Genomic DNA, 57,042 nt, shown 5'->3' with positions numbered 1-57,042 from the left:
ACTACCTGATCACCAAGGGAGCCTCGGCCGACGGCTCGACGATGATCACCTACTCGGCCGACTCGCACGAGCTCTATGGCGAGCTCTACTTCGCCCCGGGCGCCACCTACGGCCCCGGAGCGATGCGCGACATCGTCGAGTGGGACACCGGCAAGTTCCTCGGCCGCATCCCGCAGCCGTCGACGACCTACACGCGGGTCGGCAACATGAACGAGCACCAGGTCTCCGTCGGCGAGACCACCTTCGGCGGGCGCGAGGAGCTCGCCAAGCCCGCCGGCATCATCGACTACGGCTCGCTGATGTACATCGCCCTCGAGCGGGCGAAGACGGCGCGCGAGGCGATCCAGGTGATGACGTCGCTCGTCGAGCGCTTCGGCTACGCCTCGACCGGCGAGTCGTTCTCGGTCGCCGACCCGAACGAGGCGTGGATCCTCGAGATGATCGGCAAGGGCGAGGGGCAGAAGGGCGCGTTGTGGGTGGCGGTGAAGGTCCCGGACGGCTATGTCTCCGGCCACGCCAACCAGGCGCGCATCCGCACCTTCCCGCAGGACGACCCGACGCGCGCCCTCTTCGCCAAGGACGTGATCTCCTTCGCCCGCGACAAGGGCTGGTTCAAGGGCAAGGACGCCGAGTTCTCCTTCTCCGACACCTACGCGCCGCTCGAGTTCGGCGGCGCGCGCTTCTGCGAGGCGCGCGTCTGGAGCTTCTTCCGCCGCGTCGCCCCGTCGCAGAAGTGGACGGTCGACCAGATCGACGGCTCGAACCTCGACAAGCGCATTCCGCTCTGGATCAAGCCGGACAAGAAGATCTCGGTTCACGACACGATGGAGCTGATGCGCGACCACTTCGAGGGCACCGAGCTCGACCTCTCGAAGGGCGTCGGCGCCGGGCCGTTCGCCTGTCCGTACCGCTGGCGGCCGATGACCTGGAAGGTCGACGACAAGGAGTACGTGCACGAGCGGGCGGTTTCGACGCAGCAGACCGGCTTCTCCTTCGTCTCGCAGCTCCGTTCGTGGCTGCCCGACCCGATCGGCGGCGTGCTCTGGTTCGGTCTCGACGACACCTATTCGACCGTCTACACGCCGATGTACGCGGGAATCCAGGAGGTGCCGCCGAGCTTCGCCGTCGGCGTGGCCGACCTCGAGACCTTCTCGTGGAATTCGGCCTTCTGGGTGTTCAACTGGGTGGCCAACACCGCCTATTCGCGCTACTCGGACATGATCGTCGACATCCAGGCGGTGCAGCGTGAGCTCGAGGGCTCGTTCCTCGCCGAGCAGGCGCAGATCGACGAGGCGGCCGGCGATCTCTACAAGCGCTCGCCCGGCCTCGCCCGCGACTACCTGACCCGCTACTCGATCGAGCGCGGCGAGAAGGTCACCGCACGCTGGAAGAAGCTCGGCGAGCAGCTCCTGGTCAAGTACATGGACGGCAACGTCAAGGACTCCCAGGGTCACGTCACCCACCCGCGCTACCCGGACTCCTGGTACCGCGCGATCGTCGTCGAAGAGGGCGTCCGCAAGGCGGTGCCGGCGGAGAAGAAGAAGGAGTAGTTCGACCCTCGATTCGAGCGGCCTGCAGGGATCGGCCCCCGGGGTGCTGCTCCGGGGGCCGATTGCTCTCTGGGGTGCGTGGGGGTAGCGGCACGGCAGCGGTGCGGCGCTCGGTCACGCCGAGACGCCGGGTCGGGCTAGACTGCGCTCCCGGAGACCTCCCGTGGCCGAACCTCCTCGCGACCCGTCCCTCGAGCTCGGCTCGATCTTTCTCGGTCCGAAGGCGGAGAACGCCGAGCTGCTCGAGCGGTTGCTGCTCGAGGCGCTGCGCGATCACGTCTTCTGGCGGCGCAACGTCCATCCCGAGGACGGCTTTTCGATTCTCGAGAGCGACAAGCGGAGCCCGGCGTTCGAGCGCTCGGCTTCGCTGCTCTCGCAGGAGCTGATGGCCCTGCTCGGCGAGCTCAAGGGGGGCGTGCCGTTCTTCTCGCCGCGCTACATCGGCCACATGTGCGCCGACCTGACGCTGGCGAGCCTCGTCGGCTACTTCGCGACGATGCTCTACAACCCGAACAACGTCGCCGCCGAGGCGTCGCCGGTGACGACGCGCATGGAGCTCGAGGTCGCCGCGCAGCTCGCCGCGATGGTCGGCTTCGACGGCGAGCGGCACTGGGGTCATCTCACCTCGGGCGGCACCGTCGCCAACTTCGAGGCGCTGTGGGTGGCGCGCAACGTCAAGTACCTGCCGCTTGCCGTCTTCGGTGCGGCCGACGAGCTCGGGGTGCGCGAGCTGCCGGTGGCGCGGCCCGACGGGCGCGAGACGAACCTCCTCGATCTCGACCTCTGGGGGCTGCTCAACCTCGCCCCCGGCGCGGCGCTCGACGTCGCGGCGCGCTTCGTCGCCGGCGCCGAGAGCGTCGAGGAGGCGAGCGAGGCGATCGCTTCGCACACGCTGGCGCGCGTCGGCTACCAGGAGTACGGCCGGCGCCTGGCACTGGAGTTCGGGGATGCGCTGCCGCCCGCGGTGGTGCTGGTGCCGGCCACCGCGCACTACTCCTGGTCGAAGATCTGCCGCGCCCTCGGCATCGGCGCCGACCATCTCGTCCACGTGCCGGTCGACCGCCGTTTCCGCATGGACACCCACGCCCTGTGGGAGACGCTCGAGTGGCTCGCCCGGCGGCGCCAGGCGGTGGTCGCGGTGGTCGGGGTGCTCGGCACCACCGAGGAGAGCGCCTTCGACCGTCTCGACGAGGTCGCCGCGCTGCGCGAGCGCGCCGGCCGCGAGCTCGGACTCGCCTTCCCGATCCACGTCGACGCCGCCTGGGGCGGCTACGCCCTCTCGGTGACGCGCGAGCGCTCGGGGGCGCGGCGTGCCTACGAGGACGTGGTGGCCGATTCGCTCGCCGGCGTGCCCGCCGACGACTCGGCCGAGCCCTGGCCGGAGGAGGGCATCTACCATGCCTTCTGCGCCGTGGAAGCGGCCGACTCGGTGACCATCGACCCGCACAAGCTCGGCTTCGTGCCCTACCCGGCGGGTGCGGTGCTGTTCGCCGATCGCCGCGGGCGCGATCTCGTCGCCTCGGAGGCGCCCTACCTCTTCCACCGCGGGGCATCCGAGTGGGGGCAGCTCGGGCAGTTCATCTTCGAGGGCTCGAAGCCCGGCGCGGCGGCGGCCGGGGTCTGGCTCTCGCATCGGGTCTTGCCGCTCGACGCCGAAGGGCACGGCAGATTGGTGCACGCCACCGTCCGCGGCGCACGGGCGCTGCACCGCCGACTGCGCGAAGGGAAGTGGGCGCCGTTCCGCGTCGTGCCGCTCCCCGACCCGGACATGAACATCGTCTGCTTCGTCGCGCTGCCGCCCGGCGCCGCGACGGTCGCCGAGGCGAACGCCTTCGCCACCGGGATCTACGACGCGATGAGTGCCGGCGCCGCCCGTCAGGGTGGACGCGAGCCCGACTACTACGTCACCAAGACCGTGCTGCGGGCGGGCGAGTACCGGCGCTCGGTCGAGCCGATGCTGGCCACGCTCGGCTTCGCCTACGACGACTACCTGCGCGCCGGCGGCTTGAGCGTGGTGCGCTGCACGGTGATGGACCCGTTCCTCGTCGGTTCGCGCGCCCGCACCGATTTCGTCGAGGGCTTCGCGGCGACGCTCGCCCGGGTCATGCGCGAGGTCGCGGCAGCGTGAGCGGCGTCTCGCTCGCCCGGGCGATGGAGACTCTCCGATGCGATCCTCCTGCACACCGTCGCGCCGCGGGCTCGCCCTTGCCGCGGCGCTCGCGATGTCGATCCTCCTCCCCGGTGTGAGCGACGCCGGCGTGCCGATCCCTCCGGTGCTCGTGGAACGGCTCTTCCCGGCACGCACCCTGTCGCTCGACGGGGTCGAGCACCGCTACCGGGTCTTCGTGCCCTTCGGCGAGCGGCCGGCGGGCGGCTGGCCGGTGATCCTCTTCCTGCACGGCTCCGGCGAGCGCGGCGACGACGGTCTCAAGCCGGTGCTCGTCGGCCTCGGACCGGCGATCGCCAGCGCGCCGTCGGACTTTCGCTTCGCGGTGGTCTTCGCGCAGGCGCCGGAAGGGATGACCTGGAGCCCGCCGGTCGAGCGCGTGGCGCTCGCCGAGCTCGAAGCGACGATCGCCGAGGTCGGCGGCGACCGCAAGCGTCTCGCCGTGGTCGGCATGTCGATGGGTGGCAATGGGGCGTTGCGCATCGCGGCGCGGCATCCGCAGCTCTTCGCGGCGCTGGTCTCCGTCTGTGGATTTCCCACGGTGCCGGGGCGGGAGGACCTCACCGAGGCGGAGCGCGCCGCGTACCACCTCGGCAACCCGTTCGCCAGCCCGGTGGTCGGCGAGGGCACGCCCGACTCGTACGCTGTCGTGGAGGCCACCGGATTCTCGGAGACCTTCACGCGACACGATCCGTTCGCCGCGGCCGCCAAGGCGATCGCGTCCTTGCCGGTCTGGCTCGCCCACGGGACCGAGGATCCGGTGGTGCCGGTGGCGGCATCGCGACGGCTGGCGCGCGAGCTGCGGGATCGGGGGGCGATCTTCCGCCTGCGCCTCTACTGGGGCGTCGGCCACGGCGTGTGGGATCCCGCGTTCGCCGAGCACGATCTCTGGACCTGGCTCGCCGCCCAGAAGCGCCCCTGAGCGCCGGTTCGCCATGGCACCGACGTCGCCTCTTCGTCCCTCCGACTGGCGGGCGGCGTCACGCCTCGCCGTCGACGCGACGGAGGAGCTCACCGATCTGGTCGAGGCGGTATACGCCGGAATCGCCTCCCCGTTCGCCACCTGGGGGGGCTTGCGCCCCCGGCGAGCGCGCGGGATCGCTGGCCTCGTCTACCGCACGATCCACTGGGTGACCCGGCGGGTGGGCCGCGGTCTCGAGACGGCCTTCCAGAGCCTCGAGCCGCTGCTCGCCGAGCCGGCGCTCTCGCCGGGACGCGAGGGCGTCGTCGCGGCGCTCAACGGGGTGATGGGTGACACCCTCGCGGCGCGCGGCAATTCGCTGGCGATTCGGATGCAGGTCCGGCAGGCCGGGGTCGCCGTGCCGCTCGAACGGGACGCCCTCGCGGCGGCGTTTCCCGAAGCGAACGGCCGCCTGCTCGTGCTACTGCACGGGCTCTGCATGAGCGACCTGCAGTGGAACCGACGCGGGCACGACCATGGCGCGGCGCTCTCCCGCGAGCTCGGCCTGACCCCGATCTATCTGCACTACAACACCGGTCTCCACGTCTCGACGAACGGGCACGCCGCGAGCGCGCTCCTCGAGGGCCTCGTCGAGGCCTGGCCGGCGGCGGTGGAGGAGCTGACGATCCTCGGCCACAGCCTTGGCGGTCTCGTGGCGCGCAGCGCCTTTCATGCCGCGACGCTCGCCGGGCATCGCTGGCCCGCGCGCCTGCGCCGCATCGTCTTTCTCGGCACGCCGCACCATGGGGCGCCGCTCGAGCGTGGCGGTCAGTGGTTCCAGATCCTCCTCGGCGGCGCGCCCTACGCCGCGCCGCTCGCGCGGCTGGGGTCGCTGCGCAGCGCCGGCATCACCGATCTGCGCTACGGCAACGTGCGCGACGAGGACTGGCGCGGCGTCGACCGTCACGCTCGCCGCGGGGATCGACGGGTTCCGCTCGCCTTGCCGCCGGGTGTCGACTGTCACGCCGTCGCGGCGACGCTCGGCCGGGAGGTGGGCGATCTGCGCGAGCGCCTGCTCGCCGGGGACGGCCTGGTACCGGTGGCGAGCGCTCTCGGCGACCACACCGACCCGGTGCGGCGGCTCGGCATCCCCGAGCCACACCGCTTCGTCGGCACGGGGATGGGGCACCTCGATCTGCTCGACCATCCCGAGGTCTTCGCCCACCTCGCCGCCTGGCTCGGCGCCTGAGCTCCGCCGGCGCGAGGAGTGCGGCTCGGCGAATCAGCGCCGGAGCTCGACCGGCCCGAGCTGTGGTCGCTTGGCGCTGCGCCCGTCCCCCGAGGAACGGCCGCGCAGATGGCGCGCTACCCAGGGGCCGAAGTGACGCCGCACCCAGGCGACGTCGGCCGCCAGCCGGGCCGTGAAACCGGGCGTCGGGAGCGGCGGCAGCGGCTCGCGCCAGGTGGCGTCGGCTCCTGGCAGCCCGAGCCTCTCGGCGAGCGCTGCGGCGATCCGCGCATGCCCGTCGGCGTTGGCGTGCAGGCGATCCTCGTTCCACAGACGCGGGTCGGAGGCCACCGGCCAGAGCGCGAAGTCGACGAGCCACGCGCCGCTCGCCGCCGCCGCTTCGCGCAGGGCGTCGTTGAGCGCCACGACACGCGGGGCGATGCGCCGCGCCATCGGCCGCGGCAGCAGCGGCGCCGGATCGGCGAGCGTGAAGGTGAGGACCGTCGCACCCTGGTCGACGAGCGCCCTCTGCATCGTCTCGACGTCGTGCCGCACTGCCGACGCGTCGAATCCGCTGCGCACCGCGTCGTTCGTGCCGGCGAAGAGCGTCGCGAGGTCGGGCTTCATCGCCAACGCGGGGGCAAGCTGCTGCTCGCGGATCTCGCGCGCCGTGCGCCCGCGCACCGCGAGGTTGGCGTAGAGCAGCGACCCTTGCGCGGCGGCGACCTGCTCGGCCAGACGGTTCGCCCAGCCGCGATAGCCGCCGCGGCCGTCGGGGTCCTCGAGCCCTTCGGTCGAGCTGTCGCCGAGGGCGACGTAGCGGGAGTAGGCGAGTGTGGGGCTCGTCGGCACGGCGGCATCCTAGCCCGGAGGGTGAGCGGCGGAGCAGCTCCCGCGCGCTTCGTGAGAAGCTCCCCGACGAGGACCGGAGAGGCTCGCATGACCGGGACGCCGACGCGGCTGCAGGTCCCGCTACATCCCGCACTGCTGGCCCTGCTCGCGCTGGCGACGGGGCTCTTCGGACGTTGGCTCGTTCCCGGCTCGCTCGGGCTCGGCACGCTCGGTTCGCAGATCGCCGGGGGGACCTGCTTCCTGCTCGCGGTGGTGATCGGCGGCTGGGCCTTCCACGCCTTGCATGCGGCAGGGACGCCTCCCGACTTCGGCGAGGAGGTGGTCGCGCTTGCCGTCGTTGGGCCGTACCGCTGGTCGCGCAACCCCCTCTACGTCGCCCTTTCGCTCACCCTGGCGGGCACGGCCTGCCTGCTCGACAGCGTCGCCGTGGCGCTCGCGGTGCCGGCGCTCGTCGTCGCGCTCGATCGAATGGTCATCCAACGCGAGGAGCGATTCCTCGCCCAGCGGTTCGGCTCGGTCTACGTCGCCTACGCGGGAGCGGTGCGACGCTGGCTTTGAGCCGCGGCGACACGACCAACGAGCCCGTCGCCGCGCTCCCGCTCGGGGTGACGAGAGGTGAGCGCCTCCACCCCACGTCGTCCCGACCAACGAGAAGGGACCTGGGTGGTGGGTCTCCGTCGAAAGAGCGCGGCTGGATCGCGCTAGGTCAGCCTTCGCCGGCGCGGTGTGGGTGTTCGATCGTGCCGCGCCGGGCGAGGCGTTCGAGGTGGGCGCGCACCTGCCGGCCGGTGAGGGGATGGAGCATCGGCGCGACGTCCGGGTAGACGACCGGCACGAGCGCCTCGACTTCCCGCAGGCCGCCGTCCCACGCCGCCAGCACCTGGCGTTCGCGCTCCAGACGGTGGCGACGCAGCTCGGCAAGGTGCGCGGCACCGCCGGCGAGCGGCGCGCCGTGCGACGGCAGGAGAAGCGTCGGCGCCAGCGCCTCGACGCGCGCGAGCGAGTCGAGGTACTCGTCCATGTCGCCCTCGGGCGGGTCGATCACCACCGTGCCGAGACCCGAGAGCAGATCGCCCGCCACCACCGCGCCGGTGGCGACGAGGCGGAAGGCCAGATGCCCGCGCGCGTGCCCCGGCGTGTGCAGGAGCTCGACGGCGAGCGGCGGCTCGCCGGCGAGGACGATCGTCGTGCCGCCGTCGAACGTGCCGTCGACCGCGAGGCCGCGCGTCGCGAGCCGCTCGGCGGTGGCCGGGTGCGAAAGCACCGGGACGCCGAGGGCTTCGCGCAATCGGGCGACGCCCGCGACGTGGTCGGGGTGATGGTGCGTCAGCCAGATCGCCGTGACCCGCCGTCCGAGCTCGCGCTCCGCCGCGGCGAGCGCGGCGAGAAGGCGATCGTTCTCCTCGTCGAACGGCGACCCGGGATCGACGAGGGCGCAGTCGCCGAAGCCGAGCAAGAAGGTGTTGGTGTGCGACGCGGGGGGCAGGGTCGCGGCGCGCAGCGGGAAGACGATCGCCCCGGGCACGAACTCGATCCGCCGCAGTGGTCCGAGGTCGGCCTCCGCCGTGTCGAGCAGGCGGCGTCCGTCGCCGTCGGGCCCCTCGTCGGCGAGCACGCGCAGCAGGTGGAGCACCGGTGGCGCGGCGAGCACCTCGGCTCGCCGCCAGCGGGCGAGTGCCGTCGCGGGACGGATCCACTCGCCCGCCTCGCTCTCCGGCGCGAACCAGGAGGGCTCGCCGTCGGCCGGAGCCCAGGCGACGAGAAAGAAGCGGTTGTCGAAACGCACCGGTCCGAGAGGGGGCGTGAGCCAGCGGCCGGCGAAGCGGAGGCGTGCCGCGTCGAGCGCCGAAACGGCGGTCGCGAGACGTTCGGCGAGCGGAGCGCCGTCGGGCGGAAGCGCGAGGGCACGGCTCTCGTCCGAGCGGGTGAGCAGGACGCCCGTCTCTTCGAAGAGCTCACGCAGCGCCGCCGCAGCGAGCCCGGGGACGAGATCGGGCGAAGTCGGCCGGGAGGCCCGACCGTCGAGCCCGCGTGGCTCGTGGGCGGTGCAGGTCGTCTCGTCGGTACCGAGCGGCGTACCGGCGACGGGCAGGCTCGCGTCGCTCCGCTCGAGCCCGCCGCCGGGGAAGGCGTACCAGCCCCCCATGAACGGCAGTGTCCGCCCGCGCCGTTGCCAGTAGACCTCGACCTCGCCGCCGGCGTCGCGCCGCCAGAGGACGACCGCCGCCGAATCGCGCGCGGCGCGAGGTGGAGCGAGCGGTCGTCCGGCCGCGGCGGCGAGCACCTCCTCGTAGAGCGAGGGGGCGATCGTCACGAATGGCCCTTGCCGTACTTCTTCTCGCCGGCCTCGACGCGCACCTCCAACCGGTTGCCCTTCGGCGGCAGCGGGCAGGTGGCGAACGGCGTGAAGGCGCAGGGCGGGTTGTAGGCGCGGTTGAAGTCGATCGTCGTGCGGCCGTCGGCGCCGGGCTTGTCGACGTCGAGGAAGCGTCCGCCGCCGTACGTCTCCTTGCCGTTCGTCGCGTCGCCGAACACGACGAAGAGCGAGTCGCTACCCGGTTCGAGAATGGTCGCGAGCCGCAGCTCGCGCTCGCCGATCGTGAAGACCAGCTTGCCCGCCGTCGGTGTCGCCTCGAGGTTGCCGAGGACGTTGGGAACCATGATCGTCTCGCCCGCCGCGGCCGGTTCGAGCGTGGCGGCGATCCGCCAGTCGGGTCCGGCCGGGAAGTAGTCGAGCCCGGTGAACTCCTTGCGCGTCGTCGCGTCGCGGTCCTTGACGCGCAGCGCCAGTCGACCGCCGCGCTCGATGAGGAACCACGAGAGCGTGCCGTGCTCGAGCACCGTCGGCTTGCCGCTGGTATCGGCGGCCAAGGGGAGTCGCGTCACCTTCCCGCCGCCGCGGACTCGCACCTCGACGCCCGGTGCGGCGACGAAGGTCGCCGTTCGCGTCGTGCCGCCGGAGAGCTCGACCGTACCGACGAACAGCGGTCCGGCCGGCAGCTTCATCTCGTTGCCGGGGCTCGCGCCGAGGCGGTTGCTCCCCTCCTGCAGCCAGAAAAGGCCGACGAGCGTCAGCCAACCGTCCGGCGCGGTGAGGCGTTCGAAGCGTTCGCTGCGCCAGGTGCCGAGCGCCTGCTGCCAGTCGCTGGCCGAGGCGGTCGCTGCCGCGGCGCGGCCGAGCGGGGAGAACAGGAGATGGCTGAGCAGGAGGGCAAGCGCCAGGACGAACGGCAACACACGACGGAGGAACAGGGGCATCGGGTCTCTCCCGCGCGATCAGCCCTTGAACGGCAGCGCCGGCCCCAGCTTGCGGCCGATGCGATCGCGGATCCAGTGGGGGTCCCACCACTCGGCGGGATTCACCGGCAGCCCGTCGAGCAGGAACGAGAAATGGAGGTGGTCGCCGCCGGCCATGCCGGTGGCGCCGGTCTTGCCGATCTCTTCGCCGCGCCGCACTGTCTGGCCGGGGCGCACGCCGATCGACGAGAGGTGCGAGTACAGGCTCATCAGGCCGTAGCCGTGGTCGATCACCACGGTGTTGCCGTAGATGCCGAGGAAGCGCGCCAGCACCACCACGCCGTCGTTGGCCGCCGGAATGCCGGCGCGCGACACCGAGGCGAGATCGAAGCCGAGGTGGTCCTGCTGGTCGATGACCCGGTCCTGGTAGAGATAGCTGCGGTGGTCGGCGAACGAGGCCATGACCTGGCTGCCGGGGAACGGGAAGAACGGTTCGCGCCAGAGAAAGCTCGCCTGCGAGCCGGAGGCGAGCTCGCGCAGCTCCTCGCCGTTGCGACGGCGCAGATCGCCGTTGATCGCCAGGTAGTTCTTGACCAGGTCGCCCTGGTCGGTGAGGTTCGGCGTCTCGGCGAGGATCTCGCCGACGACCTTGGTGAGGAAGCGATCCGAGAGGACGAGCGTCTGCGGCCGAGCCGGACGGGCGGTGAAGCGATCGACGAAGCTCGTCTTCGCCTCGTTGCCGACGTCGTCGCTGGCGACGAGTTGCAAGCCCGCGCCGTCGGCGACGTCCCAGGGCGCCGAGAAGAGGGCGAAGCGGTCGTGGGGGCCGCCGCCGGGCAGCGGGTGGCCGGCGAAGAACCAGTTGCCGGCTCGCACCCCGTCGCGCACCGAGCTCTCGCCGACGCGGTAGACGACGGCCTCCGAACCGCCCTGGACGACATAGGTCTGGGTGGAGAGCACTTCGAGACGCGGTGGGCTGAGGCGCACCGGCAGGGTGATCTCGGCGACCACTGGCGTCGGACGCAGCAGCAGCGCCGGCGCGCGCTCGGCGACGACCCGCACCACCGCTTCGCCGCCGACGAGCGTCGGCACGGTCGCCTTGCCCACCTCGATGCGCACGGTGCGCTCGGTGGTGCGGGCGGCCCAGAAGGCGAGGAAGGGGGCGGGGTTCATCGTCTCTTCGACGAGACGCGTGAAGTTCTGCCCCTGGCCGACCTCGACGCGGAACCCGGCAAGGCCGCGCGACGGCTCGGTGAGGTGCACCTCGATCGGAGTGCGTTGGCCGATCGCCGGCAGGGTCGAGACGATCTCGATCTTCGGCGGCGGACCGGCGACGAAAGCCGTGACGGCGAGCAGCGCCGCGACGACGACGAGCAGCAGGATGATGACGAGCCGGCCCCGGCCGGGGCGGCGGATGCGAACGGAATCGGAGGTCGACATGGCTCCCGGGACGCGGCGGAAAAGGACGGGCCGTGGGAGGCGAAGGATACCGCGTCGCCTAGGATGGGGCCATGGAGTCCGAGGAAAGGCCGGATCGCGTGCGCGGGGCCGGGGAGCTGTGGGCGGGGCTGCTGGTGGGTGGCGCGAGCCGGCGGATGGGGGAGCCGAAGTCGCTTCTGCCGGTGGCCGGGGTGCCGCTCGCGGAGCGGGCGCTCGCGGCGGTGCGGTGGCGCGTCACCGGGATCGCCCTGCTCGGTGCCGGCGAGGTGCCAGCCACTTTGCAGGCGCTGCCTCGCTGCGGCGACGCACCCGAGGTCGGCGGGCCGATGGCCGGGGTGCTCGCCGCCCTCCGCCACCGACCGGCGTCGACCTGGCTGGTGGTGGCCTGCGATCAGGGCTGGGTGAGCCCGGAGGCGGTCGAGTGGCTCCTCGCGCAGCGTGCGCCCGGGCTCGCGGCCGTCCTGCCGCGCCGTTCGCCGGGGCGGGTCGAGCCGTTCTTCGCCCTCTACGAGCCGCCGGCACTGGCGCTCGTCGAGCGCCTCGTTGCCGGCGGGATCTCGAGCCTGCAACGGCTCGCCGGCCTCCCGGGCGTCGTCTCGCCCTGGCCGCCGCCGCCCCTGCGCTCGGCCTGGCGGGACGCCGACACGCCGGCCGACCTTGCCCGGCTCGGCGGCGCTAGCGGGGGGGATACCTGAGTCGCAGCTGCTCGACCGAGGCGCGGACGAGCTCCTCGAGCACGGCGAGGTCGATGTCGGTCAGGCGCTTGACGTAGAGGCAGGCCTTCCCGGCCTTGTGCTTGCCGAGCCGCTGCAACAGCTCCTGGTAACGGGCGAAGCCGGGCAGGACGTAGATCGACAGCGCCGCCTGGCGGGGCGAGAAGCCGGTGAGGCAGGCGTCGCCCTCGTGCCCGCTCTCGTAGCGGTAGTGGTAGCTGCCGAAGCCGACGATGCTCGGCCCCCACATCCGCGCCGGTTCCCCGCTCGCGCGCCCGAGGACGGCCAGCAGCGTCTCGCCCTCCACGCGGCGTCTGGCGTCCGGGATCGCGGCGAGGAACGCCGCCACGCTCACCTCGGTCGGCTTCGTCTTCAGCTCGGCCATCGCGGGCTCCTCCGGGTCGATTCGCCGTGCGGCGGAAGCGGGATCAGGCGCCGAACTGCTGCAGGTGGTAGTCGAGATGTCGGGCCGAGAGCGAGCCCCACTCGTCGCCGGAGAGTCGCCCGAAGGCCGGGTGGACCGGCCACTCCCGGGTACGGCTCGCGGTCGCGAAGCGGTCGATCAACCCCCGTGCCGCGGCGAGGTCGTCGGCCCACTCCCCGGGTCGCGTGCGCTGCATCTCCGGTGCGGTCGGAATCCTCCCCTTCGGCCAGGGCAGCCGGTCGACGAAGAGCCAGCGCACCGGCTTGAAGCGGAGCAGCGTCGGCACCGCGACCGCCGGGACGTCGCCGAGCGCCACCCGCATCTGATCGGCGACGTGGCAGAGCATCTGCGGAGCGGTCATCTTTCCCCACCGCGCCGCCGCCTCCGGATCGAGCGCCCCGAGACGTTCCTGCAGCGATTCGCGCGTCGCACCATCGAAGAGCGTCGGCATGCGGCGGATCCTGCGGCATCTCGGTGTGACGCGCAAGCCGATCTCCCGGCGTGGCGGTGAGGTTCTGGCGGAGAGCGCGAGTATGCTTGGCCGAGGGCCCCGGGAACGAATGGACGAACGACACCCTTGGGAGGCGTCGGAGGCGATCGTCGCGGTCGGCGAGTTGGTGGCCGGCCGGTATCGGATCGTCTGCCGGTTGGGCGGCGGGGCGATGGGGGAGGTGTTCGAGGCGCTCGATCTCGAGCTCGGGGTGTCGGTGGCGCTCAAGGTGCTGCGAGTACCGCTCGGCGAGAGCGACGAGTCGGGCAGCCGCTTCAAGCGCGAGGTGTTGCTGGCGCGGCGGGTGACGCACCCGAACGTCTGCCGGCTCTTCGACCTCGGGGTCCATCGCCCGGGCACCGGCGGGCCGCCACGGCGCTTCCTGACGCTCGAGCTGGTGCGCGGCGAGACGCTCGCGGCGCGATTGCGCCGGGTCGGGGCGCTCGAGCCGGCCGAGGCGCTACCGATCGTCCGCCAGGTCGCCGCCGGGCTCGAGGCGGCGCACGCCGCCGGCGTCGTGCACCGCGACCTGAAGAGTGGCAATGTTCTCCTCGAGGAGGTTGCGCTCGGCCAGCCACCGCGCGCCGTGATCACCGATTTCGGCTTGGCGCGGGGCCTCGACGGCGTGAGCGCGCCGCCCGACGCACTCACCCTCACGGCCACCGGCGGTCTGCTCGGCACGCCCGCCTACATGTCGCCCGAGCAGGTCGAGGGGCGCCCCGCCGGGCCGGCGTCGGACCTCTACTCGCTCGGTGTGATGCTCTACGAGATGGTCACCGGCGAGCTGCCGTTCGTCGGCGCGTCGCCGATCTCGGCGGCGCTCAAACGGCTGACCGAGCCGCCGCCCCGGCCGCGGACGCTGCGCCCCGGCGTCGACCCGGTCTGGGAAGCGGCGATCCTGCGCTGCCTCGAGCGTGACCCCGACGACCGCTTCGCGTCACCCACCGATCTGGTGCGTGCGCTCGACGGCGAGTCGGTCGCGCCGCCCAGCGGACGGCGGCGTCGGCGTCTCGTCGGCTGGGCCGTCGCCGCCGGCGTCGCGTTGCTCGCCATGCTCGGCGGTGGGGTGATGCTCGCGCCCTGGCTGGCGCGCCGCGCCGCCGCGCCGCCGGCGCAGTCGTCGCCGCGGACGCCGCGCGAGACGGTCGCGGTGCTCGGCTTCCGCAACCTCGCCGGGCGCCCCGAGTCCGCCTGGCTGGGCAGCGCGCTCGCCGAGATGCTCACCACCGAGGTGGCGGCGGGAGGGGGAGTGCGCGCCATTCCCGGGGAGAACGTCGCGCGGATGAAGCTCGAGCTGGCGCTCGCCGAGCCGGATTCGCTCGCCCCCGACACGCTGGCTCGCGTGCGCGACAACCTCGGCGCCGACCGCGTCGTGCTGGGCGGCTTCGCGGCGCTCGGGCCCGAGTCCGGGGGACGGCTGCGGCTCGACATCCGCGTGCAACGCACCGGCGGTGGGGAGGTCCAGGCGTTGCGCTTCGAAGGCCGGGAGGCCGAGCTCTTCGAGCTCGTCGGTCGGGCCGGCAGCGGCCTGCGCGAGGTGCTCGGCGTGTCGGCACTCTCTGCCGACCAGGAGGGGGCGCGGCGCGCCTCGCTGCCGCGCTCGCCGGAGGCGGCGCGCCTCTACGCCGAAGGACTGGCGAGCCTGCGCCGCTTCGACGCACCGTCGGCGCGAGCGCTGCTCGAGCGGGCCTGCGAGGCCGATCCGCAGTTCGCTCCGGCGCGCGCGGCGCTGGCCCGCTCGCTCAACATGCTCGGCTACGACACCAAGGCCGCCGAGGAGGCGCGCCGCGCGGCCGAGGACACCTCGGGGTTGCCGCGCGAGGAGGCGTTGGCGATCGTCGGCATGCGGCACGAGGTGACGCGCGAGTGGAGCGCGGCGGTCGAGAGCTACCGCGAGCTGCGGCGCGTCGCGCCGGACGATCTCGAGGCGGGCCTGCGTCTGGCCTGGGTGCAGATCCGCGCCGGCGACGCCGAGGGCTCGCTCGCCACGATCGTCGAGTTGCGCGGACTCTCGGCAGCGGCGGCCGGCGACCCGCGTCTCGACCAGGTCGCGGCGGAGGCCTACGGCGATCTCGGCCGGAATGCCGAACGGCTGCAGGCGGCGCTCGCCGCCGGCAAGCGGGCGCGGGAGGTCGGCGCGACGATCATCCTCGCCAACGCGCGGATGGAGGAGGGGGCGGCGCAGCGCCGGCTCGGCCGGCGCGATCTGGCGCGCGGCGCCTTCGAGGAGGCGCGGCGGATCTTCGAACGGGCCGGCGATCGCGTCGCGGCCGCCGAGGCGCTCGTGCCGCTCGGCACGCTGCTGCGGCAGGAGGGCGATCTCGCCGGGGCGACGCGCCTCTACACCGAGGCCTACGACGCCTGCATGGCCGCGGGGAGCCCCGTGCGTGCCGCACGAGCGCGCTTCTACGTCGCCCTGGCCCTCGCCGACTCGGGCAAGGTCGAGGAGGCCGAGCAGATCTACGAGCAGGCGCTCGTCGTCTTCCGCGAGGCCGGCGACAAGCAGGCGGCGGTGGCGACGCTGTCGAACGTCGGCACGATGCGCTACCTGCGCGGCGACCTCGCGGGGGCGGCGGCGCGTCACGAGGAGGGCCGGGCGCTCGCTCGCGAGCTCGGCAACCGCTCGCGCGAGATCTCGTCGCTGCTCAACCTCGGCGCGATCCGCCTCGACGGCGGGGAGACCGGCGCGGCGATCGCCGCCGACGACGAGGCGATCGCGCTGGCGCGCGAGCTCGGTGACCGTCAGCTCGAAGGGCGGGCGTTGTGGAACCGCTGCGCCGCCCTGCGCGTCGCCGGCCGGGCGGGCGAGGCGCGCGCCGACTGCGAAGGGGCGCTGGTGCGGCTCGAGGCGGAGAAGGAGCTCGCCTCGATCGCCGGTGTCAAGCGCGAGCTCGCCGTTCTGGCGCTCGATCGCGGCGCGCCGTCGGAGGCCGTGCCGCTCGCCCGCGCGGCGACCGACGCGCTCACCGCCGCAGGCTTCGCCGGCGACGCCGCCGAGGCCGGCGCGACGCTCGCCTGGGCGCTCGCCGCCGCCGGCGACCGTTCCGCACCGGAGGCGCTGGCCGCCGCGGTGGCGCAGCTCGCCGCCAACGAGGAGCTGCGCCCGCGCCTCGCCGTCGACGCCGCTCGGGCGCGGTTGGCGGCGGTCGACGGACGCCGCGATCAGGCGGTGCGGGCGTGGCGCCGGCTCGCCGCCGAGGGGCGTACACTGGGTCTGGTGCTCCAGGCGCTCGAGGCCGAGATCGAGGCCGCCGGTCTCGAGCGTGGGCTCGGGCGGGCGAAAGCCTCCGAGGCGCTGAACAAGGCCGCCGCGGAGGCCGAGCGGCGTGGCCTGGTGGCGCTCGCCGCGCGGGCACGCTCGCTCGCCGCCGGGCCGCTCGCCAAGCGCCCCGGGGCACCGGTCGGCGCGGGCTGAGTCGCTCGCGCGGGAGGTTGCGATGCCCCTCTCCGCTTCCCTGCCGATCCGACCGCCAGCGGTGGCCGGGCGCTTCTATCCGGGGCGCCCGGGGGCCCTCGCCGACGAGGTGCGGCGCCATCTCGACGGAGCGCGCGCCGCCGGCGAGCGCACACGCCGAACGGACGATTCCGCGGCGGTGCTCCCTCCGGCGATCGTCGCGCCGCACGCCGGCTACCTCTTCTCGGGGCCGATCGCCGGCTCGGCGTTCGGCGAGTGGCACGAGCGCGGCGCGGCGCCGCGCCGCGTGGTGATCCTCGGCCCGAACCACTACGTGCCGCTCACCGGGCTGGCGCTTCCCGCCGCCTCGGCGTTCGCCACGCCGCTCGGAGCGCTGCCGCTCGCCGCCGAGATCGTCGAGGCGCTTCTCGCGCTGCCGTTCGTCCGGGTCGACGCCGCGGTGCACGCGCCGGAGCATGCCCTCGAGGTCGAGTTGCCGTTCCTCCAGGTGCTCTTCGGCGACGTCGAGATCGTCCCGCTGCTGGTCGGCGAGGCGACGCCCGAGCAGGTGGCGGCCGCGCTGGAGATCGCCTGGAGCGCTGCCGACACCCGCGTCGTGGTGAGCTCCGACCTCTCGCACTACCTCGCCTACGACGAGGCGCGGACCGTCGACGCGCGCACCGCGGGACGGATCTGCGACACCTGCGCCGGTGAGCGGCTCGTGCCGCTCTCGCCGTTCGAGGCCTGCGGCGCCCGCTCGCTCGACGGTTGGCGGCTCGTGGTGCAGCGACGCGGGCTCACCGTGCGCCTGCTCGACCTGCGCAACTCCGGCGACACGGCGGGTCGGCGCGACCAGGTGGTCGGCTACGGTGCGTTCGCCTGCGACGAGCCCGGCTCCGCGGCGAGGGTCGGAGGAGGTTCCGCCGATGTCCACTGAGGAGCTCACTCGCGGTCAGCTGCTCGCCGCGCTCGCCCGCGGCGCGATCGCTTCGCGTCTTGCCCTGCCCGTCGAGCCGCTGCTCGAGCTGCCCGACTGGCTGCGCGCCCCCGGGGCGGTCTTCGTCACCCTGCACCTCGGCGGTGCGCTCCGGGGCTGCATCGGTTCGCTCGCCGCACGCCGTCCGTTGCTCGACGACCTGCTGAGCAACGCGACGAGCGCGGCGTTCGGTGATCCGCGCTTCCCGCCGCTCTCGCGCCCGGAGCTCGCCCAGGTGACCGTCGAGGTCTCCGAGCTCGGGCCGCTCGAACCGCTCACGGTGGAGAGCGAAGAGCAGGCCCGCGCGGCGCTCCGACCGCGGCAGGACGGCGTCGTGCTCGAGCACGGCGGACACCGCGGCACCTTCCTGCCGCAGGTCTGGGCGCAGATCCCCGAGCCCGCGGAGTTCCTGCGCCAGCTCAAGCGCAAGGCCGGGCTCGCGCCGGACTTCTGGTCCGCAGAAATGCGCCTCTCGCGCTACGCCGTCGCCGAGCACACCGAGTCGCCGCGCCGTCCGGCTCTCACGCCGATGCACCGGCGCTGGAGCGGGGTCGATTGAGCTGGGGGGAGCCGGTGTCGCGTGATTCCGCCGGGAGGCCGCCCGCCCGATCCCGCCGGGTTTCCGCCTTCGCTTGACGCCCCTGGTCTCGGCCGGGGAGGTTGACGCTGCCTCGACCGGTGCCCGGAGGGCGGACAGCGCGGCTCAGGCAGCGCTGCCGGCGTCGGGTGCCGGGAACCAGTGCCGCGTGCGGTTGCAGAACGAGCAGACCGAGAGCATCACCGGGACCTCGACCAGCACGCCGACGACGGTGGCGAGCGCGGCGCCGGACGCCGGGCCGAAGAGGGCGATCGCCGTGGCGACGGCGAGCTCGAAGAAGTTGCTGGCGCCGATGAGCGCCCCCGGCGCCGCGATGTCGTGCGGAACCTTGAGCCACTTCATCAGGCCGTAGGTCAGCCCCGAGTTGAAGTAGACCTGGATCAGCAGCGGGATCGCGATGAGCACGACGTGGAAGAAGCGGCCGGTGAGGTTGTCGGCCTGGAAGGCGAAGATCATCACCAGGGTGGCGAGCAGGGCGACGACGGTGACCGGATGGAACGCCGGCAGGAAGCGCCCCTCGAACCACTCCTTCCCCTTGAGCCGCAGGAGCGCGATCCGGCTCAGGGCGCCGAGCGCGAGCGGAATGACGATGAAGACGACGACCGAGAGCAGCAGCACGCGGAAGGGAACGGTCAGAGTGCTCGCGCCGGTGACCAGGAAGCCGACGATCGGCGCGAAGAGCACCAGCATGATCAGGTCGTTGAGCGAGACCTGGACGAGGGTGTAGGCCGGGTCGCCGTCGGTCAGGTACGACCAGACGAAGACCATCGCCGTGCAGGGCGCGGCGGCAAGGATGATCGAGCCGGCGAGGTACTGGTTGGCTAGCTCTTCGCCGATCCAGGGCTGGAAGAGGACGCGGAAGAAGAGATAGCCGATCGCCGCCATCGAGAACGGCTTGACCAGCCAGTTGACGACGAGGGTGACGAGGATGCCGCGCGGCCGCTCGCGTACCGCGACGATGCTGCCGAGATCGATCTTCAGCATCATCGGGTAGACCATCAGCCAGATCAGCACGGCGATGGCGACGTTGATCTGGGATCCCGTTCCGAGCTCGAGCCGTCGCACCGCGTCGGTGAAGCCCGGCAGCAGCTTGCCGAGCGCGAGCCCCGCGGCCATGCAGAGCGCCACCCAGACGGTGAGATAGCGCTCGAAGAGGTTCAGCCGTTTGCTCGTCGTTGTCGCCATCAGCGCGCCTCCTTGCCGCCACCCGGCTCGGCGATCACGCCTTCCTCGCCAAGGAACCGGGCGATGCGCGAGCGCAGCTCGTCGCGGACCGCCCGGAAGCGCTCGAGGCTGGCGGTCTCCGGCTCGGCGTGGCCCGCGGGATCGGGCAGCGGCCAGTGCAGGCGCCGCGCGGCGCCCAGGAAGACCGGGCAGACCTCCTCGGCGCAGAGGGTGATCACCGTGTCGACGGTGGCCGGGTCGATCTCCTCGACCGACTTCGAGCGCTGGGTCGAGCTGTCGATGCCGATCTCGGCGAGCGCTGTGGCCGCGAGAGGGTTCACCCGCGACGGCGCGGAGCCCGCGCTCTGGACCCGCAGCCGGTCGCCGGCGAGCTGCCTCGCGATCCCTTCGGCCATCTGGCTGCGCGCCGAGTTGGCGACGCAGAGGAAGAGCAGTCCGCGGTTCATGACCGCACGGCTCCCGGGGCGGCCAGCATCTCCTTGAGGCGCGCGGTGGTCGGCACCTGGCCGAAGACCTTGATCTCGCCGTCGACCACCAGGGCCGGCGTCGCGACGACTCCGAACTCGAGGATGCGGCTGATGTCGGTGACCTTCTCGAGCTCGTAGTCGAGGCCGAGCTCGCGCGCCGCGGCCTCGGTGTGCTCGGTGAGCAGTTTGCACTTCGGGCAACCGGTGCCCAGGATCTGCAGCTTGGTCTTCATCGTTCCCTCTCCATTCGATTCTCCCGCGGGGTCAGGAGCAGGATCCGCATCCTCACGGGGCGAAGCCGCCGTAGATCACTCCGGTCACCGTCGCCATCACCACCACCAGCGTCACGTAGACGGTGGTCTTCTTCCAGCCGATGAGGCTGCGCAGCACCAGCATCGCCGGCAGCGAGAGCGCCGGGCCGGCGAGCAGCAGGGCGAGCGCCGGTCCCTGGCCCATGCCACTTCCGAGCAGTCCCTGGAGGATCGGGATCTCGGTGAGGGTGGCGAAGTACATGAACGCTCCGGCGAGCGCGGCGAAGAAGTTCGCGCCGAGCGAGTTGCCCCCCACCGCACCGGCGACCCAGACCGACGGGATCAGCCCCTCGTGTCCCGGCCGGCCGAGCAGGAGCCCGGCAACCAGGACGCCGCCGACGAGCAGCGGCAGGATCTGCTTGGCGAACTCCCAGGAGGTCGAGAGCCACTCCCCGAGCGGGCCCTCGTCGCCGGCGATGGCGATGGCGAGGGCGCCGAACCCGGTGGCGAACGCGACCGCCGGGTGGGTCGGAGCCAGGAATCCGGCAAGCGCGGTGGCCGTGCCGATCGCCCCGGCCTTCCAGGGGGCGAGGTCGAACCAGCGCACGAGGAGGACCAGCAGTCCCAGCGCGAAGGCCGCGGTGAGCGCCCACTTGACGGCGAAGATCTGCGCCCACACGCCGCGCTCGTCCGGTGCCCAGTTGGCGAAGGCCAGGATGCCGACGAGCGAGGCGAAGAAGATGGCCTGGCGCGACAGCGTGAGGTGGGCCTCGATGGGCGGGAGCTTCGCCTGGTTCGCGACCCGCTCGCGCTCCTCGTGGCGGAAGATCCAGGCCATGGCGAGGCCGACGAGCACACTGAAGACGACCGCGCCGACGGCGCGGGCGACGCCGATCTCGAAACCGAGCACGCGGGCGGTGAGGATGATCGCCAGCGCGTTGATCGCCGGACCGGAGTAGAGGAACGCCGAGGCGGGTCCGAGGCCGGCGCCGCGTTTGTAGATGCCGCCGAAGAGCGGCAGCACGGTGCAGGAGCAGACCGCGAGCACCGTGCCCGAGATCGCGGCGACGCCGTAGGCCATGGGGCGCGAGGCATCGGCGCCGAGGTACTTCATCACCGTGGCCTGGCTGACGAAGACGCCGATCGCTCCGGCGATGAAGAAGGCCGGGACCAGGCAGAGCAGCACGTGTTCGCGGGCGTACCACTTGGCGAGGTGGAACGACTCGAGCAGGGCGCCGTCGAAGCGCGTCGTGCCGACCGGCAGGAAGTAGAGGAGGAGGAAGGCACCGGCGATTCCGGCGAGCCACTTCCCTTCGCGTTTCCAGTCCATCGCGTCGGTCCGGTTCAGGCTCGCGCCGGGACGAGGGCCGGGGTCGACTTCGACTTCCCGACCCGGATGCCGACCGCCGCGAGGTCGAGCGAGGCCGCGCAGAGCACGGCGACATCGACCCGGCGCAGCCGCGCGGCGATTCGCCGGTCCTCGACGACCACCGGATCGGCGGCGCAACGGGCCACGATGTCGGCGAGCAGGGCGCGCGTGACCTTGTCGTCGCTCCAGCGGTGGAAGACCAGCTTGCCTTCGCGGCGCTCCTGGACGAGTCCGGCGCGCTTGAGCTCCGAGAGGTGCGCCGAGATCGTCGAGGCCGCCTGCTCGAGGATCGCCACCGTCTGGCAGACGCAGAGCTCGCCCGCCTCGAGGAGAGCGAGCAGCCGCAGCCGCGACGGATGGGCGAGCGCCTGAGCGACGTCGACCGTCCGTCCGAGCGGCGAGAAGGGGCCGATCTCGATTCGTCGTTTCGTCATGGGGCGAATTGTAGCCCTGAGCCGTCCGCGCGCACCACCCCGACGGGCGGGGACAGCGCAACGGCTCCGCCGGGTGGTTTTCTACCTAGAGCGAGAGCTCGCTCCCGGGTAGAAAGTGCCCTTCTCCGACCGCCGTGCCGACGGTTAGGTTCGTCCCACGTTCAAGAAAGGGCGGAACCTATGACTCGGATTCGACCGGGCTCGATCCACTCCTTGGTGAGAGCCGCATGCAGCAGCACACTCCTCCTGGCCGCCAGCACCCTTCTCTCGGTGTCGCCGGCCGCCGCGGCCGAGGTGGACCTCTGCCGTGGACACTGGGTTCGGAATCTGGCCGGACCGCACGCCGTCCTCCGCCAGACGCTGGTCGACGTGGCGAGCCTGCGCCAGCGGCTGCCCGAGCTCGAAACGAGCATCCGTGCCGTGATCGCCCGGGACGCGAGCCTCAGCCCCGCGGTGGCCGACGCGCTGATCGCCGCCATCCGCGATGGCTCGAGCGTCCGCGAGCGCCAGATGCAGCGCGACGAAGCCGTCGTCTGGATGGCGTATCAGCCCGAGCCGGGTCGCTTCGAAGCGATCGCGCCGGCCTGCCTGCGCCTCGAGCGCAACTACGAGGCGTTCGAGATCACGGTGGAAGTACCCGATGCGGTGCCCGTCGCTCAGGCGGCCACCTGCGTCATCTCGGCGGTCCGCGGCTGCGCGGACGACCGCCGGGAGTTCAGCATCGACACCCGTGGCTCGAGCCCGGGCGCGCGGGTGACCCTGGCCATCGGCGGCCAGCCGGCCGCCGCGATCAGCGGGCCGGGGGGCACCTGGACCGTCCCCGATCCGGGAACTAGCGATCTCGAGGCCATCTTCACCGTGCGGGCAGCGGGCGGGCCGGTGCCGGCACGCATGGCGCGCGTCTACCGCTTCCTGATGCCGAGAGTCTGCGGCAACCTCGCCTACCTGGGCGAGGCGGCGGCGCGGACGATCTCGCCTGCGGGCGCGTCCGTCCCGTGCGAGAAGAGCGTGGTCGTCGGTCGTTGCGGTCCCGCCGTCGTCGGCGTACCGCCGGTCGCCATCGAGCCGGATCCGGTGGTCGCCGACCGTTGCGTCGACGGTTGGACCGTGCGCCCGTTCCTGTTCGGGTACTTCCCGATGGGCGACGAGCGGCGGCGGGACATCCTCCTGCCGTGGACCGGACCGGCGCGCGAGAGCTTCGAGGTCGACAAGGGCTACGGCCTGGGAGTCTCGCTCGAGCGGCGCCTGGGTCCGGTGTTCGGTCTCGAGGGCGCGGTGATGGTCGGCCGTGGCACCTCCGAGTACAGGCTCGACGACGGCCGGACCAGCGGCCACAGCAATCACGATGTGACGTTCCAGGCCCTGACCGTCGGGCCGAACTTCCACTTCCTCGGCTGCGGCGGAGTCGATCTGTACCTCGGCCCGTTCGTGGGCTATGGCGGCTTCGCGGATCCCAACTACTGGGTCAACGAGCACCGCTTCGTGGCCTCCTTCGACCGTCGCTTCCTGTGGGGCGCCCAGCTTGGGCTCGACGTGCCGTTCGGCAGCGGCCCCTGGGGATTCCACGGCGGCCTGCGCTACCTCGACCTGTCGCAGGACACGGACGCAGGTTCGCTCCAGGTCGATCCGCTGTTGGTCGAACTGGGACTCGCTTACACGTTCTGAGCGAGCCCTGCGGCTGCGGCGGACCGGTCCCCGCCGCAGCCCCGTGTGCCCCGGATGGGCCGGCTGGCGCCGAGGGCCCGAGCACCTGCGGTGAGGGTGTGGTCGTCTCCGGCGTCGACTGGCACGGGCAGGTGGCGCGACGAAATGCGCGCACCGCTCGTCTGGATCGCGGGTGCCCGCGTAGGGAGTGAGGAAGGCGGGATCGCCTGTCGCGACTCCCGACAACTCCGAGGACAACTCCCATGCGAATCAAGCTCGCTCTCGCTTTCGCGCTCGCTCTCGTCACCGCCGGCGTCGCCCAGGCCGGCAATTACGCCAAGCCGACGGCCGACATCGTCGACACCGCCGTCGCCGCCGGCAGCTTCAAGACGCTGGCGACCGCTCTTCAGGCCGCCGGGCTGGTCGAGACGCTCAAGGGCAAGGGCCCGTTCACCGTCTTCGCGCCCACCGACGAGGCGTTCGCCAAGCTGCCGGCCGGCACACTCGACGCGTTGCTCGAGGACAAGGCCAAGCTCGGCAAGATCCTCACCTATCACGTGGTCGCAGGAAGAGTGATGGCGGCCGACGTGGTGAAACTCTCCGAGGCCAAGACGGTCGAGGGCGGCATGCTCAAGATCACCACCGCAGGGGGCGTCCAGGTCAACGGCGTCAACGTGGTGAAGACCGACATTGCAGCCTCGAACGGCGTCATCCACGTCATCGACCGTGTGCTGATGCCGAACTGAGGACGCGGTCCTCCCGCCTGGGGTCCGGGACGCCGCGGGGTGTTCCGGCCCCTTTTCCGTTTCTCGGCGGGTCGCCGAAGGCACTCGAGCTTGCGGGCCCTTTCGGGTTCGCCGCGTGACGGGTGATCCGTGCCGAGGGCGCTGTCGGGGAGGGTGAAGACGTCGCAGAAGTTCGTGGAGCCGACCAACGCCGAGGCCACGAGCTTGCGGGGGGAGCGGCGGGGCTCGCGATGCAGCGGCTGGAAGCGATGGAGGTGCCTCTGCCGGGTCGTTCGCGGCGTGGGGGCAGAACCTCGTCCCCTTCGCGCTCGTCCCCACCGAGGACCGCGAGGTGGGAACGGTGAACGCGACCAACGGTGCGGTGACGCTGCCCGGCAGCCCGATCAACGGCGATGCCTCGCTGCTTGCGGCGAGCGGCGTGAGCACGCTCGACACCGTCGGCAACCGCTACTTCTTCGTCGGCTCGAACGACAGCGGCACCACCTGGCGCCTCTACCAGCTCGATCCGGCGACTGGCGGCTCGACCGCGATCAACGGCCTGCAGTACGACGATGGAGAAGGAGTGCTCTACGCCCTCGCCAGCGTCGGCGCCGGCGACCGGCAGTTGGCGGCGATCAACCCGGCGACCGGAGGGGTGACCCTCCTCGGCTCGCCGATCGCCGCTGCGGCGCTCTCGACGACGTCGGGCGGTGACACGCTCGACGCGTCTGGGGACCGCTACTTCTTCTCCGGCCAGTCGGCTCTGGGAAACTGGAAGATCTACTCGATCAATACGACGAATGGCGCGGTTCTGGCCAATCCGGACCTCACGGGCGACTCGACGACCCGGCTCGGCCTCGAGTGGGACCCCGGCGCGCTGCCCGTCGAGCTGATCGCGCTCTCGATGGAGTCGGGCTCGCCGTGGCGCAGCGCTTGGCCAAGGAGGGGATCCTGGTCGGCATCTCCTGCGGCGCTGCGCCTCGCCCTCGAGCCCGCATTCGTCGGCAAGACGATCGTCGTCGTGCTGCCCGACACCGGTGAGCGCTACCTTTCGGGCGCGCTCTTCAAGGGGCTCTTCACCGAGGTCGAGCAGGCGCGGGCGGTGCGGGCCGGAACGTAGCTCCTGGCTCCCTGAGCGCCGGATGTTCTCGGGCGGGGCGTGCTACCGTGACGAAGAGCTGGCCGAGCCGGTAGCCCGCGGACCGCGTCGATGCGAGCGCGGCATCGTGGCAGACCGACCGGATGGGTAGGAAGGGAGGCGCGACATGGCGCAACTCGTCGTCATCTGGCTGCTCTCGTGGATCGGTGCGATGGCCGCTTTCGTCGTCGTTGCCGCGGCCGTGGGAATCGCCGCCGCCGAAGTGGATCTCCGCTATGTGCACTCGTCGGGACTCGCGGCGCTCGGAGCGTGGAGCCTGCCGATGGGAATCTACTGGCTCCTCTGCCTCGTCGCGGCGACGGTGGCGATCGCCCATCGACACTCGCCGACGAGCCTGTTGAGCCTTGCGGCGATCTTCGTTCCGGGCTTCTTCCTGGGTTCGGCAGCGGTGTTCCTGACCGGGCCCGTCTGGGCATCGTGGCGCGAGCGGAGCCGCCCCACCACGTTGCCAGGGTGATCTTCCCGCCGGGGCGGTCGGCTGGCGAGTCAGGCCGGGGCGGATGAGCCGACGCGGTATCGCGGTGATCAGCGCGAGCGTTCGAGCAGGAGAGCCGTCCAGTCGTCCTCGCGTGGCGGCGGGCTCACGGCCTCGACTCGGTCGAAGAGCGCGGCGACGGCCGCCTGCGGTGTCGGCGGCAGCGCCAGCATCAGCTCCTCGAGCGCGGCATAGCCGAGTGGCTCGCGGGCCGCGGTGATCGCCTCCGGCAGACCGTCGGAAAAGACCAGCAACCGCTCGCCGTGGTCGAGCCGGTCGGCGAGCGGTCGATAGGCGACCTCGCCGCGAAGTCCGAGCGGCAGACGCGGGCCGTCGACGGTCAGTGCACGCGGTCGGTCGCCAGGGCTCAGCACGTAGGGGTCGGGCAAGCCGGCGTTGGCCAGCTCGAATTCCCCGGTCGCCGGCCGATAGCAGATCAGGCAGAGCGCGACGAACTGCCTTTCGAGCAGCCGATCGACCAGGCGCCGGTTGAGATCGACGAGCGCTTCGTGCGGCGGCCGGCCCGCGGCGACGAACGGCAGCATTCCCTTGACCGACGCCATCACCAGGCTTGCCCCCATTCCCTTGCCGGCGACGTCGCCGACGGCGAGCACCAGCGATCCGTCGGCAAGTGGGAAGAGGTCGAAGAAGTCCCCGGCGACCACCAGGGCCGGGAGGTTGCGCGCCGCGAGGTCCCAGCCGTCGCCGCCGAGCTGCTCGGGAGGGAGCAGGCGCTGCTGGATCTCGCGTGCCGTGGCGAGCTCGCGCGCGGCGTGCTCTTGTTCTTTGAGCTGCACGATGCTGTCGGCGAGTCTGTCGCGCAGACGCTCCATCAGGTAGAGGAGCACGCCGAACAGCGCGCCGAGACCGCCGCCGAGGGCGATCACGATGCGCCAGTCGAATCTGGCGATCCGCCAGTGTCCTCCGGTGAGCCAGGGCACGGTCAGCGCGGCGAGTTGCCAGCCGAGCGCCCCGGCGGCGAAGAACAGGGCGAACAGTGCGATTGCCCGCGGCGTGCGCTCGAGGCGGGCGATGGGCCGCCCTGCGGCGGTCAGCAGAAGGTCGGAAACGACGAAGATCCAACAGCCGACGTAGGCCGCGAGTGCCATTCCGATGCGCAGCGACGACCGGGGCTCGCCCAGCCACATGAGGAGTCCCACCAGCGCTCCGGTTGCCGCCGAGAGGAAGAGCAGGCGGAGGTACCGTCGCGGCCGGGTGTGCGGTGGCTGGATTCGACGCTCGACCATCTGTCAGGGGATACGGCAGGGGGCAAGAAGGGTTCTTCCGTCTCTGGCGGTCGCTGAGCCTCCGTCGTTCCCTCCTGCCGTCGCGGGTGTCGGCACCCGCTCGACGACAGCGACTCGCGGGAAGGACGGTCGCTCCGGGCCGAATGGGTTGCGACGAAGCCCACAACGCGGCTGCGACTCGCGCCATAGGCGAGCGGAGACGGTGCCCGTACGCTTTGCCCAGTCGATCGGCACCGCACCCGCGGTCCCGGCGGCGACCCTCCTCCGGCGGCGATGGGCTACCGAGCCCGACGTCGCCGCTTTTTTTCTCTCGATCGTCCTTTCGTCGTGCGGCTGCAAGAAGGTCGCGGCGCGAGGGTTCAGCCCGCCCGTTCCTGGCGGTCGAGCTCGCCGACTTTCCGAGCGAGGCGCAGCATGGCGCGCCGGGCGGCGCAGCGGGCGGCCTCGGAGGTCGGCCGGCCGGTGGCGCGGGCGAGCTGTTCGTAGTCGAGCTCGAGCTCGAGGCGGCCGACGACGAGCTGCTGGTCGTCCGGGTCGAGCCGGAGGAGCGCACGACGGAAACGGCGTCGCTCGTCCGACTCGAGCGCCTCGTTGAGCGGCGAGGGGCGCGGGTCGATCGGGGCGAGCCCTTCGCTCGAGGCGACTTCGCCGAGGCGCGCCCGGCGGATCTCGTCACGAATGCGGTTGCGGATCGACTGGCGCAGGTAGAGGTCGACCTGCGCCGGGTCGCGCTGGTCGAGGTCGGTGAGCTGGCGTAGAGCGCCGGCGCAGGCCTCCTGGACCAGATCGGCCGTGTCGAGCCGCCGCCGCGCGTGCCGCGGAAGTCGGGAATGAGCCCAGCGCATGAGCGCCGGCACCGAGCGCGCGAACAGCCGCTCGATCGCCCAACGTGTTGCCGGACGTGGCATGGCGTCGCCGCGTTCGCCGAGCGGTTCTCGCTCGCCGTCGCCGGCCTCAGCCTCGGTCCCGAAGCGATCCGTCCCCATGGCCCGACCTCACTGCGTCAAGAGATGGTCGCCAGCTTAGGGGCGGGATCTGGCGGAGTCAAGGCGTCCCGGATGACGATTCGGCGGCGGATCACCGAGCGCGGCGGTGTGGATTCGCCCGCCCGCGCAGCGGCTGCGGTGAGCTCGCGGCGACCGGAACGCGCCGGTCGTTCGTCTCTCTTGTCTAGGCGGGTCGCGCTCGGCTCGGCATCGCGCCGCGGCCCGCGACTCGACGCGAGGAGGGAGACGATGACTCCGAGACCCGAAGGATGGCCGGCGCAGCTCGATGCGTCGCTCTATCCGTTGCCGGACGGCAAGGACCTTTTCCCCGAGAGAGTCGCTGCTCCCGAAGGGTTCGGTCCGCCCTGGGCGGGGGTGTGCATCTCGGGAGGCGGGTCGCGTTCGCTTTCGGCGGCGATGGGCGAGTTGCGTGCACTCTCGTCGCTCGGTCTGCTCGACCAGCTCGGGTGGATGTCGACGGTCTCTGGCGGAACGTGGGCGGGGACGCTCTTCAACTGGTCGCCGCTCACCCTCCCCGACGCGACGCTTCTCGGGCCGCTCGAGCTCGATCCTGCGCGGCTGCGATGGGACGGCGGAGGTCCGGTCGACGACCTCGGCCTCCTCGACGCCCAAGCCATCGGGTCGGCGGCGACCCGTCTCGGCCTCGAGGAGATGCTCGCCATGGCGGTCGAGCTGTATCACGCCGGCGTACCGGTCTCGGAGCTCTGGCCACGGGCGATCGGCGAGCTGGTCCTCGCCCCGTTCGGGCTCGGCGACGACCCGCCGCGCTACTTCACCTGGACGCCCTGGTGGCTCGAGAAGGTGATCCTGGCGCACAACCCGAAGCTCGGGGCCAGCGACTTCGTGACGACGCGCCCCGGCCGCCCCTACCTGATCACCAATTCGACGCTGTTCTACCCGCCGTCGCCGTCGGCGAGCCTCGGCTCCTCGGGACGCTTCGGTGTTGCCGCCGCATCGTGGGAGGTCGGACATGAGCTCGAGACGACGCCGATGGTGGCCGGTATCCCGCCCACGTTTTCGCACGCGGGCCCTCCCTCGCCGGGGGCGCCGGGCAGCGCGGACCTGGGCGGCGGCTGGATCGACCCGTTCGCACTGGGCAGTGTCGCGCCGCAGAAGGTGACCGCCGACCGGCGCTTCCGTGTGCCGGCGCCGGCCTCGCGCTTCCGGCTCTCGGATCTCGCCGGACTGTCGAGCGTCGCCTTCGTCTACGCCGTGCTCGATCTGGCCCACCAGAGCGGGATCCACTTTCTCGACGACATGGTGCCGCAGTTGACCTACTGGCCGGTGGCCCACGCCGCCGAGCTGCCGCGCAACGCGGCGCGCCCGTATCTGATGGGCGACGGCGGCAACCTGGAGAACCAGGGGATCATGCCGCTGCTGCGCCGGGGACTGAAGAAGATCGTCGCCTTCGTCAACACCGAGACGCAGCTCTCGGTCGCCGGGCCGGGCTCGGAGGTCGTCGTCGACTCCGATCTGCCGCCGCTCTTCGGCCTCGAGTGGAGCGCGACGCAGGCGCGCTACGTGCGGATCTCGCCGAGCTCCCCCTTCCGGTTCAATCAGGTCTTCGACCGCGCGACCTTCGACGACCTGCGACAGCAGCTCTGGACGCGCGCTCGCGCCGGCGCGACGGCGTTGGCCGTGCAGTCGAACGTCCCCGTCGCCGCCAACCCGCACTACGGCGTGTCCGCCGGCACGGTCGACCTGCTCTGGGTCTACCTGCACCCGGTCTCGTGGTGGCGCGGTCGCCTGCACGACACCGTGCGCGCCTGGATGGACGTCGAGCCGTGGAACTACGAGATGTTCCCGAACTACTTCACCATCGACCAGCTCCACCTCGACGCCCGGCAGGTCAACCTGCTCGCCCACCTGACGAGCTGGAACGTTGCCGGAACCGACTCCGTCGGCGGATTCCCCGCCAACGCCGCGACGTTCGCCGCGTTTCTCGCCGGCTAGCCAGCGCGATCGGTCGATGCGGCGAGCCGCTCGGCGTACTCGCCGGGTGCGTGGCCGACGACGCGCTTGAAGGCGCGGATGAAGTGGGCCTGGTCGGCGAAGCCGAGGTCGTGAGCGAGGGTCGCTCCGTCGCCGAGTCCACCGGCGGCGATGCGTTCGGCGGCTTCGTGCAGGCGGTAGCGCTGGATCACCCACTTGGGCGGCACGCCGACGTAGTCGGCAAAGAGGCGCTGGAGCGCGCGCAGGGAGAGCGAGAACGCGCGGGCGAGCTCGTCGGCGCGCACGATGTCGCGGTCGGTCGCGGCGCGTTCGGCGATGCGCGCGGCGAGCTCGGCCTGCGGATCGCGGTGCGGTCGGAGGTCGAGGAGAAACGACTGGACGAGGGCAAACCCCGCAGCCGGGTCGGCGAGCGCCAGCACCTCCGCCTCGAGGCTTTCGGCGGACGGCCCGAACAGCTCGACGAGGGGCACGGTCCGGGCGGTGAGCGTCGAGATCGGCCGAGCGACGAACGGGCGAAAGCCGCCCGGACGGAACTTCGTGCCGAGCACGCGCCCCTGGCCCTCCAGCCGGCGGCTGAAGCGGCCGGCCGGCACACCGGCGACGGCGGAGGCTCCGGCTTCGATCACCAGGTGAACCGAAGGGTGCGGCAGAACCTCGCGCGTCACCGGCGTCGGCTCGTCCCAGGCGACGGTCCAGAAGTGCTCGACGAACGGGGCGAGCTCGTCGCAGGGCCAGTATCGGCCGTAGCCGGGGGAGAACGGCTGGGCACGGGCGTGCAGCACGCCGCGCGGCGGGTCGAGCTTCGGCCGGAGCATGTCGCGTTCGTTCAATCGGTCTCGCGGGGCGAAGGCTAGCATTCGCTCCGCGCTCGAAGCCGAATGGAGGAGAATCTCGATGCCCTGGAACACCCTGTCGTTCCGTCGCCGCCCGGCGATCCTCGTCGCCCTGATCGCCTTGGCCACGCCGATTCCGACCGCTTTCCCGGCAGGCGCCGAAAGCGCTGCTGCCGCCACAGGAGCCCAGACCATGCACGCCACCGGAACCTTCGACGTCAAGATCCGTCCGCTCTCCCTCGACGGGCCGGCGAGTGACGACCGCCTCGGGCGGATGTCGATCGACAAGCAGTTCCACGGCGACCTCGAGGGCACGGGTCTCGGGCAGATGCTCACGGCGCAGACGACGGTCGAGACCTCGGCGGTCTACGTGGCGATCGAGCGGGTGAACGGCGTGCTCGCCGGCCGGCGTGGCTCGTTCGTCCTGCACCACCGTGGGCTGATGACGAAGGACGGCCGATCGCTCGAGGTGTCGATCGTCCCCGACTCCGGCACGGGCGAGCTCGCCGGGATCGGCGGCACGCTCACCATCGAGATCGAGGGCGGGGTCCATCGCTATGCGCTCGACTACACGCTGCCCGGAGCTCCCTGAGCGCGGGAGCCGGCATGGTCGGGCCGGTTCACCCCGCGCGGGCACGGCTCGTCCCGCCGGACGCGCGGTTCGTCCCCTCCTGCCCCCAGGGTGGGGCAGATCGAATTAGCCTCCGGTACGTACAGGAGGGGAAGAGCTCGTCATGGGATCGAAACGCCGCCTGCTCGCCTGGTTCGCCGTCTGGCTGGGGCTCGGCCTGTTCTTCACCGTGCGAGCGGCCTGGATCGCCCCGACCTGGAGCTGGAATCCGGCCAACACGCGGTGGGTCTGGGTCAATGCGGCGGTCTTCCAGCTCTCGTTCTATCTCCTCTGGGGGGTCTTCAGCCTGGCAGCGGTGCGTCTCGCCCGACGCTGGCCGCTCTCGGGTCCGGGCTGGCCCGGGCGCCTGCTCCGTCATCTGCCGATCGGGCTGGCGATGGCGGCGATTCACCTGCTCGTGCTGCTCCTGCCCCTCTGGCTCGCCAACGCCCTGCTCGCCGACGGGCGGCCGTTCGACTTCTCCGGCAACCTCGAGCGGGCCTTCCGCTGGCACTTCCACACCGACGTGGCGATCTACGGGCTGATCCTGCTCTCCTGGGAGGCGATCGATTTCGCGCGGCGGGCCGACGACCGGGCGCTCGCGGCCGCACGCCTCGCCGAACAGCTGGCCGAGGCGAGGCTCGCGGCGCTGCGTCTGCAGGTCCGACCGCCGCTGGTGTTCGACACGTTGGAAGCGGTCGGCGTGCAGATGCACGATGACGTCGAAGCGGCCGAGCGGCTGGTCCTGCGACTCGCCGCGTACCTGCGCAGCGTCCTCGACCTCGGCGACGAGACGAGCGTGCCGCTGCGCGAGGAGATCGCGCTGCTCGAGCGCTATCTCGAGATCGAGCGCACGCGACTCGGCGCCCCGCTGCCCCTCGTCTCGGCGGTGGACCCCCGCTCGACGCTCTCCCTGGTGCCCGGGCTGTTGCTCCAGCCGCTCGCCGAGGCCGCGGTGCGCGATGCGCGCGAGGTCGCCGGGCTGGCCCTGCATCTGACCGCGCAGCCGTTGGGGGGGCGCCTGGAGATCGAGTTGCAGCTGCGGGCGAGCGGAGGAGCCCTCTCGGCCGGACCGGCGCTCGCCGAGGCGCTCGTCGCGGCGCGCGCCCGGCTGCGCGCCAGCGATCCGGCCGCTGCGGTCGAGCTCGTCGAATCGACTGCGGCGACGGGGGGAGCTTCGTCCGTGCGCCTGTCGCTGCCCGGGGATGCGGGCCCGGAGGTCGAGCCCGCGGCGCCCGACCTCGCCGCGACGGGGGTGCGGGTCTGGACCCGGCGGGAGCGGGTCGCATGAGCCCTCCCACCTGGGCGGAGGCGGCGCGGTGGGCCCTGGTCTGGCTCGGCCTCGGCGTCTTCTTCGCCAGCCGGCTGGTGACCGCCGGGGCGGTCGACGCGACGCCGGTGGCCTGGAGCGAGGCCCTGGCGCTCTGCGTGCCGTACTGGGCCATCTGGGGAATGCTGGCGCTCGTCGTGGTGCGCCTCGGGCGTGCGTTGCCCCTCGGCAGGCCGGTGCGCCCCGCCCGCTGGCTCGCTCACGTCGGGGCGGCGGTGGTCTTCGCGCTGGTCCACGCCGCGGCGATGCTCGCTCTGGCCAGCCTGCGCGCCGCCGCTGCCGGCGAGGGCGCCACCGACTTCTTCTCCGCGGCATCGTGGGGCGCCGAGCTGCGTGCCGACTTCCACTTCGACGTGCTCACCTACCTGTTCGTGCTGGTGGCGCACCTGCGCATGGAGCGGCGGCGCGAGCTGGCGCGGCGAGAGGTCCAGACCTCGCGCCTCGCCGAGCAGCTCGCCGAGGCGCGCCTCGCCGCGCTGCGCATGCAACTGCACCCGCACTTCCTCTTCAACACCCTGAATTCGATCGCCGAGCTACTGCGGCTCGACGTCGCCGCGGCCGGGACGATGGTGCAGCGCCTCGCCGGCCTCCTGCGCGCGGCGCTCGCCACGGCGAGCGATCCGGAAACCTCGCTCGGCGAGGAGCTGGCGCTCGTCGAGCGCTACCTCGACATCGAGCGGGTGCGCTTCGGCGACCGGCTGGTGATCGTCTTCGACAGCGAGTCGGGCCTCGCCGACGCCGCCGTCCCGGGCCTCGTCCTGCAGCCGCTGGTGGAGAACGCGATGCGGCACGGGCTGGCGCGGCGCTCGCGGCTCGGCCATCTGCGGATCGCCGCGCGCCGGGCGGGGGCGGGCCTCGAGCTCTCGGTCGAGAACGACGGACCCGACGAAGGCGCCGGGCCGTCCGGCGGCGGCTCCGCGCGCCCGAGCTCCGGCCTCGGCCTGGCGAACACGCGCAGCCGACTCGCCGAGCTCTACGGCGATGCCGCGCGCTGCGTCGTCGAAAGCTCTCCCGAACGCTACCGCGTGCGACTCGAGCTGCCGCTTCGCCGGCGCGAGACGCGACCGGCGCCACCCTGCCCTGCGGAGGTCTCATGGAATCGCGCCTGAGAGTCCTGGTCGTCGACGACGAGCCGCTGGCGCGACATCGCCTGCGCCGCCTGCTCGCCTCCGAGGCCGGTGTCGAGGTGGTCGGCGAGTGCGCCTCGGCCGCCGAAGCCGAGGCGGCGCTCGCCTCGGGGCCGGTCGACCTTCTGCTGCTCGACGTCCAGATGCCGGGCGAGGACGGCTTCGAGCTGCTCGAGCGGCTGCCGCGCGAGCGGCGGCCGCAGGTGGTCTTCGTCACCGCGCACGATCAGTATGCGATCCGCGCCTTTCGCGTCCACGCGCTCGACTTCCTGCTCAAGCCGGTCGAATCGTCGAGCCTGCACGAGGCCGTGGCGCGAGCCCGCGAGCGGGCGGCCGAAGAGGAGCGGGCGGGCGAGCGGCGCGACAGCGCAGACGACCTCGACCGGCGCCTGCGCTCGCTGCTCGCCGAGCTGGCGAGCCCGCCGCGGACGCTCGATCGTCTCCTGGTGCGCGACGGCGGACGGATCGACTTCGTTCACGCCGACGAGGTCAACTGGTTCGAGGCCGCCGGAAACTACGTGCGCCTGCATCTCGGCGAGCGCCGCCTGCTGCTCCGCCAGACCCTCTCGGCGCTCGAAGAGCAGCTCGACCCGCGCCGTTTCCTGCGCATCCATCGTTCGGTGATCGTCCAGCTCGACCGCGTCCGTGAGCTGCACCGCCTCGCCGGCGGCGATTTCGCGGTGGTGCTCGACAGCGGCGAGCGGCTGACCTTGAGCCGAACCTATCGCGAGCGCTTCGAGGCCGCCGTCGGGATCGCTTCCGACGACGCCGGCTGAACGGCTCCACCCCGCTGAATCGTTGCTCCACGGCGACGGATCGATCGCCGATTCTGACCAGTCGTCGTGATCGCGGGGCGACTCGTCGCTGTCGCGGGACGAGTCGCGAGGGGCTCGTTCTCGCCGCGGCGCTCTTCTTCAAATGCTTGGACCCGGACGGGCCGAGGCGAGCGGCGAGACGAGCGCAGGCGACCGGCTCGCACCGCGATTCGCCACGGCGCTCCGACCGCTCGTCCCGCAACGCTTCCGGGTCGTCCCTGAAAGGCCCGGTGACGGGTCTCGCGGGCAGAGCCATTGCGTTGAGGACCGGTGCTGCGGCGACACCAGCCGATCACGGCCGTCGAAGCGGCGCTCGTTCGACCCGGGGTCGGCGACGCGCTCCGCAGCGCAGAACGCGGCGGCGGTCGTCCGGGATCGCCAGGAGCCGCGACGGTCGACAACGATTCGGGGACGAGCCGGACGCCGCCCCGAGACGAGCGATGGAAGGAGGCAGCAATGAGACGCAGCATCCTCTCGATCCTGAGTCTGGCCCTCGTCCTCGCCCTGAGCGCGGGGCAGGCCTGGGCGCAGGGCTCCCAGACCGGCATCCTCATCGGCACGGTGCAGAGCAACGACGGCTCGCCCCTGCCCGGTGTGACGGTGACGGTCACCTCCGAGGCGCTGATCGGCGAGCGCACGGCGTCGACGGCGATCAACGGCGATTTCGTCATCCGCGGCCTGCCGCCGGGCGAGTACAAGGTCGCCTTCCGGCTGGACGGGATGAGCGCCGTCGAGCGCACGGCGAATCTGCCGCTCGGCGGCACCGCGCGGGCGGACGCGACGATGGAGGTGGCGGCGGCGCAGGAGACGATCGTCGTCACCGGCGAGACGCCGTCGGTGCTCGAGACGGTGACCGTCGGTGCCAACTACCGGGCGGAGACGATCAACCAGTTGGCCACCGCACGGACGGTGGCGGGAATCGCCGAGCTTTCTCCCGGCCTCACCGACAACACCCCCAACGCCGACCAGGTGACGATCTCCGGCGGCTTCGCCTACGACAACCTGTTCCTGATCAACGGCGTCGACGTCAACGACAACCAGTTCGGCAGCCCGAACAACCTGTTCATCGAGGACGCGATCGAGGAGACCCAGGTGATGACCTCGGGGATCTCGGCCGAGTTCGGGCGCTTCTCGGGCGGCGTGGTCAACGCGATCACCAAGAGCGGCGGCAACATCTTCACCGGCGCGGTGCGCACCGACCTCACCAACCCGGCCTGGACGACCGAGAGCACCTTCGAGAAGGACCGTGGCATCACGCGCGCGGACAAGCAGGACAAGGTCTACTCGGCGGTCCTCGGCGGACCGGTGGTGAAGGACCGGCTCTGGTTCTTCGTCGCCGGGCGCAGCGCCGATACCTCGACGCAGGGCACCTTCAACCGGATCGGCTCGCCCTACGTCGTCACCCAGGAGGACCGGCGCTACGAGGCCAAGCTCACCGGTGCGATCGCCGCCAACCACTCGTTGACCGCGAGCTACATCGAGAACACCACCTCGCAGTTCGGCCGCCGCTCGTTCGGTTTCACCATCGACCCGCGGGCGATCGAGGACCGCGAGCTGCCGAACGACCTGATCGCGCTGCGCTACAACGGCGTGCTCAGCCCGAGCCTCTTCGGCGAGGTGCAGTATTCGAAGCGCAAGTTCGGCTTCCGCCGCAGCCTGCCGGAAGGCACGCTGACGATCCCGAAGGACTCGCCGTTCTTCACCCTGGACGGCAACCACTACAACGCCGTCTACTTCGACGCCACCGATCCGGAGGATCGCGACAACCAGCAGCTCGCCGGCGCGCTCTCCTACTTCAAGGCGTCGGAGAGCCTCGGCAGCCACGACCTCAAGGCCGGCTTCGAGCGCTTCACCTCGACGAACGTCGGCGGCAACTCGCAGACCGCCACCGGCTACGTCTTCTACGCCGACTACGTCGGGGCGCCGGGAACGCCGACGCTCGACAGCCAGGGGCGCTACATCCCGATCTGGAACACCGGCGAGAACCTGATCCTCAACTGGATCCCGACCCGTGGCGCCAAGATCGACATCACGACCGATTCGTTCTACGTCAACGACCGCTGGAGCCTCAGCAGTCACTGGTCGTTCAACCTCGGTGCGCGCTACGAGAAGGTGCGCAGCGAAGCGACCGGCGGCATCCAGATGGTCGACACCGACACCATCGTGCCGCGCCTCGGAGCCTCCTTCGACCTGAAGGGGGACGGCAAGTACAAGTTCGACGTCACCTACGCCGAGTACGCCGGTCGTTACTCCGACGGGCAGTTCAGCCAGAACTCGCCGGTGGGCAATCCGGCGCTGGTCTACTACGCCTACCTCGGCCCGAGCGGCCAGGGCGTCGACTTCGCCCCGGCCTACGATCAGACCAACTGGCAGATCGTCGGAGCCAACTTCCCGACCTCGAACGTCTTCGTCGCCGACAACCTCAAGTCGCCGACGACGCAAGAGTTCACTCTCTCGGCGGGTGTGGGCCTGCCGCGCGGCGGCTATCTGAAGGCGGTCTACACCGCGCGCAAGGTCAAGGACTTCGTCGAGAACTTCATCGACACGACGACGGGCAAGACCGAGATCGTCTACCAGGGCGAGAGCTTCGGCGAAGTCGACAACACGGTGCTGCGCAACAGCAACCTGCCGAAGCGCGAGTACCAGGCCGTGCAGCTGCAGGGCGGATATCCGATCACCGACGCCTGGCGGGTCGAGGGTCACTGGACCCACCAGTTCAAGAACGACGGCACCTTCGAGGGTGAAGGCGCCAACACTCCGGGGACCAGCTCGCTGATCGGCAACTACCCCGAGCTCTACTCGCTCGCGCGGGTGAACCCGGACGGTCGCCTCAACGACTTCGAGGCCGACAAGATCCGGCTCTGGACCACCTACCGCCTCGACTTCGGCCACTTCGGTGCGCTCGACCTCGGGTTGCTCTACCGCTACGACTCGCCGCTGACTTTCAGCTACGTGGCGAACAACCGGCCGTTCTCCTCGCAGGAGCTGGCCCGCTGGTCGGCCGCCGGCTATGCGGTCTGCCCGGCCTCGCCCAACGGCGTGCCGTGCAGCCAGAACCTCTTCTTCGGCGAGCGCGGAGCCGGAGAGTTCGACACCATCCAGGCCCTCGACCTGTCGCTCAACTACGCTCTGCCGATCTGGAAGACGGTCGAGCCGTGGCTGAAGCTCGAGGTCCGCAACCTGACCAACGAGCAGAACCTCGTCACCTTCGCGACGACCGTTCGCGCGGATCCGACGAGCCCGCTCGACGCCGACGGACTGCCGACCGGCTACATTCCGGCCGCGACCTTCGGTACGGCGACGAACGACACGTATCAGCAGGCCCGCACCTTCCAGGCGTCGCTCGGCATCCGCTTCTGACGCCCAGGTGACTCGTCCTCCCGGGAGGAGCCGGCGCTCCGGCTCCACCTCCTTCGCCCCCATCCGCCGTCCGGTTCGGGACGGCGGGTGGGGTCTTCTTCGTTCGAGCGTCGTTCGACGAGGAGGTACGGCGTGAAGCGAAACGACTCGAGATCCACCGGCCGTGCCCTCGGCTGGCCCGCGCTCGCGCTGTTCGGGGCCTTGCTCGCTCACCTCGCCTGCGCGCCGGGCTCGCGGCCGGCGAACGAGCCGACCTACCGCCGAGCACCGATCGTCCTGGTGTCGATCGACACGCTGCGCGCCGACCATCTTCCGGCCTGGGGCTACACCCGGGGAGAGACGCCGGCGATCGACGTGCTGGCACGCGAGTCGATTCGCTTCGCCAACGCCTTCTCACCCTGTCCGCTGACCTTGCCGGCGCATCTTTCGATTCTCAGCGGCCTGACGCCGGTCGAGCACGGCGTGCGCGACAACCTCGGCTATGCCTACGACGGAGCGAGTCACCCGACGCTGGCGAGCTGGCTCCGTCCAGCCGGCTACGCGCGCGGTGCGGCGGTCTCCGCCTACGTGCTGCGCGGTGCGAGCGGGCTGGGGGGAGAGTTCGACTTCTACGACGACGAGCTACCAGGGGTGCGGGCGGATCTCGCCGCGGCGGCCGGTGCGGCACAGCGCCCGGGGTCGATGGCGGCGGATCGGCTGCTCGCCTGGATCGGCCGGCAGGGAGATCGTCCCTTCTTCGCCTGGCTGCACCTCTACGAGCCGCACACGCCCTACGCCGCCCCGGCGCCGTTCGCCGCGCGCCTCGCCGATCCGTATGACGCCGAGATCGCCGCCGCGGATGCGGTGGTCGGTCGCTTCCTCGGCGCGCTGCGGGCGAGCGGGATCTACGATCGGGCGATCGTCGTGCTGCTCTCCGATCATGGCGAAGGGCTCGGCGAGCACGGCGAGGCCGAGCACGGCATCCTGCTCAACCGCTGGGCGCTCCACGTTCCGCTCCTGCTGAAACTGCCGCAAGGAGAGCGCGGCGGCGAGACGGTGGACACGCCGGTGGCCCTGATCGACGTGGCGCCGACGCTCTCGCGCCTCGTCGGCGTGGCGGCTCCGGCGGCGGTGGGCGAGCGCTCGCTGCTCGACGGCGAGCGGCTGACGCGGCGCGCCGAGCGTGGCCTCTACGCCGAGACCTACTATCCGCGGATCCACCTCGGATGGAGCGAGCAGACGGGACTCCTGGCCACCCGCTTCCATCTCATCGAAGGGGGCGGACGAGAGCTCTACGACTGGCGTGCCGATCCGCGCGAGCTCGAGGAGAGGAGCGCCGCCGAACCGGAACGGGTGCGGGAGCTCGCGGCGGCGCTGGCGCGGCAGCGGGGTGCGTACGAACCGCCCGGGACGGGAAACGCCGAGGAGGTCGCGGCGATGCGGTCGCTCGGCTACCTCGGCGGCTCGGCGACGCACGCGAGCGGCGGCGACCTGCCGGCGCCCCGCGCGCGGATCCACCTGATCGCGCAGTTGAGCTCCGCCTTGCGGCTGGCGGCGGCCGGCCAGAACGAGGCGGCGGCGAGCGGTCTGCGCGAGGTGCTGCGGGAGAGCCCCGAGCTCTTCGACGCCCAGGTGGCGCTCGCCGAAGTGTCGGCGCGCGCCGGCCGGCCGGCCGAGGCGCTGTCGGCGTACGAGCGCGCCTGTGCACTTTCGCCGGCGCTGGCGAGCGGCCTGGTGCTGCCGATGGCCCGCCTGCAGCTCGAGCTCGGGCGGTTCGACGAGGCGGAGCGCCATGCGCGGGCAGGAGCCGCCGGACAGCCGGGAGCGGCTGAGCTGCTGCTGGCGCGGATCGCGATGGCGAAGGGAGATCCGGTGGGCGCGGAGCAGGCGGCGAGGCGAGCGGAGCAGACGCCGGATGCCTGGCCGGGAGCGGCGACGATCCGTGCCGAGTTGCGGCTGCGTGCCGGTGCGCCCGAGGAGGCGCTCGCCATCCTCGACGCGGCGGAGGAGCGGCGGCGAGGAGAAGGGGGCGAGCCGGTCGCCGACCTGGAGTTCCTGCGCGGCGAGGCGTTGGGGAGAGTCGACCGCCTCGGCGAGGCGGAGCAGGCGTTCCGACGGGAGATCGCGGCGTTTCCCACGGCGACCCAGGCCTATTCGCGGTTGGCCCTGGTGCTCGGGCTGACGGGGCACGGACGGCGCGAGGTCGAGGAGGTGCTCGAGGCGATGGTGGCACGGCGTCCCGACGCGGAGACCGCCGCGCTCGCCCGCCGCACGCTCTCCACCCTCCAAGGTGCCACCCTCCAAGGTGCCAGCCACCTGGTGCGAGATCACGGCGGCCGTTGACGTCTTCTGGAGACATGGGACGACGACTACGCTATGTGCCGCCCGGAGGTGCCCTCGTCGAGGTCACCGCGCGGACGATCCAATCCAGGCTTCTACTTCGGCCCTCCCGGGAGTTGCGGGAGATGACCCTCGGGGTCCTCGGGCGCGCGCAGCGACTCTACGGAATGTCGATCTGCGGATTCGCCTTCCTGTCCAACCACTACCACCTCCTGGTCTGGGCACGTGACGCCGAGCAACTCGCCCGCTTCGTGGGCTATCTCAATTCGAAGTTGGCCCGGGAAGTCGGACGGATTCACGCTTGGCGCGAGAAGGTCTGGGGGCGCCGATATCAGTCGATCGTGGTGAGCGACGAGCAGGAGGCCCAGGTCGAGCGGCTCTTCTACCTGCTGCAGCAAGGTTGCAAGGAGGGCCTCTTCGCCGATCCGGAGGACTGGCCCGGTGCAACCAGTGTGCGAGCGATGCTCCACGACGAGCCTCTGGTGGGTCGATGGATCGACCGGACGTCGAAGGGTTCGCCCCGGGAAAGGTCGGAACGGGACGATCGAGAGGGAGACGAGTCCCGTGAGCTCGTCACCCTCGACCCTCTGCCGGCGTGGAGTCATCTGGAGCCCACAGAGCGACAGAGGAGAGTCGGGGAGCTCGTGGCCCGCGTGCGAGATGCTGCGGCGGCACGACAGAGCCGTCACGGGAGGCCAGCGGGAGCCCACGAGGTGATGCTCCACGATCCGCACGAGGTGCCGCTCGAGAGCTCTCGCGGGTCAGCACCGTGGGTGCATGCGGCGACGCGAGCGCGGCGCCTGGCTTTCCTCGCGGCCTATCGCCTCTTCGTCGCGGCGTTTCGCCGCGCCGCCGACGCGCTGAGGGCGGGATGTGTTCCCGTCGAATTCCCCGCTGGCTGCTTTCAGCCCTCTCGTGGCTTCATTCGCGCAGCGCCCAGCTGAGGGCCACGAGAGCTCGGTGCGCGGCCTCGAGGGTGGATCGAGTCAAAGCGCGGGGATGACCGGTGGACGGCCCGTGGAGCGGCCGCGAGGAGAGGCGCGTCGAGATCGTTCGACATTCTCGGTGGGGAGTGCCTCAGGTCGTGCGCGGCCGGCGATTGCTGGGTCGAGAATCGCACTTGGACGGAGCCCGCGAGGATGAGCGGGCGTCCGTGCGACCCGGAGTGGCCCCGTTCCCGGAGAAGTGCCTGGCACCAAGGACTCATCCACTCGACGGCGCTGACGAGGTGGCTGACACCATGCGGAGGAGATCACAGCGGGGGTGCGAGTCGTGTCATTTTTCGGCGGGCGCGAGCGCACTAGCGTTGTCGCAGCCGACCGAGCCTGCTCCGGTGGGTCCGAACGGCGACCCTCCCTCCGCGGCACCGGGATCCCGACAATCCCGGTGCCGCCCCTCCTTTTCGCACGTCCCGTCTACTTCACCAGCAGGATCGGGCAGCCCGCGAGAATCGCCACCTTGTGGCTGATGCTGATCCAGTCCGCGCCCGGCTGCGCGGTAGAGACGCGGTGCGAGCTCATCACGATCAGGTCGCAGTCGAGCTCGGCGGCCGTCTCGACGATGGTGTGGGCGCGACGTCCGTAGACGATACGGGTCGCGACGCGGCGGTCGCCGAGCTCGGCGAGCATGGTCTCCATCCGCTCGCGCGCCCGTTCCTCCAGGCGCTCGTAGAAACGGTCGAGCTCCTCGTCGACCTCTCCGTCGACCGCGCGAGGGGTGTGCATGCGGGCGGGATCGTCGTCGCGAAGGTCACCGTCGATCCGTTCGATGACGTGCAGGAGGGTGACCTGCCCCCCTCCCGCGAGCTCGCGAGCGACGGCGAGAGCGCCGTGGTTCTTCGGTGCGAAATCGACCGGTACGAGGATGTTGTCGAACATGCATCTAGGGTAGCAGCCCTCTCTGGTACAGTCTCCTCCCCGGCCCGCGACCGTGCTTGCCTCTCGTCACCCGCTGTTCACGCCGCGTTTCCTCGCCATCTGCGCCGTCTCCTTCGCGGCGGCAGCGGCTTCGTTCCAGCTCTTTCCGGCGGCACCGTTTCGCATTCGCGCGCTCGGCGGCTCGACGGCGACCAGCGGTCTCTTCCTCGGTCTGCTCACCTACGGCTCGGCGCTCTCGGCGCCGTGGACCGGCGCGCTCGCCGATCGCCTGGGGCGGCGGCGCGTCCTGGCGGCGGCGGGGCTCGTGCTCGCGGTCCTCGGGGCTCTCTACGCGGTGGTGCCGCGCTGGGAGTTTCTCGTGCTCCTCGCCCTGCCGCACGGGATTGCCTGGTCGAGCGTGCTGACGGCGGCCTCGGCCTACGTCAGCGACCTCGTGCCGATCGAGCGGCGCGCCGAGGGAATCGCCTACCATGGCCTCGCTTCGACCTTCGCCATCGCCTCGGCGCCGACGCTCGGATTCGCTCTCGCCGGCTTCGGCTGGGGCTGGCTCTGCGCCTCGATCGTGGCCTTCTACCTCGCGGTCGCGCTGCTCGCGCTGCGGCTGCCCGAGAGCGGGAGGCCGCCGGCGGCGAAGCTCTCCGAGATCGCCGCCCTGTTCTCGTGGCGGACGGTGGAGTGGAGGACGCTCGCCTTCTCCGGCACGCTCCTGCTCGTCTCCTTCGGCTACGGCGGCGTGACGAGCTTCGTCGCGCAGCTCGCCGAGGCGCGCGGGATCACTCCGCGCGGGATCTTCTTCACCGTCTTCGCCGGCACGATGCTCGTCTGTCGCCCGCTCCTCGGCTCCTCGCTCGATCGTTTCGGCGCGCGCCAGGCGGTGCCGGTGTGCATCGTGCTGGTCGCCTCCGGGCTCGGGGTTCTGCCCTTCGCCGAGGGCTGGCTCACGCTGACGATCGCCGCCGTGCTCTTCGGCGGTGGCTTCTCCACCTTCTATCCGGCCTTCTCGGCGCAGGTCCTGCGACGAGTCGGCGCGGATCGTCGTGGCGCCGCCTTCGGGGCGATGCTGGCGGCCTTCGACGTCGGCATCGGCTCGGGCTCGGTGTTGCTCGGACCGCTCGCCGCACGTCTCGGGTTCGGCGGCGCCTTTGCCATCGCCGCGGCGGTGGCTGCTTCGGCCTGGCCGTTCTTCCTCTGGAGCGAACGGCGCTTCTCCTCCTGAGGCCGCCGCTGCGCCGAGCGCTTGTCGCGGGCCCCACATCGCGAAGCCGGCGAGGTAGGTAGCCTCCGCCAAACCTCTCGAGGAGGAAGCGGATGGAGCCGATGGACGCACAGACGCAGGCCGGGACGCCAACAGCGCGAACCAAGATCAAGGATCTGGAAGTCATGGTGGCCGACGTTGTCGTCGAGGCGAGCGACACCACGACGTTGGTGCTCTTCACCGGCAACGATCGGCTCGACTACCAGCCCGGGCATTTCCTCACCATTCGGCCGCAGCAGTTCGAGGCGCTCGAGCGTTTCACGCGCTACTTCGAAGAGTGCAAAGGTCGACGTGAACCGGCGCGGGCCTATTCGCTTTCGTCGGCTCCGCACGAGAAGATGCTCGCGATCACCGTCAAGGAAGAGCGGTACCTGCCGGGTGTCACCAAGTACCCGCCGCTTCTCTCGCCGTTGCTGGTGTGGCGAACCGGTCGCGGCACGCGGATGCAGGTGACCGGTTTCGGCGGGCCCTACGTCCTGCCGGCGGACATCGAATCGCGCACCGATCATCTCCTGCACCTGTGCGCCGGTTCGGGAGTGGTACCGAACTTCAGCATCCTGAAGCAAGCGCTCGCCACCGGCATGCGTCTCCGGCACACGCTCGTCTACGGCAACAAGAGCTGGGCGGACGTGATCTTCCGCCGTCAGCTTGCCGAGCTCGAGCAACAGTTCCCGGAGCGCCTGCGCGTCGTTCACCTGCTATCGCGCGAGAGCGGGCCGGAGCGGTTGGGGCGAGACGTCCGTCCAGGCAGACTGAGGCTGGAGACCTTGCGCGAGCTCGTCCCGGACCCGAGCGCGGTCGAGGTCTTCGCCTGTGGGCCGGCGGTTTCGAAGTGGGAGCGAGAAGCGGCGCGCTCTCGTGGCGAGGAGCCCAAGCCGCGCTTCCTCGAGTCGGCGCTCGCGGCGCTCGACGCGCTCGGCGTGCCGAAGGCGCGAATCCACCAGGAAAGCTACGGCTGAAGCCGTCGATTCGGCCGTCCAGCGACTGGCTCACTCGAGCCGACCGTCGCCCCGGAAGCGCGACGCCGTCCTCGAAGCCATCGCGCAGGACGAGCGTGCAGCTGGAGAGGATGGCAGCCCCGAGGTCCAGATTGGCGGTGATCAGACGGTCCCCGGCAGGCGCCATCGCGCTGGCCATCGGCGCGGGGATTGCTCCCGCGGCGACAGGAGCGGCTGGCGTCCAAGCGTCCACGGCGAATGCGCGGTCGACGAAAGTGCCCAGGGCCGCGTCGAACACCGTGCCGACCGCATGGGCGACGCCGGGTGCGGAGGCCGCCGAGGCGAGATATGGGGCGGTTCCCGTGGCGGCGATGCTGCCGAGCTCGTTGGGGGTCGCGGGGTTGGCGGATCCGACGGTCACGCACGAGCCGCCGCGAGCAAACAGGCCTACCCCGTCGCGAATTGCGAGGTCGACAGCGTACGCGGTTCCGATCGAGACCAGGTTGACGAGAACGAGGTTCGTCGCGCCAGCAATGTCGATCACCGCCACGTGCGTGGCACTGTTGAGGATGACGTAGGCGTGCGGTCCCGAGAGCGCCACCTCCCCGGCGAAGAAGCCGAGCGCCACGCTGTCTGGAACCGTCGGTGCGGAAGGATTGGTGACGTCGATCATCGCGGCCTGTTGTGCCGGCCCGGTGGAGGCGTCGGCGTGTGTACCTGCCAAAGCGATCGACTCGATGCCCACGCCGGACACGATGTTGACCACCCCCGATTCGGTGGGCGAGGCGGGATTGGAGACGTCGATCACGTGGACGTTGCCGAACGAGTCGCCGACGATGGCGAGCGAGCCGGTGAGGACGAACGGACCGGAGGAAAGCAGCGGAGCATCGGCGTTGGCACGTCGAGCACGGACAGACCGGTCGTTTGATCGGCGACGAAGGCGCGATCGGCGTAGGCGCCGCCTCCGAGGTCGAAGCGATCGACCACGACCTCCGTCGAGTTGCTCCGGTAGGGCGTGCCGTGGACAGAGCTGCCGCGCGGTATGGGACCGCTCGGGTGGTCGTACTCGACGATCTGGACCCCACGGTTCCGGCGCGTGACGAAGAGCCGCTCGATTGGAGGTTGCAGAAAGCCCCCGTCGGTCGGGCCGAAGGCGAGGCCCACGGCGCGGCCGCCGACCGCGACGTGGCGGGTCATCACCGGCCGAGACGGCGAGGAGTCGTCGACCAGAGCGACTTCTTCGATTCCCATCGACACCGCCGCGAGGCCCGCCACTGTCGGCGAGAGGGCGATGGCGACGACCTGTCCGGGCAGAGTGACCTTGCCGACGATCGGGGGCGTGACCAGCGGGTCGCTGACGTCGGCCAGCGCGAGCTCTCGTCCGCGGCCGAACAGAGCGACGGTGCCATCGAGGGCTGCGGTGTAGGAGGGCCCGAGCGGCCAGACGCGCACTTCGGCGTTGCACGAGGTGGGCTGAGCGAACGCGGGCGGCGACGCCAACAGCAGGGCAACGGCACAGGAGACTCCCGGGATCGAGAGCGATCGAGACCTTCGGGACGTGAGAATGACTCCCGTCTGAGTTCCCGAAAGCCTCGAGGTGCCTGCGCAATCCAGCCCGTGATGCCGTCCCTCTACGGGCGGCGGAAATCCGGCCGAGCTCGAGGGGAACGAGCCTCACGGCGGGTCGTGGCGTCGGGTGCCGGCAGTTGACGCCGGCGGCCTGCGTCACGTTCCCGGGCACGCGCTCGTCTCGTTCGGCTACGGCAGCGTGACGAGCTTCGTCGCGCAGCTCGCCGAGGCGCGCGGGGAGCGCGGGCAAGGTGGGCCGTCGGCGAGCCGAAGGGCGCGAGATCCCTTTGTCGCCTTCCGTGGTACCTTGGACGGCAGCACACCTCGAGAGGAGGAGCCGATGCGGAGCGATCTCGTCGTCCGTCTCTTTCTCGCCCTGTCCGCGCTTCCGTGCCTGGCCAACGCGCAATCCGTGGCCACGCTCGCTCTGGTGCCCACCGGCGACCGCGAAGTCGGGGCGGTGAGCCCGGCCTCCGGAGCGGTGAGCCTGCCGGGGAGCCCGATCAACGGCGGTTCTTCCCTCTCCACGTCGAGCGGGGTCAACGCGCTCGACCCGACGGGGAATCGCTTCTTCTTCGTCGGCTCGACCGACGCTGGCTCGACCTGGAAGCTCTTTCGCATCCATCCGGGGACTGGCGCCGTGCTCGGCTCGCCGACCCTCTCCGGTGGATCGACGAGCCTCGACGGCATCCAGTACGACGACGGCGAGGGGGTGCTCTACGCTCTCGCCAGCGTCGCCAGCGGAGACCGCCAACTCGCCACCGTCGACATCGCGACCGGCGCGGTGACCCTGCTCTTCTCCCCGATTGCCGGCGGAAGCCTGCCGTCGGTCTCCGGTGGCGACGACCTCGACGCCGCTGGCAATCGCTATTTCTTCGTCGGATCGCCTGGCGGGACGGAGCGGATCTACACCGTCGACACCGCGACGGGTGTGGTGACCAGTCCGGTGCTCTCGGGGGCGACGATCAACGGCATCCAGGGCCTCGAGTACGATCCGGGCGAGGCGGTGCTCTACGCGTTGGCGAGCGTCGGCGGGAGCTTCGACCGTCAACTGGCGACGATCAACCCCGCGACCGGCGCAGTGACCCTGCTCGGCGCGCCGATCGCCGGCATGAGCCTGCTGACGACCTCCGGGAACGACACGCTCGATCCCGCGGGCAATCGCTACTACTTCACCGGTCAGCCTTCGGGGGGGAACTGGAAGATCTACGCGATCAACACGACGAACGGCGCGGTCGCGACGAACCCGGATCTCAGCGGCGACTCGACGACGCTCTTCGGTCTGGAGTGGGACGCGGGGGCTCTTCCGGTCGAGCTGCTGGGCGTCCGCGTCGACTGACGGAGAGACGCTCAGCTCCCGGCTTTCGCGCTCCAGCGGCCGGGGAGACCGGCGCCGTCCTCGAAGCCGTCGCGCAGGACGATCGAGCAGTTCGAGATCAGCGTGACGCCGAGGTCGAGGTTGGCGGTGATCAGACGGTCTCCGGCAGGTGCGATGGAGCGCACGGTGGGCGAGCGAATCGCGCCGACGGCGACCGGCGCGGCTGGCGTGCGCACATCGACGGCAAACGCCTGTCCGACCACCGTGCCGATCGCCAGGTCGATGCTCGAGCCCACGAGGTGGGCGAATCCCGGTGCCGCGGCGACCTCGAGCGAGTTGACCCCGGTCCCCGTGAGCAACGTGCTGCCGAGCTCGACCGGCACGGCGGGGGAGGAGAGGCCGAGCGTGGTGAGCTGATTGCCGCGGGAGAGGAGCCCGATCCCGCCGCCGAGCGCGATATCGCTTGCCGCGGAGCTGAGCGGCGCCGCGCTCTGCAGAACGAGGTTGGCCGGATCCGCGACGTCGACGACCGCCAACTGCGAGCTTCCGTCGAGCGCGATGTAGGCAAGGTTGCCGTTGACGACGACGCCCCGGGGCGAGGCGCCGAGCGGAACGGTATCCTGGACCACGGGTGTCGCCGGATTCGAGAAGTCGACGGAGGCGAAGAGCTGGGCGTTGAGCGCGGTCACGAAGGCGTGCGTCCCGGACACCGCGATGGAGCCGAGGTAGCCGCCCGGCACGGTGGTGACGTTGACCACGCCGAGCTCCGCCGGAGCGCTGGGCGTGGAGACGTCGAGCACGTGGAGGTTTCCGTTGAAGTCCCCGACCAGGGCGAGCGTCCCCGAAAGCGCGACCGAGAAGCCCGAGAACCCGAAGCTGAACGGCGGCGAGACCTGCGTCGGCCCGCCGGGCGCGAGCAGGTCGACGACGTTCAACCCGAAGGAGAAGTCGGTGACGAAGGCGTAGCGGTCGTTGGCTGCGGCGTCGTAGGCGGTGCCAGCGGTGAGCACGGAGGCGCGCACGGTGAGCGACATCGGCGGCCCGGCGACGATCTGGTAGGAGAGCAACCCCGCCTGCTCGGCGGCGAGGAAGAGGTTCGCCGGTCCGGCGGCGGCGCCGTGCACGCGCCCGGCGGTGCTGCCGGTGGTCGCGAGCTGGGTCAGGTTGGCGAGATCGGAGATGTCGATCACCCGCGCGCCGCCGTAGCTCGCCGCCGCGACGAGCCGCAGGCCGTCGCGCGCGAGGTCTTCGACGTCGTAGGGCGCGTTCGGGAGGGTCAGCGCGTACTGCGTCGCGAGCTGAGCTCCCACGATGCTGAAGGCACGAAGGCCGGCGCTGCCGGCGGCGACGAACAGCCGGTCGGTCTGACCGATCGGCAGGGTCCCGTCGCGGTGCAGCAGAAGACTCCTTGCGGCGGCCGAGCCGCTCAGCGCAATGGGTCCGCCGATCAGCGTCGGAAAGTCGGGATTCGCCACGTTGAGCACCGTGACACCGGCGTTCTGGTCGGCCACGAAGGCGCGATAGCCGTAGAACCCCGCGCCCAGCTCGAAGCGGTCGACGACGACGTCGGCCGAGTTGCTCTGCGACGGCGAGGTGTGCGTGAAGCTGCCGCGCAGGACCGCTCCGGACGGATTGTCGTACTCGACGATCTGGATCCCCAGGTTCAGGCGGGCGACGAAGAGCATCTCGATCGGCGGAAGAAGGAAACCCCCGTCGGTCGGACCGAAGGCGAGTCCGTAGGCGCGCCCGCCGACCGCGAAGTGACGGGTCATGACCGGAGCCGATGGCGTCGAGACGTCGACGAGGGCGACGCCTTCGGTGTCCATCGCCACGGCCGCGAGGCCGGGCACGGTGGGCGAGAGGGCGATGGCTCGCACCTGACCCGGAAGCGTCACCCTGCCGAGGATCGGCAGCGGCTGCGTGTTCGGTGCGGCGATGCTCACCACGGTGAGCTCACGCCCGCGACCGAGCAGCGCGCGGGTGCCGTCGAGCGCCACGGCATAGGAGGGGCCGAGCGGCCAGACCTTCACCTCGGCGTTGCACGAGGTGGGCTGGGCGGAGGCAGGAACCTCGGCAGCCATCAGGGCCGCGAAACAGAGGACGAGCAGGGTCGGGACCGACCGGGTCATGGCTATCTTCTCCTGAGTTTTGAGGGCGAAGAGTAGCGGCGATCGGCAGCCTCATTGCGTGAGGTGCTGCACAGCCGGCACCTGCCCGGGAACCTCTGGCTTCTGGATCTCGCCCGGGGTCGCTCCGGCAAGGCGCCCGGCTGAGGCTCCGGCACTCCGAGCGAAGAACGGCGGCCCCTGCTCGTCGAGAGTCGGGGAGTGACGTGGGTCGACTTCGTGGAGCCGCTCCCACACCGCGTCGAATACCGTCTCGCGATTCGGCTCGGCGAAATCGTCGCCGTCCGAGCCGCAAGGTGGACGGCGCGCCTTGGCGGTGATGGTGCGCGGTGCGGCGTCGAGCTGCCAGAAGCCCCCCTGGCGTTCGAGGATCTGTTGCAGCAGGTAGGCGGTGGCGCCTCCCGGTACGTCTTCGTCTCGACGACCTCCGGAAGCGACAGACGCGATCCCGCGGGCAATCGCACCTTCTTCAGCGGCCAACCCGCGGGCGGGAACTGGAAGATCGATTCGATCAACACCGCGAGCGGCGCGGTGGCGGCGAACCCCGAGCTCTCGGGCGACGCGGCGACGCGCTTCGGGCTGGAGTGGGAGGCGGGGGCCCTTCCGGTCGAGCTGCTGGGCGTCCGCGTCGACGGAAAGAGCCCTGGTACAGGGACACCGGGCGCAGCCGGAGGGCGAAGCGTCGCCGACCGGCCGGTTCGTTCAGCTCCCGATCTTCGCGCTCCATCGTCCGGGAAGGCTCGCCCCGTCCTCGAAGCCGTCGCGCAGGAGAACCACGCAGTTGGTGAGCACGGCGGCTCCCATCTCGGCGTTGGCGGTGAGCAGACGATCGCCGGCGACGGCGATGTTCTTGGCACCCGGCACGCTGAGCGAGGTGTAGGCGATCGGTGCGGAGGGCGTTCGCACGTCCACGGAATAGGTCCGGCCGAGATAGCCCATCATGGTCGTGTCGAAGATGAGCGTCGCGACGTGCGCGTAGCCGGAGCCGCCGACGACGGCGGGGGCGACCAGGTTGCCCGGCAGGGTCACGCTCCCGATTTCGGCCGGCGTCGCGGGAGTCGAGAGCCCCAGCGTGACGAGCTGCGGGGCGCGCACGAGCAGGCCGACGCCACCCGACACCGCGATGTCGGACGAGGTACCGAGCGGTGCGTTCGGGAGCAGGACGAGGTTGTTCGGGTCGCTCACGTCGATGACGGCGAGGTCGGTCGTGCCCTCCAGGGTCACGTACGCGTGGGTCCCGAGGAGAGCCACTCCGCTCGCCCAGAAGCCGAGCGGCACGGTGTCCTGCACCACCGGGGCGGCCGGGGTGGAGAAGTCGACGACGGCAAGGAGGCTGCCGGACGAGGTCGCCACGTAGGCATGGGTGCCGGCGACGGCGATGGCCTTGATCGGTGCGCTGACGACGTTGACGACGCCGAGCTCGATCGGGGCCGTGGGAGTCGAGATGTCGACGATGCGCACGTTGCCGAAGGAGTCGCCGACCACGGCGAGGTTGCCCGCGAGCGCGACCGAGGTACCGGTATAGAAGAACGAGCCGAGCGGCGCGGCGAGCGCCGGCCCACCCGGTGCCAGCAGATCGACGACCACCAGGCCGTAGTTGGAGTCGGCGAGGAAGGCGTAGCGGTCGTTGCCGGCGACATCCTCCGTCGAGCCGGTCGTCCCGAAGCTCGCCCGCGCTGGGAGCGTCGCCGGCGGGCCGGCGAGGAACTGATAGACGATCATGCCGGCTTGCTCGGCGGCGACCCACGCATGGCCGGTTGGGCCGGCGGCGACGCCGTGCACGCGGCCCGGCGTGCTGCCGGAGCGCGCGAGCTCGAACATCGCCGCCGTGTTGTGGATGTCGACGACGCGCAGCCCGCCGTAGCTCGAGGCGGCGAAGAGCCGGAAGCCGTCGCGCGCCAGATCCTCGACGTAGAAGTTCTCGCCGGGTCCTGACCAGGTGAACGTCTGCTGGTCGGCGAGGTGTCCGTTCAGGTCGATCGAGAAGGCGCGCAGGCCGGCGCTGCCAGCGCCGACGAACAGCCGCCGTGCCTGGTTGCCACCGAGCGTCCCGTCGTGGTGGTAGAGCAGCGAGAGCGCCGCGGCCGAACCGATGAGCGGCGAGCCGACCAGGAAGCTCGGTGCGTCGGGGTTGGCGACGTTCAGCACGCTGACCCCGAAGCCTCCTTCGGCGATGTAGGCGCGATAGATCCAACCGCTGCCGGTGTCGATCGCCGCCACCACGACGTCCTGTGAGTTGCTGGTGTTCGGGGTCGTGTGCACGAAGCTGCCGCGGAGCACAGGCCCGGAGGGGTTGTCGTGCTCGACGATCTGCAGGCCGAGATTGCCACGCGCGACGAAGAGCCGCTCGTTCATGTTGCCGAGCGAGTCTCCGGTCGGTCCAAAGGCGACCGCGAGAGCCTTGCCGCCGACGGCGAAATGCTGCGTCACTACCGAAGCAGCGGGGTTGGTGTAGGAGACGAGGGCCACGCCTTCACCATCGAGCGCCACGGCCGCGAGGCCAGGCGTCACCGCCGAGATGGCGATCGATTTCGGTTGGCCCGGCAGGATCACGCGTCCGAGCAATGGCGGCGTCGTGTTCGGATTCGCCGTCCCGAAGATGGAAAGCTCGCGCCCACGGGCGAGCAGCACCACGTTGCCGTCGAAGGCGACGCGGTAGGAAGGGCCGAGGGGCCAGACTCCGACCACCGCGTTGCACGAGGCGGCGGTGGCGGGGTTGGCGAACGGTACCGCCAGCGTGGCGGCGAAGCTGAGGACGCGAACGAGCGTCCGGAAACGCAGTGTGAACATCTTGTGGATGCCTCCGTCGAGAAGAACGTACTCAGAACGGAGACAGACGAAGAACGGGGGCGAAAGTTTCACTCCGACCTGCGACGGCGCGAAAAGGGACTGGCCGAATCCCGCTTCCGCTCAGTCGAGCGCTCGAAAACGATCCGGTGCGCACTCGTGCAACAGCTCCCACACCGTGTCGAACACCGTCTCGCGATTCGGCTTGGCGAAGTAGTCGCCGTCCGAGCCGTAAGGTGGGCGGTGCGCCTTGGCGGTGATGGTGCGCGGTGCGGCGTCGAGCTGCCAGAAGCCCCCCTGGCGTTCGAGGATCTGTTGCAGCAGGTAGGCGGTGGCGCCTCCCGGTACGTCTTCGTCGAGCACCACCAGGCGGTGCGTGCGAGCGAGGGAGCGGGCGACCACGTCGGGCAGGTCGAAAGGAAGCAGCGTCTGCACGTCGATGACTTCGATCTCGGCGCCGGCACGGGCGAGCAGCTCGGCGGCTTCGAGCGCGACGCGGCAGCAGGCGCCGTAGGTCACCAGCGTGGCGTCGTTTCCTTCGCGCAGCACCTCGGGCACGCCAAGCGGGAGGCGCATCTCGCCGGGGTTGGCGGGCAGGCGTTCCTTCTGCCGGTAGGCGTTGAGGACCTCGACCACCAGCGCGGGGTCGTCGCCGGCGAGCAACGTGTTGTAGAAGCCGGCGGCCTGCGTCATGTTGCGGGGCACGCAGATCCACATGCCGCGCAGCAGGTTGAGCACTCCGCCCATCGGCGAGCCGGAGTGCCAGATGCCCTCCAGTCGGTGGCCGCGCGTGCGTACGATCACCGGTGCCTTCTGCGTGCCGCGAGTGCGGTAGTGCAGGCTCGAGAGGTCGTCGGAGAGGATCTGCAGCGCGTAGAGCAGGTAGTCGAGATACTGGATCTCCGCCACCGGACGCAGGCCGCGCAGCGCCAGGCCGATCGCTTGCCCCATGATCGTCGCTTCGCGAATTCCGGTGTCCGAGACGCGCGCCGTCCCGTACTTCAGTTGCAGGCCGACGAACCCCTGATTGACGTCGCCGAGCGCTCCGACGTCCTCGCCGAAGGCGAGGATCCGCGGGTCGCGTGCCATCGCCGCGTCGAAGGCGGCGTTGAGGACCTCGAAGCCGTTGACCAGCGGCGCGTCCGCGGAGTAGGTGGGTGGCACCGCGACGATGTCGAGGGGCGAGGCGGGCGAGCGTGAGTAGAGGTGGGAGCTGTAGCGCTCCTCGTTCTCGGCCCGCCGGGCGTCGCGCCAGGTCACCAGCCGGGAGCGCGCGGGGGTCCGCTCGCTGCGGGTCGCCACGAGGATCTCGTGCGCCGCCGCCATGGCGTCGCGGCGCAGCGCGGGCTCGCGTCGCTCGAGCTGCGAAGCGATTTCGGTGATGTCGCGACCCGCGACCGAGGCGGCGGGTAGCTCGGCGACGAGCGCTCCGGCCAGGACGACGAGCTCGCCCCGCTCGCGGCGAAGGGGAGCCTGGAAGGCCTCCCAGGCTCGGTCCTTGGCAGCGCGCACTTCGGCGGTGGCCTCTTCGTCCAGTCGGTCGAGCGCTTCCGGCGACGCGATCCCCTGCTCGACGATCCAGCCGCGCATCTTGCGCAGGCAGTCGAACTCCTTCTCCCAGGCGAGGCGCTCCTTGCTCTTGTAACGTTCGTGCGAGCCGGAGGTCGAGTGACCCTGGGGCTGGGTGAGCTCGGTGACGTGGACGATCGCCGGCGCCTGGTCGCGCCGTACCACCGCTGCTGCCTCCTGGTAGGTCGCGCAGAGCTCGGGATAGTCCCAGCCGCGGGCGGTGTACAGATCGATGCCGTTGGTGACCCCCTCTTCGCGGCGAAAGCCGCGCAGCACGTCGTCGAGGCTTCCCTTGGCGAGCTGGAACTCGATCGGGACGGAGATGCCGTAGCCGTTGTTCCAGATCGACAGGAGGACGGCGGCCTGCACGACGGCCATCGCGTTGACCGCCTCCCAGAAGAGCCCTTCGGCGCAGGAGGCATCGCCGATCGTGCCGAAGGCGATCTCGCCGCCGCCCCGCGAGAAGTGGCTGGCACCTGCGAGCCCGGGTTGGTGGCGATAGAGGCGAGAGGCGTAGCCCAGCCCGACGAGTCGCGGCATCTGCGCCGCGGTGGGCGAGATGTCCGACGAGGAATTGACGCGTGTCGTCTGATCGAGCCACTCGCCCCGCTCGTCGAGGAGCCGGGTGGCGAAGTGGGCGTTCATCTGACGGCCGGACGAGGCCGGCTCACGTCCGGGATCGGCGTCGGCGTAGAGCTGGGCGAAGAACTGCTCGAGGGTCAGCGCGCCGATCGCCATCATGAAGGTCTGGTCGCGGTAGTAGCCGGCGCGGAAGTCGCCGGCACGGAAGGCGCGGGCCATGGCCAGCTGGGCGACCTCCTTGCCGTCACCGAAGATGCCGAACTTGGCCTTGCCGGTCAGCACCTCGCGCCGGCCGAGGTAGCTCGCCTGTCGCGAGAGCTGGCCGAGGCGGTAGTCGGCGAGGACTCCCTCCGCGGAGACGGAGGCAATGGGCTCGCCGGTGGCGGCGATCGAGGAGGGCTCGGGCATGGCGGGGCTCCGTCTGGGACGACCGGGGGGTCTCGGGAGGGGAGATTCTCGCCGGTGCCGTAGCCCCTGGCAAATCGGGTGGCACCTTTCCCGACGGATGGAGTCCGCAAGGAGGCTGGCACCATCGGGTGGAGAGGGTCCCCCGGAGAGGTGGCTGGCACCTGGGGGAGGGAGGCCGTTGGCGGCTGCGGCGATGCGCAGTAGCATGCAGGCCGATGCCGAAAAGATCGTTCCGCGTCCTGTTGGTCGCGGCACTGGCGGTCGTCGCGGTCGGTTGTGCCGCCCGACGGGTTCGCCCAGCCGCGACGCCGGCCCTTGCCGAGAAGGATCACGCCCAAGAGGTGCCGGCCTCTCCCCCCGGCGCGCCAGACGCTCGCGTCGCCTCGTCCGTCGCTTCGCCCGAGCCCGCGGCCGGAGCGTCGGCGACTCCACCCGCCAAGCCGTCGTTGCGCGATCTCTGCCGCGTCCGGTCGGATTCCGACGCGGTGGTCGACGAGGCGCGGCGCCGACTCCAGGAGACGGTCTGTGGTGCCAACCTCTGGCTCGACGGCCTCTTCGGCGGCAAACCGGACGTGAAGAATGCCCGCGCGGTCTCCGGCAATCTCGAGGGCTCGGGTCTCTACACCCAGGCCGAGGGCGCCGACTTCAAAATGCGCCTGCGCTTGAAGTACGACCTGCCGAACCTCGAGCACCGGGTCAACTTCTTCCTTGGGCGGGTGGACGACCGCGAAGCGATCGAAGACCGCTACGAAGGGCTCTCCATCCGCTCCGTGCTCTTCAGCCAGGAGGATCGGCTCGAGTGGCTCGGCGGGCTCGGCTATTCGCCGCCGGGGAACTGGGCGAAGCGGCTCGATTTCCGCGTCGGAGTCCGGCTGAAGACCGCCTCCGAGGTCTACGTCCAGGGTCGCTATCTGCGCAACTTCTTCTTCGGCCAGAAGTCCGTCGTGCGGTTGCGCGAGACGATCTTCTGGGAGAACCGCAAGGACGGCTTCGGTGGCACGACGAGCCTCGATATCGATCACGTCGTCTCACCCACGCGCCTGTTGCGTTTCACCAACGTCGCCACGCTCTCCGAGGGCACGGAAGGCACGCGCTGGCGCAGCGCGCTGCTCCTCTACCAGAACCTGAGCCACAGCCGGGCGATCGTCTACCAGACCTTCGTGCGCGGCGAGACCGCCGCCGAGGTGCCGCTGCGTGAGTACGGTGTCCAGGGTGTCTTCCGGATGCCGTTCGGCCGGCCCTGGCTCTTCGCCAACGTCTCGGGTGGCTACACCTGGCCGCGCTTCGAGCGCGAAGATCGCCGCCAGGGGAGCGCACTCGTCGGGTTCGGCATCGAGCTCCAGTTCGGCGAGAACCCCTATTGAGGTCGGGATGCGGGTGAGCCGGCTCGGAAGCGTTCATCTCGTCGTCAATCCGGCGGCCGCCGGTGGGCGGCTCGGGCGCGAGTGGCCGCGACTGCGCGCCCGGCTCGGCGCCCTCGGTGTCGACGTGCCGTTCTCGCTGACGCGGGCGCCCGGGCACGCCTCGGACCTGGCGGCCGAGGCGGTCGCTGCCGGGGCCGACGTCGTGGTGGCGGCCGGCGGCGACGGCACGATCTGCGAGGTTCTTCAGGGGCTTCACGGCAGCGGGCGTGGCGTGCTCGCCATCCTGCCGCTCGGTACCGGCAACGACGCGGCGCGCACCCTCGGTCTGCCCCTGCGATTCGACGACGCGGTGCGCGTGCTCCTCGGCGGCGAGCGGCGTCGCGTCGATCTCATGAAGGTGGGATCGCGCGTCGTGCTCAACGCGATCGGCGTGGGGCTGCTCGGATCGATCAACGTGAATGCCCAATCCGTGAAGCTGGTCCGCGGGATCGGCGCCTACCTGGTGGCCGCCACCGGGACGCTGTTCAACTACCGCTGTCCGCAGATCGAGCTCGTCGACGGCGACTTCCGGTACGCCGGTCCGATGACCATTCTGGCGATCCACAACGGGCCGACCACCGGCGGAGGCTTCCGGCTCTGCCCCGAGGCGATGCCCGACGACGGGCGCCTCGACGCCACGCTGGTGATGGAAACCGGCGTGTCGAGTCGCCTCGCCGCGCTGTCCCATGCGATGCGCGGGACCCTCGGCACCCGGCCGTTCACCCGCGAAGTGAGCTTCCGCCGGCTCGAGCTGCGCTGCGACGAGCGCCTGCCGTTCCATTGGGACGGCAACCCGGGTTACCTCGAGCCGCCCGGCACGACCTTCGCGGTCCTGCCCGCGGCGCTCGAGGTCGTGGTGCCAGCCACTTCGACCTGACACTCGGTGCCCACCGCTTCGTGGATGGGCGGTCGCGGCCCCGGCCCTTCGAG

At 71.2% G+C, this 57,042-nt stretch carries 45 protein-coding genes and 1 pseudogene (1 of these 46 only partly in view); 26 read left to right on the top strand and 20 right to left on the bottom strand.

The window, feature by feature from the left end:
• The 4 genes from IPJ17_18565 to IPJ17_18550 all read left to right on the top strand — a co-directional run.
• Positions 1-1,550 carry the 3' portion of a C69 family dipeptidase gene (locus IPJ17_18565; protein QQR73461.1) on the top strand. It extends 88 nt beyond the left edge of the window, so only the last 1,550 of its 1,638 coding nucleotides appear in the window; its start codon lies off the left edge, out of view; the stop codon is at positions 1,548-1,550.
• A 163-nt stretch (positions 1,551-1,713) separates the two neighbouring features.
• Entirely contained in the window at positions 1,714-3,678 is a 1,965-nt protein-coding gene (locus tag IPJ17_18560; GenBank protein QQR73460.1) for a decarboxylase, read from the top strand.
• 37 nt (positions 3,679-3,715) lie between these two features.
• Positions 3,716-4,639, top strand: coding sequence for a prolyl oligopeptidase family serine peptidase (locus tag IPJ17_18555; protein QQR73459.1), 924 nt, complete (start codon positions 3,716-3,718; stop codon positions 4,637-4,639).
• A 13-nt stretch (positions 4,640-4,652) separates the two neighbouring features.
• Positions 4,653-5,867, top strand: coding sequence for an alpha/beta hydrolase (locus IPJ17_18550; GenBank protein QQR73458.1), 1,215 nt, complete (start codon positions 4,653-4,655; stop codon positions 5,865-5,867).
• A 33-nt stretch (positions 5,868-5,900) separates the two neighbouring features.
• Here IPJ17_18550 and IPJ17_18545 read toward each other — a convergent pair whose 3' ends face one another.
• A complete protein-coding gene (locus IPJ17_18545) occupies positions 5,901-6,698 on the bottom strand; it encodes an SGNH/GDSL hydrolase family protein (protein QQR73457.1) in 798 nt (265 codons plus the stop codon).
• A gap of 87 nt (positions 6,699-6,785) precedes the next feature.
• Here IPJ17_18545 and IPJ17_18540 point away from each other — a divergent pair, with 87 nt between their 5' ends.
• Positions 6,786-7,256, top strand: coding sequence for an isoprenylcysteine carboxylmethyltransferase family protein (locus IPJ17_18540; protein QQR73456.1), 471 nt, complete (start codon positions 6,786-6,788; stop codon positions 7,254-7,256).
• A gap of 148 nt (positions 7,257-7,404) precedes the next feature.
• On the opposite strand, the gene IPJ17_18535 is transcribed toward IPJ17_18540, so the two are convergent.
• The 3 genes from IPJ17_18535 to IPJ17_18525 are packed head-to-tail and all read right to left on the bottom strand — an operon-like array spanning position 7,405 to position 11,375.
• Entirely contained in the window at positions 7,405-9,012 is a 1,608-nt protein-coding gene (locus IPJ17_18535) for an MBL fold metallo-hydrolase (GenBank protein QQR73455.1), read from the bottom strand.
• Positions 9,009-9,956 (bottom strand): DUF1684 domain-containing protein, encoded by a 948-nt coding sequence (locus IPJ17_18530; protein ID QQR73454.1) that lies wholly within the window; start codon positions 9,954-9,956, stop codon positions 9,009-9,011. The genes IPJ17_18535 and IPJ17_18530 overlap by 4 nt, the downstream gene beginning before the upstream one ends.
• An 18-nt stretch (positions 9,957-9,974) precedes the next feature.
• Positions 9,975-11,375 carry a M23 family metallopeptidase gene (locus tag IPJ17_18525; GenBank protein QQR73453.1) on the bottom strand — a complete coding sequence of 467 codons (1,401 nt, stop codon included), beginning with the start codon at positions 11,373-11,375 and terminating at the stop codon, positions 9,975-9,977.
• 71 nt (positions 11,376-11,446) lie between these two features.
• On the opposite strand from IPJ17_18525, the gene IPJ17_18520 reads away from it, so the two are divergent.
• Positions 11,447-12,070, top strand: a complete 624-nt coding sequence (locus tag IPJ17_18520) for a molybdenum cofactor guanylyltransferase (protein ID QQR73452.1) — start codon at positions 11,447-11,449, stop codon at positions 12,068-12,070.
• Here the strand turns inward: IPJ17_18520 and IPJ17_18515 are convergent.
• A complete protein-coding gene (locus tag IPJ17_18515; protein ID QQR73451.1) occupies positions 12,051-12,473 on the bottom strand; it encodes a DUF1801 domain-containing protein in 423 nt (140 codons plus the stop codon). The two genes, IPJ17_18520 and IPJ17_18515, sit on opposite strands and share 20 nt — an antisense overlap.
• 43 nt (positions 12,474-12,516) lie before the next feature.
• Entirely contained in the window at positions 12,517-12,963 is a 447-nt protein-coding gene (locus tag IPJ17_18510; GenBank protein QQR73450.1) for a DUF1569 domain-containing protein, read from the bottom strand.
• 109 nt (positions 12,964-13,072) lie between these two features.
• On the opposite strand from IPJ17_18510, the gene IPJ17_18505 reads away from it, so the two are divergent.
• The 3 genes from IPJ17_18505 to amrA are packed head-to-tail and all read left to right on the top strand — an operon-like array spanning position 13,073 to position 17,931.
• Complete coding sequence (locus IPJ17_18505) at positions 13,073-16,417, top strand: protein kinase (protein ID QQR73449.1); 3,345 nt, start codon at positions 13,073-13,075, stop codon at positions 16,415-16,417.
• 22 nt (positions 16,418-16,439) lie between these two features.
• Positions 16,440-17,333: an AmmeMemoRadiSam system protein B gene (amrB, locus tag IPJ17_18500; protein QQR73448.1), complete on the top strand. Its 894-nt coding sequence runs from the start codon at positions 16,440-16,442 to the stop codon at positions 17,331-17,333.
• Positions 17,323-17,931 (top strand): AmmeMemoRadiSam system protein A, encoded by a 609-nt coding sequence (gene amrA / locus IPJ17_18495; protein QQR73447.1) that lies wholly within the window; start codon positions 17,323-17,325, stop codon positions 17,929-17,931. The genes amrB and amrA overlap by 11 nt, the downstream gene beginning before the upstream one ends.
• A gap of 144 nt (positions 17,932-18,075) precedes the next feature.
• Here the strand turns inward: amrA and arsB are convergent, their stop codons facing one another.
• The 5 genes from arsB to IPJ17_18470 are packed head-to-tail and all read right to left on the bottom strand — an operon-like array spanning position 18,076 to position 21,676.
• On the bottom strand, positions 18,076-19,155 hold the full coding sequence (arsB, locus tag IPJ17_18490) for an ACR3 family arsenite efflux transporter (GenBank protein QQR73446.1): 1,080 nt from the start codon (positions 19,153-19,155) through the stop codon (positions 18,076-18,078).
• Positions 19,155-19,601 (bottom strand): arsenate reductase ArsC, encoded by a 447-nt coding sequence (locus IPJ17_18485; GenBank protein QQR73445.1) that lies wholly within the window; start codon positions 19,599-19,601, stop codon positions 19,155-19,157. Before IPJ17_18485 ends, arsB begins: the two co-directional genes overlap by 1 nt.
• Entirely contained in the window at positions 19,598-19,855 is a 258-nt protein-coding gene (locus IPJ17_18480; protein ID QQR73444.1) for a TM0996/MTH895 family glutaredoxin-like protein, read from the bottom strand. The genes IPJ17_18485 and IPJ17_18480 overlap by 4 nt, the downstream gene beginning before the upstream one ends.
• A 52-nt stretch (positions 19,856-19,907) precedes the next feature.
• Complete coding sequence (locus IPJ17_18475) at positions 19,908-21,203, bottom strand: permease (GenBank protein QQR73443.1); 1,296 nt, start codon at positions 21,201-21,203, stop codon at positions 19,908-19,910.
• Positions 21,204-21,217: 14 nt separating this feature from the next.
• The gene (locus IPJ17_18470; GenBank protein ID QQR73442.1) at positions 21,218-21,676 is read right to left on the bottom strand and encodes a helix-turn-helix transcriptional regulator; all 459 of its coding nucleotides are present in this window, start codon (positions 21,674-21,676) and stop codon (positions 21,218-21,220) included.
• A 180-nt stretch (positions 21,677-21,856) separates the two neighbouring features.
• On the opposite strand from IPJ17_18470, the gene IPJ17_18465 reads away from it, so the two are divergent.
• The 4 genes and pseudogenes from IPJ17_18465 (at position 21,857) to IPJ17_18450 (ending at position 25,661) form a co-directional block, all read left to right on the top strand.
• On the top strand, positions 21,857-23,341 hold the full coding sequence (locus tag IPJ17_18465; GenBank protein ID QQR73441.1) for a hypothetical protein: 1,485 nt from the start codon (positions 21,857-21,859) through the stop codon (positions 23,339-23,341).
• A 242-nt stretch (positions 23,342-23,583) separates the two neighbouring features.
• A complete protein-coding gene (locus IPJ17_18460; GenBank protein ID QQR73440.1) occupies positions 23,584-24,066 on the top strand; it encodes a fasciclin domain-containing protein in 483 nt (160 codons plus the stop codon).
• A gap of 894 nt (positions 24,067-24,960) precedes the next feature.
• Positions 24,961-25,165, top strand: a pseudogene (locus IPJ17_18455) (cysteine synthase A).
• Positions 25,166-25,310: 145 nt separating this feature from the next.
• The gene (locus tag IPJ17_18450) at positions 25,311-25,661 is read left to right on the top strand and encodes a hypothetical protein (GenBank protein ID QQR73439.1); all 351 of its coding nucleotides are present in this window, start codon (positions 25,311-25,313) and stop codon (positions 25,659-25,661) included.
• Positions 25,662-25,729: 68 nt separating this feature from the next.
• Here IPJ17_18450 and IPJ17_18445 read toward each other — a convergent pair whose 3' ends face one another.
• Positions 25,730-26,926 carry a serine/threonine-protein phosphatase gene (locus IPJ17_18445; protein ID QQR73438.1) on the bottom strand — a complete coding sequence of 399 codons (1,197 nt, stop codon included), beginning with the start codon at positions 26,924-26,926 and terminating at the stop codon, positions 25,730-25,732.
• Between the two features lie 359 nt (positions 26,927-27,285).
• On the bottom strand, positions 27,286-27,912 hold the full coding sequence (locus tag IPJ17_18440) for a sigma-70 family RNA polymerase sigma factor (protein QQR73437.1): 627 nt from the start codon (positions 27,910-27,912) through the stop codon (positions 27,286-27,288).
• A 249-nt stretch (positions 27,913-28,161) separates the two neighbouring features.
• Here IPJ17_18440 and IPJ17_18435 point away from each other — a divergent pair, with 249 nt between their 5' ends.
• Positions 28,162-29,886, top strand: coding sequence for a hypothetical protein (locus tag IPJ17_18435; GenBank protein ID QQR73436.1), 1,725 nt, complete (start codon positions 28,162-28,164; stop codon positions 29,884-29,886).
• Here the strand turns inward: IPJ17_18435 and IPJ17_18430 are convergent.
• Positions 29,883-30,716: a helix-turn-helix transcriptional regulator gene (locus IPJ17_18430; protein QQR73435.1), complete on the bottom strand. Its 834-nt coding sequence runs from the start codon at positions 30,714-30,716 to the stop codon at positions 29,883-29,885. The two genes, IPJ17_18435 and IPJ17_18430, sit on opposite strands and share 4 nt — an antisense overlap.
• 196 nt (positions 30,717-30,912) lie before the next feature.
• Between IPJ17_18430 and IPJ17_18425 the strand changes: the two genes are divergently transcribed.
• The 7 genes from IPJ17_18425 to IPJ17_18395 all read left to right on the top strand — a co-directional run bounded on the left by IPJ17_18425 (position 30,913) and on the right by IPJ17_18395 (position 41,224).
• Entirely contained in the window at positions 30,913-31,311 is a 399-nt protein-coding gene (locus tag IPJ17_18425) for a DUF3224 domain-containing protein (protein QQR76220.1), read from the top strand.
• Between the two features lie 142 nt (positions 31,312-31,453).
• Positions 31,454-32,620 carry a histidine kinase gene (locus IPJ17_18420; protein ID QQR73434.1) on the top strand — a complete coding sequence of 389 codons (1,167 nt, stop codon included), beginning with the start codon at positions 31,454-31,456 and terminating at the stop codon, positions 32,618-32,620.
• Positions 32,617-33,768: a histidine kinase gene (locus IPJ17_18415; GenBank protein ID QQR73433.1), complete on the top strand. Its 1,152-nt coding sequence runs from the start codon at positions 32,617-32,619 to the stop codon at positions 33,766-33,768. Before IPJ17_18420 ends, IPJ17_18415 begins: the two co-directional genes overlap by 4 nt.
• Positions 33,753-34,562 (top strand): response regulator transcription factor, encoded by an 810-nt coding sequence (locus IPJ17_18410; GenBank protein QQR73432.1) that lies wholly within the window; start codon positions 33,753-33,755, stop codon positions 34,560-34,562. The genes IPJ17_18415 and IPJ17_18410 overlap by 16 nt, the downstream gene beginning before the upstream one ends.
• Before the next feature lie 495 nt (positions 34,563-35,057).
• Positions 35,058-37,961 carry a TonB-dependent receptor gene (locus IPJ17_18405; GenBank protein QQR73431.1) on the top strand — a complete coding sequence of 968 codons (2,904 nt, stop codon included), beginning with the start codon at positions 35,058-35,060 and terminating at the stop codon, positions 37,959-37,961.
• 132 nt (positions 37,962-38,093) lie between these two features.
• Entirely contained in the window at positions 38,094-40,283 is a 2,190-nt protein-coding gene (locus IPJ17_18400) for a sulfatase-like hydrolase/transferase (GenBank protein ID QQR73430.1), read from the top strand.
• Positions 40,284-40,405: 122 nt separating this feature from the next.
• A complete protein-coding gene (locus tag IPJ17_18395) occupies positions 40,406-41,224 on the top strand; it encodes a transposase (protein ID QQR73429.1) in 819 nt (272 codons plus the stop codon).
• 471 nt (positions 41,225-41,695) lie between these two features.
• Here IPJ17_18395 and IPJ17_18390 read toward each other — a convergent pair whose 3' ends face one another.
• Complete coding sequence (locus tag IPJ17_18390; protein ID QQR73428.1) at positions 41,696-42,157, bottom strand: universal stress protein; 462 nt, start codon at positions 42,155-42,157, stop codon at positions 41,696-41,698.
• A gap of 52 nt (positions 42,158-42,209) precedes the next feature.
• Here IPJ17_18390 and IPJ17_18385 point away from each other — a divergent pair, with 52 nt between their 5' ends.
• The gene (locus IPJ17_18385) at positions 42,210-43,373 is read left to right on the top strand and encodes an MFS transporter (protein ID QQR73427.1); all 1,164 of its coding nucleotides are present in this window, start codon (positions 42,210-42,212) and stop codon (positions 43,371-43,373) included.
• 101 nt (positions 43,374-43,474) lie between these two features.
• Entirely contained in the window at positions 43,475-44,371 is an 897-nt protein-coding gene (locus IPJ17_18380; GenBank protein QQR73426.1) for an oxidoreductase, read from the top strand.
• Between the two features lie 783 nt (positions 44,372-45,154).
• On the opposite strand, the gene IPJ17_18375 is transcribed toward IPJ17_18380, so the two are convergent.
• Positions 45,155-45,850: a hypothetical protein gene (locus IPJ17_18375; GenBank protein ID QQR73425.1), complete on the bottom strand. Its 696-nt coding sequence runs from the start codon at positions 45,848-45,850 to the stop codon at positions 45,155-45,157.
• Positions 45,851-46,259: 409 nt separating this feature from the next.
• Here IPJ17_18375 and IPJ17_18370 point away from each other — a divergent pair, with 409 nt between their 5' ends.
• Positions 46,260-47,258: a hypothetical protein gene (locus IPJ17_18370; protein QQR73424.1), complete on the top strand. Its 999-nt coding sequence runs from the start codon at positions 46,260-46,262 to the stop codon at positions 47,256-47,258.
• Positions 47,259-47,269: 11 nt separating this feature from the next.
• Here IPJ17_18370 and IPJ17_18365 read toward each other — a convergent pair whose 3' ends face one another.
• The 4 genes from IPJ17_18365 to IPJ17_18350 all read right to left on the bottom strand — a co-directional run bounded on the left by IPJ17_18365 (position 47,270) and on the right by IPJ17_18350 (position 54,709).
• Positions 47,270-49,366, bottom strand: coding sequence for a hypothetical protein (locus IPJ17_18365; GenBank protein ID QQR73423.1), 2,097 nt, complete (start codon positions 49,364-49,366; stop codon positions 47,270-47,272).
• A gap of 51 nt (positions 49,367-49,417) precedes the next feature.
• A complete protein-coding gene (locus IPJ17_18360) occupies positions 49,418-49,843 on the bottom strand; it encodes a hypothetical protein (protein QQR73422.1) in 426 nt (141 codons plus the stop codon).
• Positions 49,844-50,065: 222 nt separating this feature from the next.
• Positions 50,066-52,225 (bottom strand): hypothetical protein, encoded by a 2,160-nt coding sequence (locus IPJ17_18355; GenBank protein ID QQR73421.1) that lies wholly within the window; start codon positions 52,223-52,225, stop codon positions 50,066-50,068.
• A gap of 48 nt (positions 52,226-52,273) precedes the next feature.
• Positions 52,274-54,709, bottom strand: coding sequence for a transketolase (locus tag IPJ17_18350; protein QQR73420.1), 2,436 nt, complete (start codon positions 54,707-54,709; stop codon positions 52,274-52,276).
• Positions 54,710-54,924: 215 nt separating this feature from the next.
• Here IPJ17_18350 and IPJ17_18345 point away from each other — a divergent pair, with 215 nt between their 5' ends.
• The gene (locus IPJ17_18345) at positions 54,925-56,073 is read left to right on the top strand and encodes a hypothetical protein (GenBank protein QQR73419.1); all 1,149 of its coding nucleotides are present in this window, start codon (positions 54,925-54,927) and stop codon (positions 56,071-56,073) included.
• Between the two features lie 13 nt (positions 56,074-56,086).
• Complete coding sequence (locus tag IPJ17_18340; GenBank protein QQR73418.1) at positions 56,087-56,989, top strand: YegS/Rv2252/BmrU family lipid kinase; 903 nt, start codon at positions 56,087-56,089, stop codon at positions 56,987-56,989.
• The last annotated feature ends 53 nt before the right edge of the window (positions 56,990-57,042 follow it).

This window comes from Holophagales bacterium (assembly GCA_016699405.1).
GTDB lineage: Bacteria > Acidobacteriota > Thermoanaerobaculia > Multivoradales > JAGPDF01 > JAAYLR01.
The sequence above is the reverse complement of the archived record's forward strand: the minus strand, read 5'-3'. Positions and strand labels throughout refer to the sequence as shown.

Excerpts from the sequence above, each read along its gene's own strand:
- IPJ17_18555 (QQR73459.1), top strand. The coding sequence starts at position 3,716 with ATGCGATCCTCCTGCACACCGTCGCGCCGCGGGCTCGCCCTTGCCGCG.
- IPJ17_18550 (QQR73458.1), top strand. The coding sequence starts at position 4,653 with ATGGCACCGACGTCGCCTCTTCGTCCCTCCGACTGGCGGGCGGCGTCA.
- IPJ17_18540 (QQR73456.1), top strand. The coding sequence starts at position 6,786 with ATGACCGGGACGCCGACGCGGCTGCAGGTCCCGCTACATCCCGCACTG.
- IPJ17_18530 (QQR73454.1), bottom strand. The coding sequence starts at position 9,956 with ATGCCCCTGTTCCTCCGTCGTGTGTTGCCGTTCGTCCTGGCGCTTGCC.
- IPJ17_18525 (QQR73453.1), bottom strand. The coding sequence starts at position 11,375 with ATGTCGACCTCCGATTCCGTTCGCATCCGCCGCCCCGGCCGGGGCCGG.
- IPJ17_18520 (QQR73452.1), top strand. The coding sequence starts at position 11,447 with ATGGAGTCCGAGGAAAGGCCGGATCGCGTGCGCGGGGCCGGGGAGCTG.
- IPJ17_18515 (QQR73451.1), bottom strand. The coding sequence starts at position 12,473 with ATGGCCGAGCTGAAGACGAAGCCGACCGAGGTGAGCGTGGCGGCGTTC.
- IPJ17_18510 (QQR73450.1), bottom strand. The coding sequence starts at position 12,963 with ATGCCGACGCTCTTCGATGGTGCGACGCGCGAATCGCTGCAGGAACGT.
- IPJ17_18505 (QQR73449.1), top strand. The coding sequence starts at position 13,073 with ATGGACGAACGACACCCTTGGGAGGCGTCGGAGGCGATCGTCGCGGTC.
- amrB (QQR73448.1), top strand. The coding sequence starts at position 16,440 with ATGCCCCTCTCCGCTTCCCTGCCGATCCGACCGCCAGCGGTGGCCGGG.
- amrA (QQR73447.1), top strand. The coding sequence starts at position 17,323 with ATGTCCACTGAGGAGCTCACTCGCGGTCAGCTGCTCGCCGCGCTCGCC.
- arsB (QQR73446.1), bottom strand. The coding sequence starts at position 19,155 with ATGGCGACAACGACGAGCAAACGGCTGAACCTCTTCGAGCGCTATCTC.
- IPJ17_18485 (QQR73445.1), bottom strand. The coding sequence starts at position 19,601 with ATGAACCGCGGACTGCTCTTCCTCTGCGTCGCCAACTCGGCGCGCAGC.
- IPJ17_18480 (QQR73444.1), bottom strand. The coding sequence starts at position 19,855 with ATGAAGACCAAGCTGCAGATCCTGGGCACCGGTTGCCCGAAGTGCAAA.
- IPJ17_18475 (QQR73443.1), bottom strand. The coding sequence starts at position 21,203 with ATGGACTGGAAACGCGAAGGGAAGTGGCTCGCCGGAATCGCCGGTGCC.
- IPJ17_18470 (QQR73442.1), bottom strand. The coding sequence starts at position 21,676 with ATGACGAAACGACGAATCGAGATCGGCCCCTTCTCGCCGCTCGGACGG.
- IPJ17_18465 (QQR73441.1), top strand. The coding sequence starts at position 21,857 with ATGACTCGGATTCGACCGGGCTCGATCCACTCCTTGGTGAGAGCCGCA.
- IPJ17_18460 (QQR73440.1), top strand. The coding sequence starts at position 23,584 with ATGCGAATCAAGCTCGCTCTCGCTTTCGCGCTCGCTCTCGTCACCGCC.
- IPJ17_18450 (QQR73439.1), top strand. The coding sequence starts at position 25,311 with ATGGCGCAACTCGTCGTCATCTGGCTGCTCTCGTGGATCGGTGCGATG.
- IPJ17_18445 (QQR73438.1), bottom strand. The coding sequence starts at position 26,926 with ATGGTCGAGCGTCGAATCCAGCCACCGCACACCCGGCCGCGACGGTAC.
- IPJ17_18440 (QQR73437.1), bottom strand. The coding sequence starts at position 27,912 with ATGGGGACGGATCGCTTCGGGACCGAGGCTGAGGCCGGCGACGGCGAG.
- IPJ17_18435 (QQR73436.1), top strand. The coding sequence starts at position 28,162 with ATGACTCCGAGACCCGAAGGATGGCCGGCGCAGCTCGATGCGTCGCTC.
- IPJ17_18425 (QQR76220.1), top strand. The coding sequence starts at position 30,913 with ATGCACGCCACCGGAACCTTCGACGTCAAGATCCGTCCGCTCTCCCTC.
- IPJ17_18420 (QQR73434.1), top strand. The coding sequence starts at position 31,454 with ATGGGATCGAAACGCCGCCTGCTCGCCTGGTTCGCCGTCTGGCTGGGG.
- IPJ17_18415 (QQR73433.1), top strand. The coding sequence starts at position 32,617 with ATGAGCCCTCCCACCTGGGCGGAGGCGGCGCGGTGGGCCCTGGTCTGG.
- IPJ17_18410 (QQR73432.1), top strand. The coding sequence starts at position 33,753 with ATGGAATCGCGCCTGAGAGTCCTGGTCGTCGACGACGAGCCGCTGGCG.
- IPJ17_18405 (QQR73431.1), top strand. The coding sequence starts at position 35,058 with ATGAGACGCAGCATCCTCTCGATCCTGAGTCTGGCCCTCGTCCTCGCC.
- IPJ17_18395 (QQR73429.1), top strand. The coding sequence starts at position 40,406 with ATGACCCTCGGGGTCCTCGGGCGCGCGCAGCGACTCTACGGAATGTCG.
- IPJ17_18390 (QQR73428.1), bottom strand. The coding sequence starts at position 42,157 with ATGTTCGACAACATCCTCGTACCGGTCGATTTCGCACCGAAGAACCAC.
- IPJ17_18380 (QQR73426.1), top strand. The coding sequence starts at position 43,475 with ATGGACGCACAGACGCAGGCCGGGACGCCAACAGCGCGAACCAAGATC.
- IPJ17_18370 (QQR73424.1), top strand. The coding sequence starts at position 46,260 with ATGCGGAGCGATCTCGTCGTCCGTCTCTTTCTCGCCCTGTCCGCGCTT.
- IPJ17_18365 (QQR73423.1), bottom strand. The coding sequence starts at position 49,366 with ATGACCCGGTCGGTCCCGACCCTGCTCGTCCTCTGTTTCGCGGCCCTG.
- IPJ17_18350 (QQR73420.1), bottom strand. The coding sequence starts at position 54,709 with ATGCCCGAGCCCTCCTCGATCGCCGCCACCGGCGAGCCCATTGCCTCC.
- IPJ17_18345 (QQR73419.1), top strand. The coding sequence starts at position 54,925 with ATGCCGAAAAGATCGTTCCGCGTCCTGTTGGTCGCGGCACTGGCGGTC.